The following is a 57671-nucleotide window of genomic DNA, read 5'->3' on the forward strand; positions in this document are numbered from 1 at the left end:
CCGATCCAGCGCGCCATTGCCGCTGGCGACACCGAAAGCGGCGTCACCATCATGCAGATGGATGTTGGATTGGACACCGGCGACATGCTGCTGAAAGCGCGCACCCCCATCAGCCCCGACGACACCGGCGGCAGCCTGCATGATCGTCTGGCCCGGATCGGAGCCACCTCCATACTTGAAGCGCTGGACAGCCTGGCTGCCGGCACCGCCACCGCAGAACCGCAGGATAACAACCTGGCTACCTACGCCCACAAGCTCAGCAAAGAGGAGGGCAAACTGGACTGGCAGCGGACCGCCCAAGAGCTGAACGATCTGGTACGCGCCTTCAACCCCTGGCCGGTTACCCACACCCAGCTGGACGACAACATCATCCGGGTATGGCAAGCCAGCCTGGCGGATCAGGGCAGCAGCGCCGAGCCGGGCACCCTCGTCGCCGTGCACAAAGACAGTCTGGATGTAGCCACCGGCAGCGGCGTATTGCGCCTGCACCAGTTGCAACTGCCGGGTGGCAAACGCCTACCAGTAGCCGCCATCCTCAATTCCAAAGCGGACTGGTTCAACATCGGGAAGCGCTTCCTTTGAGCCAGCGCCCCTATTCGCAGCCAGACCCGAGCAGTCTGAACACCCGTGCCCGTGCGGCCCAAATCCTGGAGCAAGTTTTGCCGCTGAACCGGCAGAACCTGCAGCTGCGCTCACTGTCTGATCTGATGCCGAAAGTGGCAGAGGAAGACAAGGACAAAGGTCTGCTGCAGGAGATCTGCTTCGGTGTCTGCCGCTGGTATATCCGACTGGACAAACTGGCCGCTCCCTTAATCCGCCAGCCCTTCAAACCCAAAGACGCCGACCTGCACGCCCTGCTTTTAATCGGCCTGTATCAAATGTTCTACCTGCGCATTCCCGATCATGCCGCCATATCCCAAACCGTCGAGGCCTGTCGCCAGCTGAATAAAGACTGGGCAGTAAAAGTCATCAACGGCATGCTGCGTCGCGCCCAACGCGATAAAGCACTACTGGAAACCAGCTTGCCCGACAGCAGCTCCATCCAAACGGCGCACCCCAAGTGGCTAATGGATGCGGTAACAGCGGCTTGGCCAGAACAAGCCAACGCCATCTTTAAAGCCAACAATGAACCAGGCCCCATGTGTCTGCGGGTAAACTGCCTGCACAACAGTCGCGATGACTATATGGCCCGACTCAAAGAGCGCGGCATCGGTGCCCGTATCGGTCAATTGGCAGCCAGCGCACTCTATTTAGAGAAACCCTGTGATGTCGACGAACTGCCCGGCTTTCGTGAAGGCTGGGTTTCGGTGCAGGATGAAGCGGCCCAACTGAGCGCCTTTCTGCTTGACCCGCAACCGGGGGAGCGCATCCTAGATACCTGCGCAGCGCCCGGCGGCAAAACCTGCCATTTGCTGGAACAACAACCCGCCCTGGCCGAAGTAGTGGCACTGGATATGGACGGCCAGCGGCTGCAGCGGGTACAGGAGAACCTGGATCGCCTGCATCTGAATGCCAACCTCGTTCACGCCAGCCTGGAACAGTACGCACAGGATCATCCGCAATCACGTTTTGATCGAATTTTGCTGGATGCACCCTGTTCTGCCACCGGTGTTATCCGCCGCCACCCGGACATCAAATGGCTGCGCAAGCGTTCCGACATTGGCAAACTGGCGGACACTCAGCAACACCTGCTGCAAATTGCGTTTTCTTTACTGAAACCCGGCGGTACCCTGCTGTACGCCACCTGCTCCATACTGCCCCAGGAAAACAGCCGGGTAGTGCACCAGTTCCTGCAACACCAGCGTCATGCAAAGGCCCAAACCATCGCGGCAGAGTGGGGCATCGGCCACGATTGCGGCCGCCAATTGTTTCCCACCATTAACGGCCACGATGGATTTTATTACTGCGCCATCAAACAGAAACCCGTGCAACATGACGACACACAAGCGCAATGAACGCGCAACGACTATCGTGATAGGATGAGAGCCCTGTTCGTGAACCTGAAAAGACAAAGCGAAACTGCAGCATGAAAATCATCATTCTGGGTGCAGGCCAAGTTGGCGGCACACTGGCAGCCAACCTGGCCAGTGAGCATAATGACATTACCGTAGTAGACACCGACTCCGAGCGACTACAAGAGCTGCAGGATCGTTACGACATTCGTACCGTATCCGGCATGGCCTCCTATCCCACCGTACTGCGCCAGGCCGGTGCCGACGACGCCGACATGCTCATTGCCGTCACCAACTCCGACGAAATCAACATGGTAGCGTGTCAGGTTGCCTATTCATTGCACCGCACCCCCACCAAAATCGCCCGGGTGCGTTCCGCCAGTTATCTGGCCAAAAGCAAAGGTCTGTTCGGCAACGAAGCCTTCCCCATTGATGTCATCATCTCGCCGGAGCAGGTGGTCACCAACCACATCACCCGTCTGATCGAGCACCCCGGCGCATTGCAGGTGCTGGACTTTGCCGAGGGCAAACTGCAATTGGTTGCGGTGAAAGCCTACTTCAACGGGCCACTGGTGGGCCGTGAACTGCGCTACCTGCGCCAGCACATGCCCGCAGTAGACACCCGCGTTGCTGCCATATTCCGCCGCGATCGCCCCATTATCCCCGAAGGTACCACCATCATCGAAGCCGATGACGAAGTCTTCTTCATCGCCGCCAAAAACCACATTCGGGCGGTGATGAGCGAGCTGCGCGGGCTGGAACACAACTACAAAAAAATCATCATCGCCGGGGGTGGCAACATCGGCGAACGCTTGTGCGAGGCACTGGAAAGCCGCTATCAGGTTAAGATCATCGAACGCAACCCGGAACGCTGCGGTTTTCTCGCCGAGAAACTCAACAAAACCATCGTTATCCGCGGCAACGCCTCCGATCAGGATCTGCTGCTGGAAGAAAGCGTAGAAGACACCGACATCTTCATCGCCGTGACCAACGACGATGAGGCCAACATCATGTCCTCCATGCTGGCCAAACGCCTGGGTGCGCGCAAAGTGATGGCATTGATCAACAACCCCGCCTACGTGGATCTGGTGCAGGGCGGCGACATCGACATCGCCATCTCACCCCAGCAGGCCACCATCGGCAGCTTGCTGACCCATGTGCGGCGAGGGGATGTGGCCAATGTACATTCCTTGCGGCGCGGCGCGGCCGAGGCCATCGAAGCCATCGCCCACGGAGATGAGAAATCCTCCAAGGTAGTGGGTAAGGCCATTGGTGACATCGACTTGCCGGAGGGCACCACTATCGGTGCTATCGTGCGCAAGGATCAGGTGCTGATTGCCCACGACGATATCGTGGTGGAGTCCGATGATCACGTGGTGTTGTTCCTGATCGACAAGCGCCGCATTCAGGATGTCGAGCGCCTGTTCCAGGTGGGAATCACCTTCTTCTAATTTGGAGCCTGTATGCATCCCGCTGTCATACTTCGCATTCTTGGCCTGCTGTTGATGGTGTACAGCAGCACCATGCTGATTCCGGCAATGGTGGCACTGATCTATGATGATGGCGGTGAAAGACAGTTCTTTTTCGCCTTTGCCATTACCCTGATCTCGGGCCTGCTGTGCTGGCTACCGGTGCAAAATCGCAAACAGGATCTGCGAGTACGAGACGGCTTTGTGGTGGTCGTGCTGTTCTGGACGGTGCTGGGGTGTTACGGCGCCATACCCTTTATGTTAGGCAACGAACCGCATATGGACGTGGCTGATGCCGTGTTCGAATCCATTTCCGGGCTGACCACCACCGGCGCCACCGTGATCAGCGACATCGACAACCTGCCCAAGTCGATCCTGTTTTACCGCCAACAAATGCAGTGGCTGGGCGGCATGGGGATCATCGTACTGGCGGTGGCTATTTTACCCATGCTGGGCATTGGGGGCATGCAGCTTTACCGTGCCGAAGCCCCAGGCCCGGTAAAGGATAACAAGCTCACCCCCCGCATTACCGAAACCGCCAAAGCCCTGTGGTACATCTATGTATCCCTAACCATCACCTGCGCCCTGGCGTATTGGATGTGCGGCATGGACCTGTTCGACGCCATCAGCCACAGCTTTTCCACCGTGGCCATCGGTGGGTTTTCAACCCACAATGAGAGCATTGGCTACTTCGATAGCGCCGCCATCGAACTGATTACCGTGCTCTTCATGCTGTTGGCGGGTATCAACTTTGGCCTGCACTTTGTTGCCTGGCGCCGCCGCAGTATCAGCTCCTACTTTACCGACCCCGAGTTTCGCTTTTACATCACCATCCTGTTCAGCATCAGCGTATTGGTATTCTTCGGCCTGATGATCGCCAATGATTACGATGACCCTCTCCTGGCCGCCCGTCATGCCCTGTTTGAATCCGTCTCCATCGGCACCACCACTGGTTACGCCGTGGCCGATTTTTCTGCCTGGCATCCGATGCTGGCCACTGCCCTGATCATGGGCAGCTTTGTCGGTGCCTGTGCCGGTTCAACCGGAGGCGGTATCAAGGCCATTCGTGTTTTTCTTATGTTTAAACAAGGTTTAAGAGAAATTCGCCGCCTGATTCACCCCAACGCCGTAATGATTATCAAGCTCTCCAATAAAGCCGTGCCTGATCGGGTCATCGAAGCTGTATGGGGGTTTTTCGGCATTTACCTGATCAGCTTTTGCGTGCTGTTTCTGGCCATGTTGGCCACCGGTATGGATTTCATCACCGGCTTCTCGGCCGTGGCTGCCTGCCTCAATAACCTCGGCCCGGGCATAGGGGATGTCGCGCTTCACTATGGTGAGATCAGCGATACCGCAAAATGGATTCTGTGTTTCGCCATGTTATTGGGCCGATTGGAGATCTTTACCCTGCTGGTACTCTTCACCCCCATGTTCTGGCGCCACTGATTTCACGGTTCAATCCAGCACTTGCGATCGTATATAAACTAAATTTTGTTAATTTTTGCCTTTTAAGATCATTTCTCATTTCAATATTGGTTTTGTGGCTATACTCAAAACTCAATTTACTGAGAACTATCATCGGCTATGTTCAATCGTGACGAATGGATTCTTGAACAACAGAATCCGATGATTTCCCTGAAAAAATGGCAAACCACCGTAGATCTCGTCGCAAAGCTATACGAGTCACCCGCGGTGTTTATCATGCAAGCCACTTCCCAAGGCTACCAGGTTGTCGTCGGCAGCAGCAGTCCAACTAATCCCTGCAAATCAGGGGATAAGTTCCCCAAAGATGCATGCTTGTTTTGTACTGAGGTCATCAAAAACGCTGGCCCACTTTACCTCAATCACGCCACCAGCATGCCCGAATGGCAGGGTAATTTATTGGTGAAAGAAAGCCGCGTGAACTCTTTTCTGGGAGTGCCGATTTATTGGCCGGATGGATCCTGTTTCGGCACCATTGCCGTACTGGATTTTGCCGTCACCCATTACAACCGTACTTTTCAGGAACTGCTATGGCAGTTTCGTGATCTGGTAGAAGGGGATCTGCTGCTCAACAGTCAGTTTTTGCAGCTGCTGGAACTGTCCACCAAGGATGATCTGTCCCGCTTGTTAAATCGCCGGGGCTTTTTTATTCAAGCAGAAAAACATGTGCGTCTGGCACAACGCTTGGGGCACAGTGTCGGAATACTGTACCTCGACCTGGATAATCTCAAACAAATCAATGATCAGTTCGGACATCGCCTGGGGGATCGAGCCATCACGGCACTGGCCTCCGCCGTACACAATGTATTGCGCGACAGTGATGTGGCTGGGCGCGTAGGCGGTGATGAATTCGTCGTCGTGATGATGACCGCCGATGATCAGGCCCTGCCGAAAACCGCCGCCAGAATCAGAGCCGAGCTGAAAAACCTCTGCACCGGCGAATTACAGCATCTCAATCTGAGCGTCAGTATCGGATCACATTTGTTTCCAGCCAGCGAACTCACCGGAATCGACCGCATGGTATCGATCGTGGATGAGCGCATGTACGAAGATAAGCAACACAATCACGCCCGAGCCCATCAAGACGCAGGCTGACACCCCCGCATAGTTGACACAACTTCAGCCTCTAACAGCACACTCAATGAAAAGCCCCCTCCACAGGGCTTTTCCTCGTTTGGCACTGGATTAACACATGTCACCTGAGTGAATGGACGTGTCACTTTCGCCCCAATCCCTCGCTGACTGGAAAATATCTATATATAGCAGTATGTTATACAGTTGGCACGACTCTTGATTAACTCAAGTTACAGTTATTTGGATGTAATAAAAACAACTCGGATGTTTCTTTTAGAGGAACGCCCGATATTAAGGTGAATCATTCTTAAATCAGCGACCTAATAACAGGTCATATTATCGAGGAGGCTGTCATGCCATCGTCCGAAAAACGCGCTCTCATTGAAAGAGTCGCAACGCTTTGTGGTGGTTCTCACAGCAAGTTTAACCAGAGCTGGAGCGATATCAAACAGCAGCGGCAGATGCAGGGCTTTTACAACGATAAGTCACAGAATCTGCATGATGCGACCTATGTCGGAGGCATGTGTCATCCTATGTCTTTGTACTGGTTGGCCCTGCGTGAGAAAGGTGAAAAGAGTCTGTTTGAGTGGCTCAAACCCGGCGGCGTCTGGGATAAAGGGGCAATCAATGTGTTAGTCGTCAAAACGGCGATGTACAAAAACAACAAGAACAATTTTGTTTCAAGCGCCACCCATAAAGACTTCGATGACCAATTCTTCAAGCACTATGGACTGAATCGCTATGGCGCACCGTTGGAAGGCATGAGCAATGTGCTCTCCTACATTGATAGAAAATCCGCTGGCTACCATATGATTAGTTTGAGCGGCCCCACCAGTGGTCATGCTGTGGCCGCGCATGTCCAGCCCGGCGGTGAATCGGCATTTTTCGATCCAAATTACGGTGAATATTCCTTCCCAAACCCGCAGTTTCTGGGCTCATTCATGAAGGGCTTTATGAAACACTCAGGTTATGAAGCCAAGTATACCGTCAGACAAAAAATCGAAACCTTTCGTTAGCGCGATTGGATAGCTAAGACAAGAAGCATTACGTCGGGGTGCATCAAAAAGCCGTACACCCCGGCGTCCACATCAATACACAAACCCGCTAAATAATATCCGGCGACTTCACTGCTGTACCACCATCCAGCGCAATCACATTGCCCGTCACATAAGCCCCTGCCATGGACGTTAAGAACACCGCCAGACCTTCCATATCCTGCGGCTCTCCCAAGCGGCCCAGGGGGACTGCCTGCCGTTGCGCGTTCGCCGTCGCTTCATCCTGCAATACAAACTTGGTCATACGACTGGGAAACACACCTGGGGCAATGGCGTTGACAGTGATATGGCGCGCAGCCAATTCGTTAGCCAGTATTTTGGTAAGATGGTTCAGCGCTGCTTTGCTGGGGCCATAGGCGTATGCCTGCATGCTGCCCGTTAATTGGCCTGCAACCGAGGTAATATTAATCACCCGCGCCGGATCGGCTGCCGAGGCGGCAGCCTCCAGCAACGGCAGACTTTTCTGGGTCATAACAAACGCGGATTTTACATTCAGGTTCTGAATCTTGTCCCAGGCACTGCCGGGGTATTCTTCCAACGGCGCGCCCCAGGTCACACCGGCATTGTTCACCAGAATGCTGAGCTTGCCTTCCCGCTGCTGGATCTCATTCACCAGATCAACGCAACCCTTCTCCGTAGACAGATCGGCAGGAATACCAATACATGTGCCCAGCTTGGACAGCGCCTCTGCGGTTTTAGCGCAGGCTTCGGCCTTGCGGGATGCCACATACACTTTGGCTCCGTGCTTAACCAGGCCTTCGGCAATCATGTAACCAATACCGCTGGTGCCGCCGGTCACCAGAGCAATTTTGTTTGCGATGGAAAATAGTGAACTCATGCTTATCCTCTCCAATCTTTAATCTTGGTAGTTCTTTTTCAGAATGTCCGCTGCATGCATCACATGCTCCTGCATCATGAAGTCCGCGCGCTCCGGTTGCCGGTTTTTCATGGCATCGTAAATCACCTGATGATGATCATGGGCACGCTGAAACTCCCGCAGGCTGTACCAGCGAAACGAACCGTTAAATACAATGGGAATATTCCGTGACTGTCTGGCAAATCGCACCAGCAGATCGTTGTGGGTTTCCAATAGAATGGCCAGGTGGAAATCTTTATTCATTTCACGCCATTCATCAAACTCACCACGATCCAATTGGCCACTTTGCAGCAGCTGATCGCCTTGTCGCAGTGTCTTTAACAATGCTTGATCCAGTGACTCCGACAAGCCACGCTCTGCAATCAAACGACAGCCCAGCCCTTCCAGCACAGAACGCACTCGAAACGCGCTGACGATATCCTCCACCGAAAAATGGCGCACTGAATAGCCACAGTTCGGCGCGTAATCCAACAGGCCATCCTTGGCCAATACCCGCAGGGCTTCGCGGATCGGTGTCCGCGAAACCTGCATTCGCTCTGCCAACGCGGTTTCCTGCAGGCGAGTGCGGGGCGGGAACTCACCCTGCAACAACAACTCACGCAACGTTTCGGTGACATTCAGCGAACGGGTGGACTTGGGCACAGTCATTAACGCCCCACCAGCGAACGCGCTACGATCTCTTTCATGATCTCAGAAGTTCCCCCATAAATACGTTGGATGCGGGCATCCATATACGCCCGCGAGATACCGTATTCCATCATGTAGCCATAGCCACCAAACAACTGCAGACACTCATCGGCCACTTTGCACTGCAGCTCTGTGGTAGACAGCTTGGCCATGGAGGCTTCCACCGTACTCAAGTCTCCGGCTTCGTATTTCTCGGCGCACTGCCGCACAAAGGCTTTGTTCACTTCCACCTGGGTTTTCAACTCAGCCAGCTTGAAACGAGTGTTCTGGAACTGCGACACCGCAGAACCAAACGCCTTGCGCTCGGTAACGTAGGCCACGGTGGAATCCAGCATGCCTTCACAGGCGTAAATGGCACTCACGGCCAGGATCAAGCGCTCACGGGGCAGCTCATTCATTAAATTGCTAAAGCCCTGACCCAAGCCTCCCAGAATCTCGGATTCCGGCACCAGTACGTTGTCGAAAAACAGCTCCGACGTGTCACCACAATGCAGCCCCATCTTCTCCAGGTTACGACCGCGCTCAAAGCCGGGCAGGGTGGCATCCACCGTAAACAACGTCACCCCTTTGGCACCGGCATTGGGATCGGTTTTCGTGGCCACCACGATCACATCGCAGTGCTGGCCGTTCGTAATGAACGTCTTCTGACCATTAATGGCATACTGGCCATCATTGCACACCGCACTGGTACGCATGCCCTGCAGGTCGGAGCCTGCGCCAGGCTCGGTCATGGCAATCGCACCCACCGCCTCACCACTCACCAGTTTCGGCAACCACTTTTGTTTTTGTTGTTCGCTGCCAAGATGCTGAATATAGGGTGTCACGATGTCGGAATGCACTGAAACGCTTGAGGCCAGCGCCATGAAATTATTGCGGGCGAATTCCTCGATAACGATAGCGCTGAGGGACAGATCTGCCCCATAGCCGCCGTATTGCTCCGGCACATCCACCGCCAGGTACCCGTTCTCCCCCAGCTTGTTCCACAACTCACGAGGAAAGATCTCCGCCTTCTCCCACTGGGTGTAATAGGGTGCTACTTCTTTACTGAGAAACTTGCGGAAGTTATCTCGGAATAACTCTCGCTCCTGATGGCTTAATACATTATCTGAGTGGTCTGACGACATCCTTATTTCCCTCTAAAAAAGGAGAAGATTGTATACAATTTGCCTTCGGCGCACAAAAAGTCCTTTGTTTTTAACCTGAACCTGTCTACCTTGCAGTCGGACTAATCTACTTAGCTAATTTTTATACAGGCGGACACCCAATGGCACACAGTATTCTGTTCAAACAACTGCATCACCTGCTGCAACAAGCCCGTAACCTGAATCTGACAGCACAAGGGCACAGCCCTGCTCAGGCTCCAACCAATCCCGGGCGACGCCGCTTTATACGCAACAGCGCGCTGGGCGGCACGGCACTAATGTCTGCAGGTAGCCTCACCGGTTGCTTTGGTGCCAAAAGTGAGCGAGTAGCCATTGTTGGTGGCGGTCTGGCTGGCCTCAATGCCGCCTACCAACTGGGTAAAGCAGGCTTGAAAGTCAACGTCTACGAAGCGCGGGGCCGCGCCGGTGGCCGGGTACGCACTGTGCACAGCGTATTAGGCGAAGGCCTGGATACCGATCTGGGAGGCGAGCTGGTGAACACCGATCACGAGGACATGCTGACACTGATCGATGAATTCGGCCTCTCCGTGGCCAGTCGCATCGAACCCAACCCTGAGCTGGACAAAGTCGCCTTCTTTTATGGTGGCCGCAAACGCAGTGAAGCAGAAATGGCAGAAGCCCTGCGCCCCTTCGCTGCCCAATTAATGAGCGACGCTGAATTACTGGATGCAGACTGGGACACCTATGCCCCCATCTTCGATAACCAGTCCCTGGCTGAATATCTGGACATGCACGCTGACAAAATCCCCGCCGATCCAGATATTCGAGACCTGATGGAAGGGGCCGTGCGGGTCGAGTATGGCGTAGAACCCACTGACTCCTCCATACTTCAATTACTGTATCTGTTACCGGTGGTGGATGGTGATCATGTTGAGGTGCTCAGCACCAGTGACGAAGCCTATGTAATCAACGGTGGCTCCGAAACCGTGGTGAACAGTCTGCGCGCTGCCCTGGCTGGACAGATCCACACTCAACGCGCCCTCACTAAATTGATACAAACCGAAAGTGGCTATCGGCTCAGCTTCGACAAAGGTCGCGATGTGGAAGCAGAATACGTGATTCTGGCGCTGCCTTTCAGCGCTCTGCGTAACGTAGAAATCGGCGTTGAATTACCCGAGACCCTGAACCGCTTTATCCATGAGGTGGATCTGGGCCGCAACGAAAAGGTCATCGCCGGAGTCACCCAACGAGTTTGGCGCGGGCCCAACGGTTTTGAAATCGAAGCCTGGAACGATCAAACCGCATCCCTGCTGTGGGACAGCAGCCTGCGTCAGCCTGAATTACCTGAAGGCTCACTGACGTTCTTTGTCGGTGGCAACGAAGTCGACATCACCGCCAGCGGCAGCGCAGACGAGCAGGGTAGTGCGCTGATGGGTGAATACAGCAATGTCATCGCTGGACTGGCAAACGTAAGTAACGGCAAATTTGTGCGCACGTCATGGTGCACCACCCAATACATCGGCGGCGGTTATACCAATTTCAAACCAGGACAATACACCGAGCTGGCAGAAGAGTGGTTGTACATCGAAGCCGACGACCCGGAAGAAGCACAGGAATTCGCCCTGGATAACCTGATTTTTGCCGGAGAGCACACCAGTGATGAGTATTACGGTTTCATGAACGGTGCCGTGCAAAGTGGCCGCCTGGCCGCACAACGGGTACTGCGCACCCTGGAAGCCGAATAAGCCATTGATCAATCAGCGCTCACGGTTTTGAGTCAGCGCTGATTGATTCGGTTGTAAAGCCAAATCCGATGTTAATGGGAATGTCATTCAATATGCGGTTAAATGAGAATCCATTTTGGAGAAGCTGGCGGGGAAATTAGTCGTTCAGGATATTTTCTCGTTTACCGGTTATGTGAGGTGCACCATGAATGAAGAAACTATGGAAGGTAAATGCTTGTGTGGGGCTGTTTCCATAAAAGCCAAAACAACTAAAGATGTTGAAGCATGCCATTGTGGAATGTGCCGACAGTGGGGTGGCGGACCTTTTATAGCCATTCATTGCGGGCCCGATGTACAACTCACGGGGGTTGAGAGCATAACGGAGTTTGACTCATCTACCTGGGCTTCACGAGCGTTCTGTAAAACCTGCGGCACACATTTATTTTATCGCTTTAAGCCCTCAAATGATTTGGTTGTTCCTGCCGGTTTATTCCAAGATCAAACTGGCTTCGAACTAAAAGAACAAATTTTTGTCGATAAAAAGCCTGCTTACTATGATTTTTCCAATAAAACAGAAATGCTGACCGAGGCACAGGTTTTCCAAAAATACGCGTCAAAGTGATTCACTAATCGACACACCGCAAAGAGCCAGACATACATGAATGCAATCTGCGCTAACCCTAAACCGCTAGCGCAGATCACCCGTGTATTACCGGATCAGGATGTGCCGGTTGCTTTCAGTTGCTGGCGAAACTGTTCCACGGGAACACCACCCACTCCCCAGTTCTCCATCAATACTTCCTCAATCACGACAAAGGTGGTTGCCGGGTTTTTATTCAATACCTGTTGCAGCAAATCCGTGGTGCCCCGGATCAGCTCCGCTTTCTGCTGGGCGGTAACGTCTTCTCGGGTAATCTGAATATTAACGTAAGGCATGATGCTCTGCTCCTATAGCTTGGCTAAGTAATAATCAGAGGTAAATACCCCTGTCGACAGCCAGTGTAGGAAAGACTAGACTCCGGATAAATTCGCATTAAATGCACCAAGGCTTTGCAATAATGCACAACTGGGATGATTTTCGCTACTTTCTCGCTGTCGCCAACTGTGGCAGCTTCTCAATGGCCGCCAAAGCGCTTGGCGTAAACCACTCCACCGTATCCCGGCGCATTCAAGTGTTAGAAGAGCGCCACGGCGTAAGGCTGCTCGACCGCACACCCACCGGCTATCAGATGACCGAAGCCGGGGCCTCTATCTACGACATTGTTCAAACCATTCAGGATAACGAACTGAAGGCTTCCCGCGTATTACTGGGGCAGGATTCCCGTTTGGAAGGCAACATCAAACTCACCATGCCCCACGACTTGTTCGAGTCCTGCCTGGCGGCCCCGGTGAAACAGTTCTGCCACCAACACCCCGCCATCGAATTGAGCTTACTGGTTTCACACGGCTTGAAAAACCTGGCCAACCGCGAAGCCGACATTGCCGTGCGGCTCACACCCAACCCGCCTGACTATCTAGTAGGAACATGCATCACCCAAATGCAACACGGCATTTACGCTCATACCAGCCAAAGCCACCTGAAAACCACACCAATCATTGTGTGGGGCCAAGAGCCCGAGCTGCCGGAATGGGCACTCACTCATTTTCATAAACCCTTTATAGCGCTACGCGTGGATGATCTGGCCAGCATGCATCGGGCAGTACAAGCAGGCTTCGGCGTAGCGCGCATGCCCTGTTTTTTTCCTGATGCAGTCCAGGCAGCGGATGTAAAACGCCTGCCCATTGAACTGCCCAGATCCGACTGGGGAGTCTGGTTATTGAGCCACGCCGATTTACGCAACACTGCCCGCATCCAACGTTGCAGACAATTTCTAACAACCGCTCTTACTGATTTAATCCCCACTTTTGAAGGAAAGCATTCTCGGTACTGATGTAATTACCCTAAACTTCACCCATAAATACGCCCGTTCTTTCACCCCCAACTGTCTCTGTACACGTAAAACAATTTACCCGCATGGCTTTTCCATGGGGTAGGGATGTTCGAATCATTACAAGGTGTATAAAGATGAATTCCAGCCGTAGGTTAACCGCTCTCAGTACCGCTCTATTACTCACTACCCTCTAGGCGGCCCTGGTGATGACATCCTCTCTGGAAACCTTCTGACTATCGAGGGGGATACCGTTACTCGCAACATTATCAATGACAATCCCCAAGACACTTTCATCTTCAATCTCGACGATAATCACGACACTATTTATGAAATGGAAACCAGACTTGCTTATCGTGCTTTGCTACAGTTTGGTGCCGGTATCTCTGCCGGTAGCATCAGTGCTTCCCAGTCCGGCAACGATCTGGTGCTCACCATATCAGCCACTGACAGCATCACCGTGAAAGATTGGTTTGGCTCTATAAACTACCGCCTTGGCCAGATCCAATTTGATGGTGAAGAGCCTCAAAGTGCGCAATCCTTTGTCGACAACCTACTCAACCCACCCATCGAATAAACGTTCAAAACAAAACGGCGCTCACAAGAGCGCCGTTTACTTTCCACCAATCCATTACATTACATTACAAAATATTCATCATGCCTCAACCACATACCCTTCCCGGTAATGGGGCAACGCATCATTCACCTCAAACCAATTCGCTTTGTGCGCCATGTAAAAATGCACCGCTGGCTTAGTATTCAAATCGCCATCCAACGTACCGGCCCTAATCCGCACCACACCTGGCACTTTCACGGTTTTGCTGTACACCGGTGATCCGCAGTTTTTACAGAAACAACGCTGCTTGCCCGGCGATGATTCAAAAGCACCAATCAAATCAGCCCCGCTGATCAATCTAAAGTTCACCTCCTGTACCGGGATATTGGTTACGATGGCACTGCCCTGCGCTTTGCGGCACTGTATGCAATGGCATATCTGAATGGGTTCCAGTTCACCGTCAATCTCAAACGTCACACCGCCGCAAAGGCAACTTCCTGTATACATGTTTTGTCCTTACTTATCTTCAACTGGGTTTAGTGGGCTTTTGCTTGTTCCCTCAGCATATTGATCAGATTCCCAAACAATATCAAACGGCCAGGATACTCTATCTAATACCTCAACGCAGGTAGGGCTTCAGGTCGGTGTTGAAGTAACGATACAACGCGCTTTTCTGTTCTTTTTCTGACTGACGCCATCCGTACACGTCCGGGCGCGCCGTTTCGATAGCCAGAGTGTCGAAAATCAGCCAATCAAACAACGCCAATGAGCCACACACATTCTTCGCTGAATTTTTACCCCGAGCATGATGGTGGTGATGCTGGGTAGGGAAGGTGAATACATGCGCCAGCGCCCACATGGTTTTGCGCACCCAGGCCCACTGATGATTATGGAAGTACAGGTCGTAATTCCAGTTGGCATGAGTATGAGCCGACCACAACCCTTTCACCACAGTGCCCCACAAAAACACTTCGGTTAAACCCAAATACAGCGCCAACAATTGAAACCAGTAGTTGGGCATCACAAACCACCACAACCATCCGTTGGTGAAGGTATGCACCACGCTGATCTGGCCGCGCTCATCATCGCCGCTCATATGGTGGGGCCGGTGGGAAAGCTTGAACACCGCCTGCACTGCTTGTGCCCAACGCGCCTTGGGCCTACGGCAATGGGCAAAATAGTGCCCGGCACCGTGAATCAATTCTTCCAGCACAAAAAATGCGATCAATGTGGGCCAAAAATACTCATTCTGCATCCACGCCAACGAGCCGGCACTACCGGGGATCAACCAAGTCAGCCCCAATCCGATGATCAACAGCACTAAGGGTCGCTGCACCGCCACCATCATGGTCACGGTCAGGCCCGCCATCTTCCAATCACTGGCAGTGCGTGCGCCATTGGCACTGCGCCCGCTCAACCATTCCGCCACCGCTGCCAACGCCACAAACAGTACGATAGACAGCGCCACCAAATCATTAATGGACATAATTTGTTCTCCACTCATTACCCTATAGACAAGTGTGACGCAGGGGCTATTATTCATCAAATCAATAAATAATATATACAATATCCATGAAGCTGAATTTACGTGCTGTCGATCTCAACCTGTTACCCATCTTTGTGGCCGTGGTGGAAGAGGGCCAGTTGTCCCGCGCCGCCCAGCGCCTGGGCATGAGCCAGCCCGCCGTAAGTGCAGCTCTGCAGCGATTACGGCTTACCGTGGACGATCCATTATTCACTCGCTCCCGCACTGGCTTAACACCCACACCACGTGCGAAAAGCCTGTACCAGGATGTAAGCACACACTTACAGAATGTAGCCCAAGCTCTCGACCCGTCTCAATGTTTCGACCCCACCACCAGTGATCGCACCTTTCGCCTGATCGCACCAGACTACTTTGAGTTTCTGGCCCTGGGTTCATTCATGGCCAGCCTACGTCAAACCAGCCCCCATATCAGTGTCCAAATGCTGCCCCAACAGGATGGTTGGAACCGACTGCTGTTGGACAACGATGTGGATTTCGCCATCGATACCCTGCTGCCAACAGACGATCGCCTGCAGGCAAGGCCGCTTTTGCAGGAAACCCTGGCGGTGGTGGCCAGACATAATCATCCCACCATACAAGGCAAGCTGACATTAGAAGACTTTTTGGCAGCAGAGCATGTGGTGCTACCACTACGTGAACGCCAGGTGTTGCCACTGGATCAAATCCTGGGGCGACCAGGCTGGCGTCGCCAAGTGGGGGCCCAGGTGGTGCATTATGGCAATCTGTTTTCGGTGGCCAGTGCCAGCAACTTAATTGCTACGGTACCCATGCGCATGGCCACGCGCTTGGCAGCGCCCTTCGGCTTACAGGTTTTGCCGTTTCCGGCACCGGTACCCAAGATAGTCATCTATCTGATCTGGCCAAGAGCGCTGGCCAAGGATCCCGCTCATAACTGGTTTAAAACTTTGCTGGAACAAGAACTCGCGCGCCTGGCGTAATTGGCCGCAATCAACCAGTAGCGGAAGAATCTTACAACTTAACTTCACGCCACATGCAATTGCACAACAAACACAACCTCTTCGTACAAGATGGCGTCTCTGCTCCCGTATCTAATAGCTATTCAAACCCTATGCCGGGTTCTCTCAGTGATTACCAACACCCACTCAAACAATTGCAGGGATAATAATAATGACCGCTATTGAAACATGGGGAATAGCTACCCTAAGAAGACTTACCTTAGCCATCGGCCTGAGTGCTTTGGCTGGATGTGGTGCCAGCGATAAAAGCGATTTAGCCTGTCTGGAAAACCAGAACTTTCCAGTCGCTGCCTACGATGCCGTTGAAGTGGCCTGCCCCAGCCTTGATTACCAGCTGACGGTTCCTGAAACCTGCGAAAACGGAGGTTGCGGTGTTATTCTGGATATTCACGGCGGCACCATGGACGCACGCGTGGAAGATGCCGGCACCAATTTATCCGCACTGGGTAAAGACGCCATTGCCTTCGGCGCTTCAACCCCCTATATCGTTATTCAACCTTCTGAACCCAGTGGCATCTGGTCAGAAGCAGGCACAGATGATCAGAACGTATTGGATTTTATGCAAAGCGTTGTCAATGTCTTTAATGCCGACACCAATCGCATTCATATGGGTGGTTTTTCTCAAGGCAGTTCTATGACCTGGCGCTTTATCTGCAACTACACGGATACCTTCGCAAGCTTTGCCCCCATTGCAGGCGTCAACCCTAACGATCAAGGTAATATTGGCTGTGATTTACCACGCACACCTATTTTGTTTGTAAATGGTTTGCTTGATCCTTTTGCAATTTATGCCTTCGAAGCCACGCCGGTATTGGCAACCGTTCGTGAAACCATTGGCGCAGCGAATTTGGAAGAACTCACACTGGGCGAAGGTGATAAACACACCCACATCAGTCTGACCGGTAATGGCTATTTATTCGAACACATATCACATGATTCAATTGGTCTGGTGGGAGGTCATTGCATACCCGGCGGAACCAGTGTTCTGGGCTGCAGCGGAAGTTTCGCTTACGGAGAAGAAGCGTTGAAATTCTACATCGAACATCCCAAGCCTTAACCATCAAGATGCGCGATTCCGGTTACCTGGAATCGCGCCCTCGACTTTCGTGGCTTCGTGGCCACATCAAACAAAACTCCTTGGCAAAATAGTGGTACAAAAGAGCTGCTCGTAAGATATTACAATAACAAGGAGAGTTAATATGCGATCAGCACTAATACTATTATTAAGTTCAGTCTTAAGTTTAGGCCTTATCGGTTGCGGCGGTGATTTAGATGATCGAGGTATGGTCAGTATTGAAATACTCGGCAATGGTTCAGCCAGCGTAACCGGCACCGATATAGACTGCCCGGAAACCTGCCAACGTGAAGTTGTTTTTACCCAACTTGAAGTAAACAGTATTGCGAATAACTCCAGAACCATCACCGTGCAAGCCAATGTAGACCCCGACAGTGAGCTGCTTGGCTGGCTGCCAACGGGCAGAACATTCATCAGTAACGACACGACTGTCTGTGAAAGCGATCCGATCTGCCAGGTGAGAATGCAAGATACCTGTGGCGTAGTGCATTATCTGCCAGTGGCCTGCGCTGCCAACGCCATAAACGACCTTGAGTTACGCCCGGTTGTGATGAACACCAACAGCCTTATCGATTGGGACAGATCGGGCGGGTATATCTGTGTACTGCAACAACCCGGTGAAGCGCAATGCTGGCAAAGTTCGGCTGCAAGGTATCGCAATTTTGAACACACAGATACACCTTCATTGATTAACCCTACCCAGGTTTCCGTTTCCTGGAATTATGGCTGCGCTTTGGATCAAACCGGCGTTCACTGCTGGTCATCTGAACCGGACGCAATCATCGCCGAGCCCAGCATACTGTTTGGCTTAAGTCATGTTGAACAAATCAGTGTCCGCATCGGTTATTACGGCTGCGCACTGGCGGATGGTGACGTAACGTGCTGGCAAAGAAAGGCTTTGGCTGTCACACCCTCACTGAATGACCCCACCAACTTGCGTCGCGAAGGTAACAGCACCTGCGTGGATGATGGTACAGAGAAGGTATGCTGGAGCTTTACAGCCGGTGAATACGTAGAATCACGACAGCCACTGATCCCCACCACATAATCAACTTAACATAGCCTTCCTCGCAACAAAGAACGAGTTAGCAATTCAGCTCGTTCTTTGTTCGTTATTCGTCCGTCGCAAGTTCTACAGCCTCATCATATAAGAAATATATCAACGCGATAAATTTAACTCACTTGATGGTCTTATTAACGAGGGACTATAGTCGACTACTATGAAGTAACGACGTAACCCCATACTACAGCCGCGAGAGAGATCGATATGGACAGTAAAAATGACACAGCAACAGGTAAATGCCCGGTAATGCACGGCGCAATGGGCAACACAACCAGTGGCGGCACATCCAATCGCAACTGGTGGCCAAATCAGCTGAATCTTAAAATTCTGCACCAGAACTCGTCTCTGTCTGATCCTATGGGCCCGGAATTCAACTACGCAGAAGAATTCAAAAAGCTTGATTTAGACGCATTAAACAAAGACCTACACGCGTTGATGACCGATTCACAAGACTGGTGGCCAGCCGATTACGGTCACTATGGCCCGCTTTTTATCCGCATGGCATGGCACAGCGCAGGCACCTATCGCACCGGTGACGGCCGTGGTGGTGCCTCCTCTGGCTCTCAGCGCTTTGCACCACTCAACAGTTGGCCAGACAATGGCAATCTGGATAAAGCACGCCGCTTGCTGTGGCCTATCAAGCAAAAGTATGGCAACAAAATTTCCTGGGCCGATCTGATGATCCTGGCGGGTAATTGTGCGCTGGACTCCATGGGGTTCAAAACCTTCGGTTTCGGTGGCGGCCGTGAAGACATCTGGGAACCCGAAGAAGATATTTATTGGGGCGCTGAAACCGAGTGGCTGGCCACCAGCGATAAAGCCAACAGCCGTTACTCCGGCGAGCGTGAGCTGGACAACCCATTAGCCGCCGTGCAAATGGGGTTGATCTACGTAAACCCAGAAGGCCCGGACGGCAACCCAGATCCCGTTGCATCCGGCCGCGATGTGCGGGAAACCTTTGGCCGCATGGCGATGAACGATGAGGAAACCGTTGCCTTGGTTGCTGGGGGTCATACCTTCGGTAAAGCCCACGGTGCTGGCGATCCGAGCCTGGTAGGCCCAGAGCCGGAAGCCGCCCCCATCGAAGCAATGGGTTTTGGGTGGATAAACAGCCATGGCACTGGTAAAGGCAGTGATACCACCACCAGTGGTATCGAAGGCGCGTGGAAACCCAATCCAACACAATGGGACAACGGTTATTTCGATATGCTATTTGGTTATGAATGGGAGTTGACCAAAAGCCCTGCTGGCGCGCATCAGTGGGTGGCCAAGGATGTAAAATCCGAACATATGATTCCCGACGCCCACGACCCTGCAAAAAAATACCCCCCGATGATGACCACAGCGGATCTGTCATTGCGGTTTGATCCAATCTACGAACCCATTGCGCGGCGCTTCCACCAGAACCCCGCTGAATTCGCCGACGCCTTCGCCCGCGCCTGGTACAAACTCACGCATCGCGACATGGGCCCTCGCTCTCGCTATCTGGGCAATCAAGTCCCGGCAGAAGAGCTTCTGTGGCAAGATCCAGTGCCCTCTGTGGATCACGAGCTGATCAATAGTGCCGATGCCGCAGAGCTAAAAGACAAAACCCTGGCATCGGGGCTGTCTATTTCGGAACTGGTTGCCACTGCCTGGGCATCGGCATCCACCTTCCGCGGCTCAGATAAGCGCGGTGGTGCCAACGGAGCACGCATTCGTCTGGCGCCGCAAAAAGATTGGGAGGCTAACCAACCCAAACAATTGGCCAAGGTGCTTAAGGTGCTCGAACGTATTCAGGCAGACTTCAACGGCGCGCAATCAGGCAACAAGCGCGTGTCACTGGCCGATCTGATTGTGCTGGGTGGTTGTGCTGCGGTGGAGAGAGCGGCACGAAACGCCGGGGTTGATATTGAAATCCCCTTTGCGCCGGGGCGAACCGACGCGTCACAGGAGCAAACCGACACCGAAGCTTTTGCAGTACTGGAACCTTTGGCAGATGGCTTCCGCAACTATCTGCAAAGGCCATTTTCTGTCCCCGCAGAAGAACTGCTATTGGATAAAGCGCAATTACTGACGCTCACCGCGCCGGAGATGACTGTGCTAGTGGGTGGTCTGCGAGTATTGAATGCTAACGTTGGGCAATCGCAACACGGCGTATTCACTCACCAACCTGAAACGCTCACCAATGACTTCTTTGTGAACCTGTTGGATATGAGCACCGAGTGGAAACCCACCTCGGAAAGTGGCGACTCATTCGAAGGACGCGATCGCGCCAGCGGTAAAGTAAAGTGGACCGGCACCCGCGCTGATCTGATCTTTGGTTCCAATTCACAACTGCGGGCATTGGCGGAAGTGTATGCCTGCGATGATGCAAAAGCATCCTTTGTGCATGAATTTGCCGCCGCCTGGAACAAAGTCATGAACGCAGATCGATTTGATCTGAATTGAGGTCATAACCCACCGTCAGCATGAGCCGTTGGCAACCAAATAATCGCATTGGTTGCCAACGGCTCGCTGGCGGCCGCCTTTTACTCTAACTCATAAGCTGATACGGGCCACCTGTCTCTAACGCCCGCTGATACGCAGGGCGCTGATGCACTTGCTCCATATAGCGCTGTATTTCAGGAAACTTCTCTTTCACACTGGCTCTTGCCGAGGCAGCTTCTATTGGGAAAATCATCTGCACATCCGCTCCCGAGAACTTGTCCCCAACAAACCAGTTCTTTCCTTTTAAGTGATCATTCACAAAGGTGAGATGCGTTTCTATATTGGGCTGAACAAACGACTTCACAACGTTATCACTAATGCCCCGGGCAACAGGCTTAACAAAAAATGGCATAGGCGCTTTTTTCACCTGGCTGAAAATCAGTTTCATCACAAGCAGGGGCATCAACGATCCCTCTGCATAATGCATCCAGTAGCTATAATCCAACCACTGCTGAGAGCCCACTTCAAATCTCATGTCATCGGCACCATACCGATAAATGAGGTATTCCGTAATCACGCCGGACTCAGCCACCACCTGTTCACCATCACTGATCACCGGGGATTTACCCAAAGGGTGAACCGCTTTCAGCGATTCCGGTGCAAGCTTGGTTTTTTTATCGCGCTCATAGCGTTTGACTTCGTATTCAAGCCCCAGCTCTTCCAACAACCAAAGCACCCGTTGAGAGCGGGAGTTTTCCAAATGATGTACGGTAATCATATTATGTGGCCCTTATTATTTTCGCTTGTTGGTAAAATTGTTTAATCCAATCCACGGATCAGCTCAGGTACGGTTCGCCTGATTTTGCTTGCACGCATTATCACCTTATTTCATCACATAGTGATCATCAAATTGAAATATCACCAAAACAACCCTTGAAGCACGCGCAAACGAACTTTAGGCATTGCTTGCCGCATTTGGCTTTTGATGGATGCGGTCAACTGATAAGCTGTAACGAGTCTACTCAATGAGAATGTCTGCTGTATGAAGATTCCCTTCGTTAATGCCTACGCCAAGCTGCCCAGTACCTGCTTTGAGCGCTTATCGCCCACGCCGGTAAAGGCACCACAGTTAATAAGGTTTAACGCCCCTCTGGCGGACGAATTGGGGATTGATCACACCCACTGCTCGGCGCAAGACATTGCAGACATATTGGCAGGCAACACTGTGCCCAATGGGGCCGACCCGTTGGCCATGGCCTACTGCGGCCATCAATTTGGGCAGTTAAATCCGCAGCTGGGGGACGGCCGTGCCATCCTGCTGGGGGATGTCATTAATCAGCAAGGCGAGCTGCGCGACATTCAACTTAAAGGCAGTGGTCGCACACCGTTTTCCCGTGGTGGTGACGGCCGCTCACCATTGGGGCCAGCATTGCGTGAATATATTCTGTGCGAGGCAATGCACGCACTGGGCGTACCCACCACACGAGCTTTGGCCGTAGTCAGCAGCGGCGAGCCCGTGACGCGGGAACGCCCAGAACCCGGAGCCGTGTTCACTCGCATCGCCGCCAGCCACATTCGAGTGGGAACTTTTCAGTTTTTCGCACTGCGTCAGGATGAACAAGCGCTATGCGCATTGGCTGATCATGTGCTGGCCCGCCATTATCCGCACATCGACATTCACGCCGAAGATCGCTACTTACAAATGTTCAAAGCAATCTGTCAACGGCAGGCAGACTTGATTGCACAATGGTTGCTGCTTGGATTTATTCATGGTGTGATGAATACCGATAACATGACCGTCAGCGGCGAAACCATCGACTATGGTCCCTGTGCATTTATGGATGCTTTCAGTGCCAATAAGGTGTTCAGCTCCATCGACCAGAACGGTCGCTACGCCTATCAGAATCAGCCCGCCATCGGCCAGTGGAATCTTGCTCGCTTGGCGGAATCACTGTTAACTCTGTTCCCTGGTGATGAAGATACCGCAGTGGAACAGGCCACCGCTATTCTGAAAGACTATAGCCGAATTCACAGCCAGGCCTGGGAGCAGGGCATGGCGCGCAAGCTGGGATTCAGCCAAGTAGAAGCAGGCGACCTGCAACGTACCGCAACCTTACTGGAGCTGATGGAAGAGGGCAGGCTTGATTACACGCTGTTGTTTCGCCGCCTCAGCCACATCACCCAAGCTCAAGACGACCGCAGCCCGGTGATGACTCTGCTGGACTTACCGGACTGTCGCAAAACCTCAAACCTGGAGCGTAATCTGCACGAATGGCTGGATGAATGGCAACAACAGCTTGCCCAGCGAGAGCAGGATGCGACTTGCGCCAGCCAACGCATGCTGGCAGCAAATCCCGCCATCATCCCCCGTAATCACCGCGTCGCCGAAGCCATCGCCGCTGCAGAACGAGGTGATTATTCAGTGTTTGAATCTCTGCTGCAGGCACTGTCCGATCCCTATAAGGAGCATGCTGAATATCTTGCCTACCAACAACCGCCGCAACCCGAGGAAAAAGTTCAGCGCACATTTTGTGGCACTTAGTGAGTGCGCACGCCCCTAAAACTCCTACTACAAAATCCCTACTAAGACGTGATCGGCTTGCGACTGAAGATTCCGACAATCGGCGTACCATGAGCCCTTAGAATTGGCTCAATTTCCCGATGCACGGCATGGTAACGATAAAACGGAACGCGTGGAAACAGATGATGAATTGAATGCAGATTCTGCCCCAGCCAAAACCATTCGAAAGGTTTCATCCACAACGGCATGATCAAACTGTTGGTGTTGCGATAACGAGTAGGATCTTGATACGGAATATGGGGGCGATAGGCAAACCAGTAAGCGGTAAAAAACCCACCCAACAAATAGCCCACCACAACCACCACCGACACCCCAGGTTGATCCACTGTGACCACAACCACAACCCGCCAGCCCAGCGAAACCAATACCTCGGCACAATAAATGATGCGCTCTTTAACCGGCGCGGCCGACCATTGCTGCCGGGCGAAAAAACTGTTCTGAATCCACAAAAAACGCAACACCGTCAACAGCGCACTTAGTGGGCCTTTACTCATGCCGCTGATAATGTAATCGGGATCTTTATCCGGCTGGTTAGTATAACGATGATGAGTGAAATGCTCATGTCGATGGGAGGCATAGGGCACCGCGATCAAGGGCGCAACCACATAGCCGCACAGATCATTCAACCACTTGCGCTGATCATTGCTGCCATGAATATTGCCGTGGGCCGCCTCGTGCAGGGGTGTGTATGACATATAAGTCAGTGCACCCATTAACAGAGTTGCCACCCACACAGGCAACATACCATGGGCAAACAATACTAGATTCGTTACAAAAGCAGCCACCACAAACACCACCAGTGCCATGGTCAGCCACGCGACCCGCCCCATATGCCGCCGAGCAACTGCGATGGCCTGTTTGTTAAGGATGGTAAGATCCTGCGACATAACCGAACTCCAATGAATAACACGTATTTCACTGTAGCGAACATCCTCAAACCGACACAGGGCACTAATGGCCTTTCACCCGACACTAATGGCCAGCTACCCCGGATCAGATCGATCGGCTAAACTTTGGCTATGCCAAACACCCAAGCCATCCTGCACCCTGTCGCCATCAGTCAGGTTATGATTAACTTTGCCGCGAACCTCGGCGTGGATCAGGATACCTGTCTGCTGGGCACCGGCATTTCCGAACCCCAGCTACAGGACAGCAACGCCCTGATCGAGCGCTCTCAAGAGATGCGCCTGATCGAAAATCTCATTCTGGCACTGCCCGAGGTTGCGGCGCTCGGGTTCACATTAGGTTTGCAGTACAACATGGCTACCTTCGGCATTTGGGGCTTTGCTCTGCGCACCAGCCGAACCCTGAGGGAGGCCACTACCCTGGCCCTGCGTTATCTTCCGCTCAGCACCGCTTACTGTCGTATGCAATCATTTGATCAGGGCGCGTGCTTTGGGCTCAGCATGGATCCCGATGCCATCCCCAGTCATCTGCGCCAGTTCCTGCTGGAACGGGATATGGCCACGGCCATCACGCTACTGAAGGAGCTGAGCCTGGCGGGTTTTAATATCATCTCGATTGAATTCAAAGGCGAACCACCCGAGTATATCAATTACCTTGAAGAGATCTGCGGCATCAGGCCCAATTACTACAGCGATCACAACGCCATCCTGTTAAGCAGCCAGGACGCGGACAAGCCACTGCCTACCTACGATAGCCACCTCGTGCGTATTCTGGACGAACAATGCCAACGACAACTGCAGGCCAGAACGACAGCCGGGCTGTCGAACCAGGTACGACAGCAATTGCTTGGGCCGCTAGGCCTGATTGCAACGCTGGACGAGGTTGCCCATGGTCTGGCAATGTCAGCGCGTACGCTGCGTCGTAAACTGGATCAGGAGAACACCAGCTTTCGCGCTCTGGTGGATGAAGAGCGCCGTCAGGTTGCGCTGCAACTGCTGCGCGCCAGCGACATGAAACTGGACGAGTTGGCAATTCATCTTGGCTATACCGATACCGCCAGTTTTACTCGCGCATTTCGCCGCTGGATGGGAAGCTCTCCCGGGGAATATCGAAAATCACAACAGCCTGAGTAACAACAACCGCACTAACCATCTAACGTCCACAACGCTTTCATGCTATCTTTTCATGTTGATAACTAAACATTATTTCCGTTACCTGAGGCTCTTGGTTGCATGAGTGTGTTATGGATTCTGCTGTTGCCTATGATGGGCATCCTGCTGCCGTTGATTTTCGCCCGAGGTGGGCGCAGCCTCAGCGCCTGGCTGACAGCACTGATGCCCGCGTTAGCGCTGGGCATCCTTCTGCAATTTGCCCCACATGTGTTTTCTGGCGAAGTGCCCACATTCTCGGCTCCCTGGGTGCCTCTGCTTGGGCTTGAACTGTCCCTGCACCTGGATGGCCTGGCCTTTCTGTTTTGTTTGCTGATCCTGGGGATTGGCTTACTGATCATTCTCTATGCCCGCTATTACCTCTCTGAAGCCGATAACATGGGCCTGTTCTATGCCTACCTGTTGTTTTTCATGGTGGCGATGCTCGGTGTGGTGCTGTCCAGCAATCTGCTGCAACTGTGGCTGTTCTGGGAACTGACCAGCATCAGCTCATTCCTGCTGATCAGTTTCTGGTGGCATAAGAGTGAAGCGCGCAAAGGGGCTCGCATGGCACTGACCGTCACAGGTGCCGGAGGTTTGGCCTTATTGGGTGCATTACTGCTGATTGGCGAAGTTGCAGGCACCTATGAGCTGCGGGAAGTATTAAGCAAAGGGGATCTGCTGCGAAACAGTGCTTATTATCCCGCCATTTTGGCCCTGTTTTTATTGGGGGCTTTCACCAAGTCGGCTCAGTTTCCGTTCCAATTCTGGTTGCCCCATGCCATGGCTGCCCCCACACCGGTGTCGGCGTACCTGCATTCCGCCACCATGGTGAAAGCCGGGGTGTTTCTGATGGCCCGCTTCTACCCGGTGCTGGCGGGCACCGAAGCCTGGTTTGTTGCCGTCTCACTTACCGGTATGGCCACCATGCTGCTGGGCGCATATATCGCCTTGTTCAAACACGACCTCAAAGGCCTGCTGGCTTATTCCACCGTCAGCCATCTGGGCCTGATCACGCTGCTACTGGGCCTGGGCACCGATCTGGCAGCCGTGGCGGCCGTGTTCCATATCATTAACCACGCCGTATTCAAGGCATCCCTGTTTATGGCCGCCGGTATCATTGATCACGAATCAGGTACCCGCGACATGCGCAAACTGAACGGTTTGTGGAAATACATGCCCTATACCGCCACCCTGGCCATGGTAGCGGCCTCGTCCATGGCCGGGGTTCCGTTGATGAACGGCTTCCTGTCTAAGGAAATGCTGTTTACAGAGACCCTGCATCAATACACCCTGGGAGCACTTTCCTGGTGGATTCCACTGCTGGCCACGGCAGGCGGCGCGTTGGCCGTAGCGTATTCGCTGCGCTTTATGCACGATGTCTTCTTCAATGGTGAGCCCATCGACCTGCCGAAAACCCCTCATGAACCACCGCGTTATATGCGGGTCCCCGTGGAAATTCTGGTGGTGTTATGTTTGTTGGTGGGGATCTTTCCACAGTTTATGGTGGGGGACTTGCTGGATAACGCCTCTATGGCGGTGCTGCAAAGCAGCCTGCCCAGTTACAGCCTGGCGGTATGGCACGGCTTCAATTTCCCGCTGCTGATGAGCGGGATGGCGGTTGTGGGTGGCCTGACCTTATATATCAACCGTCGCCACCTGTTCGATTTTCAGGATCAATTCACCGATCGCGACGCCAAATACGTATTCGAGGGCCTGGTGCAAAAACTCATCGCCCGAGCCACCACGCTGCACAATTGGTTGGATAATGGCGCACTGCAACGCTCCATGTTTCTACTGATACTGCTGGCGCTGGTGGTGAGCGCTGCACCGCTATTTAACCTGGTAAACACCGCTGGCAAACATCCTCAACTGCCTATCAACTGGGTGGTGGGCTTCTGTGCCGGGCTGATGATCGCCGCCACCTTTGTCACCTTATGGTGGAGCCATCTGCGCCTGGTGGCATTGATTGCCCTCTCGGTGGTGGGGCTGGTTGTTTCTATCGCCTTTGCCTATTTCTCAGCGCCGGATCTTGCCCTGACACAACTGTCGGTAGAGGTGGTAACCATACTGCTATTCCTGTTGGCGCTGTTCTTCCTGCCACAGAAAAGCCCGGTTATCGACAGCCCATTTACCATCATTGTGCGTGATTTCAGCATCGCCGCTCTGTTCGGCAGCGTTATCGGCACGCTCTGTTACGCCATGCTAACCAGGCAACCATTGAACAGCATTTCTGATTTCTTTATTGAGAACAGCAAGCCCGGTGGTGGCGGCACTAACGTAGTCAATGTCATTCTGGTGGATTTCCGTGGCTTCGACACCTTGGGGGAAATCACCGTACTGGGCATTGCCGCGCTGGGCATCTACAAGTTGCTGCAACAGATGCTGGTGTTTATGCCGTCCGCCGATAGCAAAGGGTTTCGTTGGTCCAAAGAACGCCATCCATTCCTGCTGGCGGTCGTTTCGCAAAGTTTACTGCCCCTGGCACTGCTGGTATCCGCTTACATCTTCCTGCGCGGCCACAATATGCCCGGAGGGGGCTTTATCGCCGGACTCATTACCGCCATTGCCCTCATCCAGCAATACGTGGCCCATGGTGTCGAGTGGATGAAGCAGCGCATGCCCATTAACTACCTGGGCCTCATCGCCAGTGGCTTGTTTATCGCCACCCTGTCAGGGCTTGGCAGCTGGGCCTTTGATCGCAACTTCCTCACTACCTGGTTTGATCATTTCCATCTGCCTATTGTCGGTGAATTTGAACTGGCCAGTGCCATGGTGTTCGATTTTGGCGTGTATCTCACCGTAATTGGCGCGACTCTGCTGATTCTGGCCAACCTGGGTAAACTCACCACCAACGAGCGCCTGGGGGCGGGGGATAACTGATGGAATTTACCTTCTCTTTGAGTGTAGGCGTGCTGACCACCGCCGGCATCTATCTGATGCTGCGGGCACAAACCTTTCCCGTCATTCTGGGGCTTACCCTGCTGTCTTACGCCGTGAATCTGTTTCTGTTTGCCAGCGGACGCCTAACCGTAAATGGTGCCGCCATTATTGGACACAGCGAACAATACGCCGATCCACTACCCCAAGCACTGGTGCTCACAGCTATCGTTATTGGATTCGCCATGACGGCCTTCGTGTTGATACTGGCCATACGGGCCCGCGCCGATCTGGGCAACGACCAAGTCGATGGGCGTGAGCTGCCCCCGGAACGCACAGCCGTAGAGGAAGCACTGGCAGATCGACTTGAAAAGAACCAGGCCCTCCATAGTCAAACCCAGAAAACCCCATCCAGAAAAACAAGGAAGCACTCTTGATGCTGCAGCATTTACCGGTACTGCCGCTATTGATTCCCCTGCTGGGCGGTGTTCTGCTGTTATCACCACCGCTGGCCACAACCCTGCGCAGGCAACGGGTAACCGGCACACTGCTGGCGTTGCTGCAGCTGGCAGTGGCGGTTTACCTGTTATTACAGGTGGATCAACAAGGTACCCTGGTATACGCCATGGGGGAGTGGCAAGCGCCCTTCGGCATCGTCTTGGTTGTGGATCACCTCGCCACTCTATTACTGGTACTGACCGCCTTCCTGTTGCTGTGTGTACAACTTTACAGCTGTGGCGGTGAAGACCAACACGGCAAATTCCTGCACCCTTTGCTGATGTTTCAGGCACTGGGTATACAAGGGGCGTTTCTCACCGGCGATCTATTCAACCTGTTCGTATTCTTTGAAATCCTGCTGATCGCATCCTATGCCTTGCTGATTCATGGTGGCGGCCCGCAAAAGACTCTGGCCAACGTCCATTACGTAACACTTAACCTGGCCGGATCTGCTTTGTTCTTATTTGCCCTGGGAATCATGTACGGCACCTTCGGCACCCTCAACATGGCCGACATGCAGCAACGGGCGGCACACATCCCCGCGAACAATGTACAACTGGCCAAATCCGGAGCCATGTTGTTACTGGTGGTGTTTGGATTGAAATCGGCCATGATGCCACTGCATTTTTGGTTGCCCCGTGCCTATGCAGTGGCACCGGCCCCGGTGGCTGCACTGTTTGCCATTATGACAAAAGTCGGTATCTACAGCCTATGGCGAGTGCACAGCAGCATTTTTGGTGACAACGCCGGAGATCTGGCCAACATCGCTCAGCCCTGGCTATGGCCGTTGGCGTGGCTTACCCTCGCAGTCGGCGTCGTCGCCACGCTCGCCAGCCAAACCCTGCGAGCTCTGACGGCCAATCTGGTGATCGTATCCATCGGCAGCCTGCTCTTAATGGTGGCCCTCAACACCTTGGAGGCCACCACCAGCGCCATCTACTACATGATCCACAGCACCCTGGCCACGGCCCTGATGTTCCTGATCGCAGGCCTGATCATCAATCAACGAGGCAAGGCTGAAGATCGTTTTGTGCAGGCGCGCCCGGTGGCTCAACCGGCACTGCTGGGGGCGCTGTTCTTCCTGGCGGCACTGGCTCTGATCGGCATGCCCCCCATATCCGGTTTTATCGGTAAAGCATTGATGCTGAAAGCCGCTCTGGCCAGTGAGCAGGCTGGCTGGATCTGGCCCCCCATATTGTTGGCCAGCCTGGCAGCACTGATCATGCTATCCCGTAGCGGTGGCACCCTGTTCTGGCGAACACGGGGTGAAAATTCAAACCCAACTCGCGTATCACCGGTACAGCTGACCGCCGTTTGCCTGCTGGTGATCGCCTTACCACTGATGGTGGCTTTTGCCGACACCATAACGCAGTATGCGCAACGGGCAGCCCAGGACATGCTTCTTGGCCTGAAAGTAGGAGGTGACCGTGCTTAAACGACTCTTTCCCATGCCGCTGCACACCTGCATTTTGTTGGTGGTGTGGCTGCTGCTGAATGATCTCAGTGCCGGACATTTCACCCTCGGCCTCATCCTCGCCATCATGATCCCCTGGGTTGCCGCGCCATTGAGTGATCCCCATGCGCGGGTAAAAAAGCCGCTGCGTGCTTTGCGATACGTCCTAATGGTGCTGGGCGATATCGTGGTGTCGAACTTTGAAGTAGCGAACCGCATCCTCAAACCAAACCGATTGTTACGTCCTGGCTTGATCGCCTTGCCACTGGATCTGACTGGCCAATTCCCGCTGGCACTGCTGGCCAGCACCATCTCACTAACACCGGGCACCGTCAGCGTAGATTTCTCCGAGGATATGAAATGGCTGTATATCCACGCACTGCATGTGGACGATGAACAAAGCCTTATCCAAAGAATCAAGACGCGCTACGAAGCGCCACTACGGGAGATCTTCGCATGCTGACAACCGTACTGATGGTGGTATCCGTGATGGTGGGATTGGCTCTGGTACTGAACACCATTCGTCTGCTGGCGGGACCTTCCACAGCAGATCGCATTCTGGCGCTGGATACTCTCTACATCAACAGCATCGCATTGATTGTGTTGCTGGGCCTATACTTTTCCAGCGACATGTATTTTGAATCCGCCCTGCTGATTGCCATGTTGGGGTTTGTCAGTACCGCTGCACTGGCCAAGTACCTGCTGCGTGGCGACATAATCGAATAGAGGAGGGAACATTATGGTGTTTTGGATTGAGGTATTTGCCTCTTTTTTACTGATGACAGGCGGCCTCTTTATTTTAATTGGTGCGTTGGGCATGGTTAAACTGCCCGATTTTTACACCCGCTTGCATGCACCCACCAAAGCCACCACGCTGGGCATCGGCTGCATTCTGATTGCCTCCATGGCTTTGCATGCACTAAGAGGTGACGGCCTATCCATTCATGAACTGGTCATCAGCCTGTTCCTGTTTATTACCGCACCGGTGTCGGCCTACATGGTCGCCAAGGCTGCATTGCAACGCCGCACCCAACTGGTAGAAGGCACCTTGAACACAGAGATGAGCAAAAACATTCTTGAAAGAAGGCCGCCGGGGGACTAACCGCGCTAGCTGTCATCACTCATTGCGCTAACGTGCTTTGCAAAGTACGTATGATAATCCTCGGCGGACAAACCCGTAATATCCAGAAACGCCTCATCCTCTCCAGGCACGGCTATCAAATTCCCTTCTGCAAACTTTATGGTATTTCCTGCATGATCAACCAAGGTGAACGCATCGTTTAACACAATAAACACAACACCGTTATCCTCTTCGCCACCAATGCTCTTAATCCATCCAGCCAATGCCTTGGCACCACCCACGTTATCAAACAGCCCTGAAACTGCGTGTATGGTCGGATCGCCGCGCTCAAGTTTAGTGGTGCCAACTTTGTCGCCATCGTGGGTAAGGGTATACATAGTGATATTCCTGTTATTAATTGGGTTTATTTTTTTACTATAAGATCAATAGCGTTAAGCAAACTATGACTGACCTTGTTTTTCAAATAACCAGATACGCCATCCAGCTTTTTGCTTAACGCTGAATCCTTACCTGGCTCCCACCTGACTTCATCCCCTACTTTAATCTGGCCCTGTTTCAGCACCGAGGCATTGATGCCGAAGTGTCGCTGAGTGTGGGAGTTGATCGAGCGTAAAACGCTGCTGTCTTTAGCGCAATTAAATTGTGGTTGAGCGGGCATGGAACATCGTACCGTTCGTGACTCACACTGAATGACAACGTTCGATCCGATCGATAATTTACCGCCAACCCAACTGAAATCATCAAAATCCACCACGCCCTCATTGCTTTCAATAACCAAATTGGGCCTGAATCTATGGGGGCCAAAATCAGCACCGGGCTCAAGCTCTTTCATCTTACTCAGCGCGCCCGTCGTCACCACATGCAACGGATACACATCATGATATCGGCCCAGTGGCGTCGAAAAAATCATAAGCTCCGTCAGCAATTTCCATGAAATTGAGGAGAAGTCAGGCAGCTCCTTTGAAGCAAACATTCGCTTCATTTCCTTACTGCCCATCACCCCGGATAACCTGTAATGACGCCAGTTACGACTCGATTGCAATGGCCAAAGAGACACGCTCTTGCCCAACGCCGCTGAAAGCTTGTTATTAATATCTGGAGCAGAGGAATCAGCCTGCGTACCGTCCGGGAACGTAATGCGAACATTAGGGATGGCATTACCAACGGGTTCTTGCAGGTATTCAGCGGCAAACAACAACAGCTTGGGCAGCGTGCGCACCACCACATTCTCATTGATGGTGTCATCTCGCACAATCCAACCACGATCACCCAGCATGCCTGATTCAGTAATGGTTGCCGTGCTGGTGGTTTGCCCCACCATTGATTTAACAGGGTAACGCCAAAGCTCCTTAACTGTACCGACTGTAATGCTCATTGATTCCTCAACATAATGGCTACTTATCACTTGCCAATAATACTGTATACCTATACAGTATTAACTCAATCAACAATAAACTCCACGAGGTGATACATGGCTGTTGTGGCAATGTGGAAATGCGATAGAGATGGCAGTATGTTTGATGACAAAAAAGACGCTGATGCCCATGACAAAATGCTGGAACTAGCCGAAGGATTTGCAGCATTACTCGCCCGTCATTCCGATAGTATCAACGAACAGGAAGCCGAACAACTCGGGTTGCTGCTCTCAAAGCATAAAGATCAGATCATCGCTGCCTGTAAAGGCAAGCCTGAAGTACTTTCACACATAGGTACCGATCAACCACAGGAAACCTCCAACATCACACCGTTGGCCGCCACGTCATAACCTATGACTTATGTTCAAACGTACTTTGGTGTATTGGGCACTTCCACCACACCACAAGAAACTGTCCAATACACCAAAGTACGTTTGAACTACACCTGTAAAAGCACCGATTAAAGATTAGTTCACTATACATACATTGCTGGCAACATTATCAATCTTCGCTTTATTCCCCTCATACTGGGAGAACTCAACAACCATGCTTTTTATTTCTTCATGTAGGAATACACCATCATCCGGCTTCATTTTATAGATTGCGGAACATAATAGTTTTCCATCCGACTGAAAGTCAGAGGGTGCCATGTCTTCAAGGCCCATGTTACATCCGTATCTTATTGCAGCCGGGTGCCCAATCAAAGCCGCCACCATTAATTGATTGTGTGCTTTCTCTATTGAGATTGAATTCTCAGAACTGAGATCACCCTCTCCATAGTCCTTCATAATAATTTCGATCGCCTCGTCATACAGCTCATTAGAACTGTTACGCTCATTACTGTACAGATAATAACAAAACTGATTTTGATCTGATGGATTGGCAGGATTCGTCGAACACGATGCCAGAAAAGTGAAAGCAATTAATAGTGGTAGTTCGTATCTCATGGATTCCATTCCTTTCGATTGTATTGATTATAATATAATATCTATATTTCGCTGTTTTACATCAGTACATCCCAGCTCACAACCTCTGCTGCTATAGCCATGCCCAATACACGATGCTGTATTTGATCAAGATGTATACCATCAACTGCACTTGCACAAACCGACTTATTGGAATCATAAAATAGCATGCCAAGCTCTGATGTTACTTTTTCAAGCTCCTCAGGCAAACCCACATACCTGGATTCCGCTCCTTTAAATTTACTGGCAATTGATCCCATAGGGTTAGTTATCCAGGGAGGTGCAACTACCAATATTTCAGGTATTGGCATACCAGGCTCAATCGGTGAATTACGTGTAACCGAAATTAGCTTAGCGACTCCTTGCGCTGACATCCAAGCTTCGTTGGTATGAGTAGATTGAAAATCGTTAGTGCCCAACTTGATCACTCTATACGCCTTTTCCGGCATCACGCCAGATCTGTTCGAAAAGGCCCGCGAGTTCTGCATCCCTATTGGTTATTTGCCGATCGAGATCATAGGTTGAAAGCCATACCTCTACGCGACTATACGTATTTTCCCATCTAGGGTGATGATCACAAATCACTACTGCTTGCTCAACAGCCTTATTCATAAAATCAAATGCAGCTTCAAATGTTTTAAACTCATAATGTCGATGAAGCTCCCTGATCGTGTCTCCATTCTCTAGTTTGGTTTCCACCACATCCCAATTCGGAAGACCCGCCAGCAGGGTGCGCTCTTCCTCCAACGTCAATTTTTTAGGGGTGTTGTCAGCGTTGGGGCAGGGAACAGGTATTGATTTAACTGATTGACTAATGGTGCGCTGCTCACAGGAATGGATGCCATCTTCCAGTAAATCACTTTTCGTAAGCATCCCGAAGATCGCTGCTCCCAGCTCAATCAGGAAAGCACCAAACAGGCCTTTTAAGTAAAACTCTTCTATAGCAATAACTTTCGTAACGCCCAACAGGGTGATCGTGGCCGTCACAACAAACAGCGCTAACAGAATAGTGAAAAGCACATTTTTCATATTCGATCCGTTATATCAACTTCACACCTGCAAGAATGACTAAGAACTTATTACGTATGATTGTTAAGGATTACTTTCTAGTATTGGGCGTAAAGCCAATGTGACTCCTGATTCAAGATCATGCTGTTTTTCAAAAACATCTTCCCGAATTTCACTGACAAAAAATCTACCCCATGCACTGAAGTACCAAAGCTTTCCTTAAGCGTCACTATGCTCCGTTCACATACAGCTTTAGATACTAGGGGCCATTGGCTATAGCTTTTGACCATACATTGCGAGCACATCGTCAATGCTCGGGCGAATTGAAATTTTACCATTAACATCCACTACAGGGAGATTATATCTTCGCGTCGATATACGAGACTCCTCCATTCGTGCATGAATCGAATCCGCTACCTCTCTTTCATCTATTTTAAAATATCTGAAATTGACACCTGCACTTGAAAGATCATCCAGTGTTTTTTGAGTAAAACCACAGGAGTCTCGCCCATACACCACAACGTAAGGCTGCTCCATAAGCGGGTCTAAAGATTGATTGGACTGATACCTTTCCCACCCTTTAAACCCTGCGAAAATCAGCAACGCAATGACTGCAAATTTTTTCATTCTGTTCTCCTATTGTAGAACGACGTGAAAAACACCAATGACATATCAGAGCACCCTGCAGTAGTTCACGAACAATCAGCAATTTTTGTTTCCATTGGTACTTAGGTTACTCTTACCTAGTCGCACCCTTAACGCATCGATCTCTGATTGGCAGAGCAATGGGCTTTGGCGTATCGAAAATGATGTTCCGACACTTATTAAATTATCGAATGGAAGCGATGTAAGCCTTGTTCCTGTCAACACAAATTGTTCGCCAACCGATTCAAGATATCTAAAATCTTCGAAATCCAACAGAAATTGATCAGCCACATAAAGCTGTTCATCAATGTGGGTTATGTTTTCGAATATACTGATATCTGAAAGGGAATCGTTCCACATCAAACTGATAGTGCCGCCACCGAAGTCAGCATTTGCAAGCCCGTTGAGGTTGGTTAATCGCTCATTTCTGTGAAGCCTAATCGATCTAAAATACTTAAGATTCGTGAGTCCGTCTACACTGCGTAAGTTAGCATTGCTTTCAAGGAACAGGGTATCCCCTATAGATTCTATATTATTAAAACCTTCAAGATCTCTCACACTAAGATTGGCAAGCTTTAGAGTGCCTCCTATTGTCGACAGATTCTGAAATCCGCTGAAGTCATTAATACCCGTTCCATTCAGATAAAACGAACCTGTGATTTCGGTAAGCCTACCAAAACCGGCTATAGCAGTAAGAGAATTGCCAAAAGTTAAATCAAGGTTATTCCCCAAAGTTTCTAAACTGGCGAATGCTGCAACGCTGCTAATGTTGCTTAACTCATCCATTTTAATCGATCCGCTAACCGTATTTAACCGGTCTAGCCCTGTCAGAGTCCTGAGCGCAGGCAGGTTAATAAGAGCAAGGTTATCGCCAATAGTCGTTAAAGAATTTAATCCACTAATAGAGTTTAGGCGAGCATTGTCATTAGCATAAAAATCGCCGCCAATTTCAGTCAGAGAATCTAAGCCATCAAGATTGGTAACCAAACTAGATGAAGTTAATATGAAATTGCCACCGATACGCTCAAGTGCATGAAGGTTTCCAAAATCTAATGCTCCTTCCACGTCCCTGATATAGAGGCCACCGGTTATCTCCGAGTAACCTGCTAAATGCTGTATGTCATCTTTGTCTCTGACTATGAATGATCCATGCCATGTGGGTGGCGCTTGATTATGGGCATTCGGATGAATAACCCAAGTGGCCGATTCCGCTATTCCCCCGCAAGCATAACTACCGTCTTCGCAATGGCCTTCGGTTTTGAACTGAACGGTTATGAGCGAATACAGATTCGCATCTTCTTCTGCTAACTCAAGACTGTAGTGATAGCTATTGTCGGATGCCAGGCTTTCTTCAATCGTTGCAATGTTCGAAACCTCCAAGCCGTAGTAGTCACGATTGTTATAATCGTAAATGTCTTGGTCAGCATCACCGATGGTACCCTCAGCCCCAGCGCCACCTTCTGTGTCACGATATTTTGTGACCACCCAGCTTCGTGAAGTGCTGTTAGAGGCGCCCTCTACAGTGAATTCCAGTACTGATCCTGCGCCCGCCAAGATGGTTTTTTTCTGCTCAGGCAGCACAGAATCCAGGCGGATCGGCTCATGTATATAGATGTCACAACCGGTTAAGGCACCAACCGAAATAAAATGAATTAGCAGGATTAGTTTTTTAAAGTCCATTTAAGTAATACTCCACAGTATCTATTTATTATTTTGCGTTTTGGTATTGATCGTTCGAGGAGGTAGTAAAAAAGATTTACTGTATAGAGTATGTTGTTCAAATTCAATCAGCAGGCCTAATCTGATAGCTCTGTTAAATCGACTTTGTGTAACGAATGCGCGATATTATGTTCGCGTGCGTTTATAACGGTGCAGTTGCCTGGGCATTCCAACTTGTTGTTGTCACTACTGAATCCGCTGGCATCTTGTTAATCAAACTAATCCATCATTTTTTCAGCAAACAGACGCTGAAGCGTGGTTCGGGTATTCTTTCCATAGATACCATCCGGCTTTAAGCCTTGACTAGACTGAAACCGTTTAAGCTCAACCTCTGTGGCGTTACCCCATAACCCGTCCTCTTTAAGGCCTGCATCCATCACGGCATTTAAAGCACGCTGAATGAATCGTGTTTCGGCAGGGTTTACCGTGCGGCCACTGCCTTTGGCAAGATCGATCTGATATTCAATAAAACTTCTTTCAGCAAAATCACTCCATGCGGCCTGTTCAACACCAAGATCTTTTGCGATCTGTGCTACCGAAACTTCGCCCTTACTGGCTTTCACCGCTTGATAGAATGCTTTTAACTGACCTAGTTCATCAATATACGTATAAAAAAGTCGTAACCGGGCAAGATCACGATGGTCTAACTTAATGTCGCCTTTGTATTTTTCATACAGATCAAGGGGCGCTACCTCTTCAAAATTCATCCCATCCAATCGCCAATTGGGCAGTGGTATCAAACGGTTATTCTGCCATTTTGTTCTCTCGTAGATTGTTGCAAAGGCTTCTTCTAGCCAACCGGGGGCCTCAGGGAAATCAGCGAAGATTAGAGCATGAATCATCTCGTGCAGCAGCGTGCCATATCCGCCCATTACCGTTGCAAAGATCACATTGTCACGCTTGTTAAAATAACCCATAAAAGGGTGCCCTGATTTGAAGCGCAACTCTGGATAGAGCTTATTTGTTAAATCGATCAAACTTTCTGGATAGTCCCCAAGAAACAACACCACTGGCCTGTGCTGAGTGTATCCAAATATATGATTCTGAAAATAAGTATAAAAATCTTTCACTCCGCGTTCATAATGTTGCCGAGCGGCTCTCTGGCTTTCATATGAAACAATCAGAAAATTTGTATTTTTGAAGGGTTGATATTGTTTAAAGCGATCTTCTAGATAATCAAGGTGTGCGTTTGGATCAACATTGTCGGGATACAGCGTCGGCAAACGCTGGCCTTCCCTCAACTCAGGCTCATATTTAATTCCCTTCAGCATCATTGAAACTGATATTTCATGCCCAGGGCTCGGTTCATCTTGCTTACGTAATGCCACTAACATGAAACGACTTTCACTAGCCGCAATTTCTGCATTCACGCGCTGCTTGTCGGTTAATGCTATATCCGCCGCCTTGCGATACCATTCAACGGCTTGATCATATTCACCCAACCCATCGTAGGTTGCCGCAGCGCTGTAGGTGTATTTAAAGTTGCCTGGATTCAACTCATTACTTTTAAGCACCAGTGCCAGCGCATCTTTCAACTCACCATTGGTCACATTTGGTTTGGTGTAAATCGCCTTAAAATCATCAAAAGACTGTTTTGCTTCTGCCTCCTCGTTAGGGCCCGACCAAACAACCGCAGGCAAGACACATAGCAGCACATTTAACATCCAAATTGATATTTTCATGATCTACCTATTCGGGTAATGTTCTTAGGCTTCCTGGCGGTACTGGCTTACTGTCCTGCTGTAGTGGCTCGGCTACCGATGATTGCGAAATAGTTGCGGGTTTAACGCTAATATTGAGTGGCTTGCTGACAAAAAGCCCCCACAGGATGATGGCTGCACCTGCCAACACAAAAAATGCACCGGGGCTGCCTGCCTTTAGCCTCGTTTTAATACCTTTGCCTTCCAGACCAAAGTCGATGTCGCCTGTTACGCCCTTAATCAGGGTATCATGGCCAAGCTTCACGATCAGATACCCTATTACAAACGCTGTAATCTTGATTGCCGTTACACTCAGTATAAAGCTCACCGCCATGGGTGTGGAGTGAGTAAAAAACGCCGCTATATCTTGATCTGAAGAAGTGGCCTGAGCAAAGGCATTGGGGGATAGGGCAATGAAGTAGATCAGACAAGCAAGCGTTCTCATATTTTATATTCCGTATCCATGAGTGAGCTATAGCACCGCAATTGCTCTGGTAATGTTTTGTCTTGCAGCCCGTTCATACTTATCTTTGAAATAACCTAAATTATAAATACTGGGGCTGTTCAAGAACGATTTAAGCAATTCCTTTCTTTTTTTTCGGTAGATCAACGCTGGCACTACCTTGTACTCTTTGCGTACATTATAGCAATCTATTGAAGATTCCAGCCCCATAGCACTCATTAGCGCTTCCCATCTATCTTTGGTCATCTTGTTCCCCTCGCGCTACACACCCCATACCGAACGGTTGTAATCTGATTACGTGCAGTGCGATATCACACACAGAATTGGTTAAATGTTGCCCAGCCTTTATCAAAGTGAATCATCATAAACCGATCCGGCTATTCACTTTTATCATCAACATTCAGATAACGCACTGCCTGCCAGTAATAACCATTATCCTTGTCATACGTCATTTTGAACGTTTCACCGGTACGATGATTTACTAAAAATGGAGTTTTACTGACATACTTTTGTCCGCCAGAATTTGTTTTGTCATAAGAGTATTCACTTTCAACTATCGAGTACTTATGTGACATGCACCCTGAAATAAGCACTGAAACGATTAGTGTTGCAAATATCTTCATGCTCATAGCTAGATCCTTTTTGAAATATTCATAATTTTTGGAAACGGCCATTCAAATATATTTATCTGTATTTCGGCTGACTTAATATAATCACACTGAGCCAGTGTAGGCGCTGCGTCTCGCAGAGGCGGACAAACTTCCATATTCGGCTTCTGCCCATGTATTTGTTAGCGCTACTAGTTACATGGAATGTCGAAATCAACTGACAGTCCATTCCTGTGCGTCTTGTGCGGCCTAAACTGACCGCCATCTTTAAATCCTGTTTCTGCATACTTATAGATCTTGTTGGGTAGTTCCTTCTCAAGTGCCGCATAGGCGGCTATTAAAATTTCGTGAACTTCAGAATGTACATAAGTACGCCCGGCTAATCTTGCGACATTACTATACGTTACAAAGTTTGGTCCTGAACGGGGTAGCTCCACTCCACTTTCCAATCGTCCTTCAGAGGTAGTGCCATAGCACACACTCTCTGAGCCAAAGACATAACAGGGCAGCCACAGACTAGTAATCAGAAAGTATTTCATAATGCTCATGGTGCTAAGCCTTGCTACCCAGGTGGCCCTGTTGACGGACTTGTTTGTGCTAAATACTAGAATTCTTAAATTGTATAAACATGATGATGAAGTACAAATTCAACTATCTCATCAAGTTTTCTTTCGTTGATCAAACCCATCTCTCGATGCGCATCGACATACGCAATTATAAATTGGGTTTCGTAGTGTTTGATAGCTTCAGGGTCTACTTTTAACCCTTGCTCGCACTCAGCCATATAATCTTTGCCAAGATCTCTCGGTACGTCCTTTTTGCTCAGCCCTCTATTTCTTATAACATGAGGGACTGCAAGTTTAAAAAGAGACTGCTTCGACAATTCATCTAAACTTGTCAATGACGATATCGACGCTTCAAGAGCTTTCTCTATTTCTTGAGCCCAATGCTTATTTTTCCTGGGAATTTTCATCATGCCCTACGTATGAAATCTAATCGTATAGTAAAGGATATCGATGCATGTGCTCATAGAGTTAACGCCTTGCTAACCTTCCCTGCTCGGCAAATTGTTAGCTGGATTTTCCAAGTACAAAATAATTACCCTGCACAATACCTTTTGCCCTATACATATCTTTTACATGACCACGAATAACCTTACCGTCAATATCCCATGAATAATTCATGTATGCTGCATTGGGCTCATCAGACTTGTGGCACTGAATCGGTTTACTCTCATCGACAACACCATTAATTATGGTAGGACCAAATTCGTAGCAAGGAAAGTGTGGTCTATACCACCAAACATCAGGCATGCCGACAGTTCGGCCCTTTGTTGGTAAATGCCACACATTCAGATCACCATTTTGCTTTCTATATACGAACAGAGACCAGCCATAACCATTGTAAATTGAGCCAAATGAAGGATTTGGGGCAATTATCCTAAACTCACCATTTCGTAAATCAGAAATATCAATTCGTATTAGAGCCGCATCCGCCTTTGCACTTGGTTTCATTGCCATTACAAATGGATATAGCGCTCCAACTCCACCGACCACAATCAATCCAAATATCACTATTCTCAAATATTTTTTTCTATCCATGAGTAATTTTAGGCACTATCAGCTAACGTTGAGCACATGGGCGCCGCGTAGCGGCGTACCACCGGCCGCAGGCTGCGAATGATGCTGTTATATTCTGCTCATAAATGCCCACACACTCGCATTTATTCGATCAAAATCTTCATAATACCAATGGCTATGGTTTTGCATGATTATTAGCGACGTCGGATAGCCATATTTTTCGAGCCATGCTGTAGTTTCTCTGGCCGATTCCACAGAAAAAATATGGTCCCGATCACCTAGAAAAATACCAACTCGCGGTAATGCTGAGGCTTGATGATTAATAGCCGACTTAGTCAGCTCAGGCAAGGTTCCTGCGTGGACTGCAATAGCAGTGTACTCATTGGGATACAATGCGGCTAAAGAAATCGCTTTCCGAGCACCATTAGAATGACCAAATAGGTATATTTTCTTGGATGATTTTCCGAATTTATTCAATGCATCTTTCATTGCTTCATTAATGAAGCCTGAGTCATCTATCGCAACATCCCAGTTATTTCCTACCCCGTTTGGCGCGACCACCATAAAACCATGCTTATCTGAACATTTTCTCCATGCATCTACCATTGACGAGCCGGATCTTCCTGCCCCGTGAAGAGCAACAACCACCGGCATTTCCTTAGGGGTTGATTTTGGCACATGCACAAAATATGACTTTACTTCATCTCTATATCTAAAATTTATCCGTTCTCGCTCATTGACGGCAGGAACATACTCGAACTTGCTTAGCTTAAGATCATTGAGCTTCAAATCAATTTTGTATTCACTCCCCATGACAGATGAGCTTAACAAAGCAAGCGATATTGCAACTATTCTTATTATCATATTCGGGAGATTCCTCAGCACAGGGGCCCGACGGAGTGGAGCCAATTGCGGTAAAGTGAGCGCAGCGCACCACAATTGGTGACGCATAGTTGGATTCCTGTGATGTAGGCGTTAGGCGATTTCATTTGCTATAGCTAGCTCTAGCTGTTCTATGGACCCAAGCACAGAGGCATGATTATCTACCCAATCAACGCCTAAATACTCACGAATAGACTTACCATCTAGTATGCCTTTCATTACTTTCGCCGTTCTTGCTTGCAACAGCCCATGAGACAAGCCCATTACATACTCGCTTTCATCTGCCACCGGATCGCCAAGCTCTGAGCCCCACTTTTTCTGTATAGCAGAAATCAGCTTCCCTGCTGCTGCCTCAGATATCGACTTTCGTTTTGGCATTTTCTGAAGCCTCAGTACTTACTCAGCACTTTAACAGAACGAATAGAGACATTCTGAGGCAGCTCTCGTATACATAACCAGTACTCCTCACGAACATCTTCGTCAATTGCTGCGGTGGTGCTATAGAGTGCATCCCGTCCGTCTTTTCGGCATCCGGATATCCAATAGTGATCTCCGGTCTCGACATCAAAGTAATTTGACTTAAACCCAGCTCCCTTAAGAGTCTGAAACGTGCGCCCTGCATAATGAAGCGACTGCCCTGATCTGGAAAATCTTACTCGACCAATTCTCGCAGAGCCAATCAGCCCGTCATTCTCTTTATATTCGATGTACATTATTCTTGATGAGTTCTTCATTACTGATTTCGCTTAGCGCTTTTATAACCTGCGTCTCGCGTCAGGTTGATAAATTTGTTAAGCGGACTCTAATCCCTACGCAGAATGGCCTCAGTAGTTGAATCGATTTTACACCCCGTTGGTAATTCAACTGAAGAAACCTTAGGAACTCTGCTCATGTAAACATGGTCGTAACCTAGTTTTTTAGAGTACGCTTTCCCCTCAATTTCTGTTGAAGAGTATCCGCTCAAATCAATTTCATGGATATCTAATATTTCTTTCTCATTTTCATAAACAGTTAGGATTAATTTATTATTCTTAACCTCCCAACGCCCAGCAAAGTTGTTCGGTCCATCTCCAGAACCCAGCATACCCGTATAACAATAATCTCTTTCGTACTTTAAATAGACACACCCCTCGCCAACATCATTAGGATCATCAGAATCCGAATACACAACTTCAATTTTATGAACATCAAACACTGATAATGCACACTTATAGAGTCGACCATCCCGCTCTACATAACTCTGGTCAACACCTGAAAGCACATGACTAAAGTACCCGTTATCATAAAACAATATTCCAGTCTCGTTTCCCTTCTTTGCTTTATTTCCGTAACAATTTATACATAAATTCCAAGCAGTGTTGTCAAAAATGAAATGATCTTCGTCAACTGGAATCATGTTGATAACGTTCTTCGCTGAGTTCAATAGCGTGGACATAGAAATTAATACTACACCAAAGAATAGTAGCGCTGAAAAGAGCGTATGATTTTTCAGATACTTAATAATTTTGTCATACCTAGTTCCATTGTTGCTCACATTTATTCCTTATAATCCAATACTGCAGAAAGATTAAAGATTTCTCTTCACTCTAGGAATTAGTCGCATATTGAGAATGTCTAGCGTTATTTCTTCCACTGATTCGTCATTGTAGTACTTCTCTAATAAGGCTTTCTCTTTTAAGTAAGCAGCCCAAAATTTCTTCCAGTCCTTCTCTTTCTTCGGAGACGGCACTCTAACTTTCCAATGCACATATTCGCACACTTTCCCACAGGTAGCGCACTTTACAGGCTTATCAGAGTTTTGATCTCTTCTATATTTTTGCTTGCATTCAACGCAAGCCCACGTTCTTTTGCTCATATTCCTACTTGATGCTTAGCGCCTTAATGACGCGCCCCACCAGGGGACGCGTTGATTAACTTGTTAAGTGTTCGGCGTACCATCTTGAACCACATCGACACCTAAAATAGCTGCTTTGGCACTATGTGCCAAACCAATATTGCTTTTTTCACCAGCTAATCGTCTCTCGTAATCATAATCGAATTTGAAGAACTGCTCAGCTCCCGGATGATACACAGTATTGCTTAATAACATTGTGCTTCTTGCGTCCAAAACTTTGCCATTCTCATCATAAAAAACTGCGTTTACAGATAGATTTTGTAATGCGTAGGCTGAAGCATTCTTAATTCTGAATAAAGCCTCTTGTTTCCCAGGCCATTTGGATGGATTTATTTTTACAAATTCAACCTCAAGTGAAGCTAATATCTGTTTAACATCGACAATCTCTTTTACTCCTGACGCTTTCTCTACTTCTACGACCTCCGGCTTCAAAGCGCTAGCAGCTAAAAATGGAAATGATTGCATCAATGTCTTTTGCGCTACATACGCAAACCAATATGGCGAAATAACAAGAAATACAAGGACTGCTACTATTCTTGAATCCAAAATCTTCCATAACTTACTCATATAAAACTCCTTATTTTTACACTTAAAGCCCAGCACAGCGGCAGAAAAAACTGGCGCGTAATTGCGGAGCAATTTTAGTGACAGATTTGGCTGTCCGTTGGTGCTGCTTGTTATGCATTTTTCCAATCAGGATCTACTTTATTGAATATTTTGCTTGCGCCAATTATCTATAGCTAACGGAAGTCTCCCTTCTTCTACTGGCGCCTGCCATTCGTCCCAAAAATCCACAGTCCCGCTGTTCGGCCTATTCAGTGGCTCGTCAATTCTTATTCTACTGGGAAGCAAGCTAGCATCGCCGACTACCAACGCCTCGCCCGTATCCAAAGTTGGAAGAATATCTCCAAATCCACCTAAACTATCCGGAAGTAGTTTTTTAATAACTCCTTGGTCTTCTGCATTTGTCAGCCTCATAGAAATGAAATTGCTACACTGACTCAGCATGGTTTTATTTACCTCGGACGGCCTTTGACTAATCACTACAAGGCTTACACCGTACTTACGGCCTTCTTTTGCAATTCGTTCGAATATGTCAATTGATACGCTATCAGCTGAATCGGCCGAACTCCTTTGTGGCATATAAAGATGTGCTTCATCACAAAGCAATGCTATTGGGTGCCGCAAATCCCCTGGAGTCCAATGCTGAACTGAAAATGCAACGCGCGCGACCAAGGAAACTATTAGTGGAAGTATGTCGGAAGGAACTTCTGAGAAATTTACAATTTTAATTCCTGCTCTTCCGTTTTCGGAAGTGCTTCCCAACAGCTTTGTAGACAACCGGCTTAGCCAAGAAAAATCCATTATGTCGTTGCCGCCATTGAAAAGGAAGCCAAGCCGACGATCCGAAATCTTATTCTCTAAGCGAGATATCATCCTCGCCAACTTGCCAAAAAATTCGCCTTGTTTCTCTGACCCGGCTCTGGCGCCTTGAACCATCTCGGTGTTTATATAGTTCAACCGATCAAGAAGTTCATGCAAGTTAAAAGGTACAGGGCTATCTACCGTAAAATGCGACAAAATATCATCATGACCATTATCTTCTAAATATTTACGTTTTGATTGGTTTATCTCTCTAGCAACAATCATCGCCTGATTAGGTGCATTTTGATCACTACGGTCAACAAACATTGACACCAGAGCTTCGTAGGAAAGTAGCCAGTAAGGAAGGTAAAGTATACCGTCATCCAAAGTTCGCCCTGCTTCTACATCAGCTGGGCCAGCAACCTTTAGCTGCTGAATACCGTCTCCTACTAGCGGGGAGTATTCACCATGAAGATCAAAGACTATGGCATTAGCGGAGCTCAGCCCTGCCATTTGCTCAATTATTCTGGCGGTAGTCCATGACTTTCCCGATCCCGTACTTCCGCCTATAAATGCATGTCGTTGAAAAAACTTATTGCCATTTAGGTAAGCAATTGCATGCTCATCTAGGGTGTATTTTCCAAGGGTTAGAGCATTTCCATCGTCCGCAATACTTGAAAGGGTTCTCATAAATCCAGTAAGATTTCCTCCCTCCAGTGAAAAGCAGTTAGCATCAATTTCAGGAACCGATTCAAGTGTTCGACGAAATACGTTCTCTTTTTCGCCATCGCGATCCAATAAAGTACCAATGAGTGCGATTTTACAGAGGTTTAGCTCGGGGGACTGGTCAACAATACCCTCATCGATTATCTCAGAGATAGCCTTCTTTCTTGTAACTTGAACTATTAGTCCTATGAGGTGCTGCCCAGGCCTGCTGCTTTGCAAAACAGCTAAATGATTTACCTGTAACCTTTTCAGTTGATCCACATTGTCTACATCTACAACTACTGTAGCCGTATCAACAGATGCCACTTTCCCTAATGCATCATTGTCCATAAAATTGAAAATTGGCATCTCTATAACCCCTACATTATTAATGTCAGATAGCCTTGGAGGCTCCATAAATTCTTTTCAACTACTACTGGCTCCTTTTCAAGGGAACTGTAAATCACTGACTGGTCGTCATGTGCACCCCGTTCAATTGCTAGGTAGTTATTTACACCGCCATTGATAACATGCTTTTTAGTAGCCTCGGAAAGTGCGTATGTCACGATAGTAATTGGCGCTCCTTGCCGTGCACATTTTCTCATAAGTTTTGGTTGTATATGCTCATCATTAAATCCATAGCCAACACACAGATATGATGCTGCATTAGTAATGGCAAGGTCTGCGTTGTTTATAATTGAACGATATGGCTCTAGGTGAGTTCTTTGGTATTTCTGAGTTCCAGGCGTCACAATCTGAGGTAAATATCCGGCCGGGATTTCTTCTAGGTGCGATAATCCAATAACGTCTTTTAATGGTGATTCAAACCAATCGAGCGACCCGTGCACTTTCCATATATTAGCTTTACGTGAAACTTTAACCTCAGACGGTTGAGATAGCTGGCGAAAATAGCCATGAGTAAAGCCTGTGTAATGGTGGATATTTTCTTTGTCACAAGCGTATTCGGCAAGCCTGTCATAATTCGTTGTAATGATGTTAATAGTAGAGATGCTTGATCTGAACATATGCGAAAGAAGTATACCCAAACTATAACGGTCATTACCTTCAAGACTTCTTTTGAAAATTTCCAGATCTTCTCGGTTTATAAGAGTCCATGTGTGGTTAATGATTTTTCCTGTTAGTGCTTCGGACACTTGCACCTGATGCAAAGCTGTTTCTAAGCCGACTCCCGAATTCAAAGCTTCACAAAAGCTAACCCAATTACTTTGGTCTTTTTCAGGAAGATCCGATACATCGGTATGTTCAATTAAATAATTGGCCAATTTCCCCATGCCGGACATACCATAGGCTGCTGAGGCACCGCTTCCTAGAACTATGAGCGGTGCCCTTGCATAATAGTCCTGTGCCTGCTTTTCAATACTCATCAAAGCCACTACTAGTTGCACGGTGCATGATTTTCATAACGCCCCGATCACCGGGCAGCGTAGTGGAACTATTTTTGTGGTATAAGAGCGAAGCGATACCACAAAAATTGTGGAACGTAGCTGGCTCCGCGTGCATCGGATTGTTATGTTTGGGACTATTGCACATTGGTAGCCTCCTTGTATTTTGAAATTGCTTCTTTTACTGCGTTGCACTCAGTTTCGTATCCATGAATAGGTAACGATTTGATCATATCTTGAAACTTGGTAGCGGCCTCTGAATCATTGGATTTTGCCACTCGTACGGCCTCATCAGAAACGAAGTCAATGACGCTTGAGTAGCACATGTTCGCATTGAACCATGTGAACCACGCACCCAAACCGTACGAAACTCCAAGAATGACCACAATCCCTATAATTGAAACAGCAATTTTTGCAATCTTAAGCATTACCTATTACCGGAAACATAACATCACACTATCCAAACCCAACCCAAATAACCCCGCCATTACCCAAAGCACAGATCCCTTCATTTGGCCACAAATTCCCAAATGGAGAACAATTCATATTTGCCTGTTCAGTATTGAATAAATTGGGCCTAAGCCTAGATCTGGCAATTTATTGCATTTACCTGTCCAGATCTTTTCGTAAACATATTATCTTTCTACCGCAGCATCGCAAACCAAGTCAATTAAATGCACAAAAAAGCGGCTGAGGTTACCACCGTCAGCCGCTTGATGTTGTGTTGCTTTTCTGTTTGTTTTTTAGGCGTCTGCAAAGCCGTTTTGTTGCAACCACTCCATACATTTGCCAGTGGCTTCGTTCAGTTTATCAGGCTGGCCAAAGTAGTAATGATTGGCGCCTTTTACTTCATACATTTCTTTGTTGTTGTGCCCTACGGCTTCATACAGTCGGTGGGTATGGCTGGGTGTGCAGGCATCATCGGCGGTGTTGCCGATCACTAAGGTGGGCACGGTGATTTGTTCTGCGCAGGTTATACCGTTGGCATTGGAATCATCGTAGCTCCATTGGGATAGCCAGCCGCGCAGGGTGTTGAATCGCGCCAGGCCTACTGGGCCGTTGTTCACCGTTTTTGGGTTGCCCAGATAGCACCAGTTGGCGGGGCGGTCGTTGGGGTCGAGCGTTGGGTCGATAAAGCGCGGGTCGGCCATGGTGCCGTGTACCACAAAGGCGAATTCTTCGGTGGTGAGGCCATCGTTGCGCAGTTGTGCCAGTTTTTGTTTTACCCAGGCGGTGATTTTGCGGTTGCGGGCAATTTGCGCTTGGCGGTATCGCGCTACGAATGCTTCGCTGTAAGGTGGCTGGTTGGGGTTGTTGGGATCGTACAGATCCAGTTCCACATCACGTTTGGTTGGGTCGTTTTCATCCAGTATGGAGGCATCCAGCCATTCGGTCATGGTGCCAGCGCGGCTGATGTGGGCAGCCAGCAGCATCATGCCGTCGGCGGGGATCAGGTTGGCTTTTACCAGGTCTAAAGGATCGCCTGCTGGGGTTTCGGTTATGGTGGGGTTTTCGGCCTGGGCCTGATAAAACAATGAAAGCGAGCCACCGCCGCTCCATCCCGCCAGTACGACTTTTTTGTAGCCTTTCTTTTCTTTGGCATCGCGCACGCAGGCGGCCATGTCCAGCACGACTTTTTCCATGATAAGGGCGCTGTCTGTGCCACGGTAGCGGCTGTTGCAATAGATAACGTGGCAGCCCTTTTTGGCCAGGGCCGATACCATGGGCAGGTAGGCACCACCGCCGATGGGGTGCATAAAGATGATGACGGTGTCGCTGGGTTTGTCTTTGGGTTTGAGCCAGTAGGATTCCAGGGCCACAAAATCGGCGCTGCCGCCGTAGGTGTCTTTAAAACTGGATTGTTCGGCAAAGGCCAGCAGGTAGGGGATGCGGTCGTATTCGTATTTCTGGCTCATCAGTTTGCCTCTTCTTTTTTCACTTTGGAGAAATCCGCTTTGCTGGTGTCGATGCCGCGCTGATCCAGCAGGTCGGCGCTGATGCGTTCCAGTTTCATGGGGCGGGTGCGGGTGGTCCAATCTTTGAGGGTTTGGTGTGCTTTGGCGCTGTCTTCGGCGAGGATGGCATCGTAGTTTTTGTCTTTTACGGTGAGTTCGACCTGTACGCCGTTGGGATCGTACATGTAAATGGAGTGCACAAAGCCGTGATCGATGGCGCCAAAGCAGGGGCGGCCCATTTTGTTGATGTGGCGGCGCCAGGCTTTGAGTTGTTCCATGGTTTCGACTTCGAAGGCGATGTGCTGGTCGAATCCGTGACGGGCGATGAACATTTTTTCGTCTACGTCATCGGGCACGTCAAAGAAGGCGATGAAGTTGCCATCTGTGGTTTGAAAAAACAGGTGCATGTATTCACGCTTTTGGGCGCGGCCTGGTTCTTCGTCAAACACCATGGCGGCGGCCAGTTTGAATCCCAGTACGTCTTCATAGAACCAGCGGGTTTGTTCGGCATCCCGGCAACGGAAGGCGGTGTGGTGCATGTTGTGAACGGCTTTGCGTTCGATGGTGGGCTTGTCTGTCTGGCTCATGATGCTTCTCTCGGCACTCGTTGGTCTTAATTTTTTGGCGTTCGACTTATGGGTCATGATTATGGATTGTATACAATCATAATGACTGGGCGGTTTCAACCGTTAATTTATGCCCTCCACAGGGTTCTTGTTTGCCTGATTGCATACAAATAGATCTATAAGGGTTTATTTGATCAAAAAAAATCACATATCGGTGCAACTTTGTGAGGGCCCGGTTCGTATTTCCAGTAAGTCGATTTGATTAAGCCAATACTGGAGATGAACCATGACCACTTTCAACACTGCACACACTAAACCCCTCTTTACTACTAAATCCCTGATGAGCCTTGGCGGCCTGTGCCTGCTGTCGGCGTTGACCGCCTGCGGTGGGGGAGGCGGTGGCGGTGGCGACAACGTAGCCGATACCGCAGCCCCTAATGCGGTGATTGCGTTTCCCACCCCGTTTTCGGCCACCGATGGCAACAGCCTGATCGTGCGCGGCAGCGCCTCGGATGCCAGCGGCGTGGCACGGGTGCGGGTGAACGGCATCGAGGCCACCAGCAGCAATGGCTTTGGCACGTGGCAAGCCACCATCCCTCTGGAGCTGGGGCTGAATTCAATCACGGTGGAAGCGGAAGATACCGCCGGGAATGCCAATCGCACTGCTGCGACGGCCACCATTAATGCGCTGGGTCCGCGCACGAATTCCATCGAAAATCTGATCATCGATGCGGCCAACAACCGGGCGTTGGTGCTGGATCGGGGCCTGGAAGCGCTGTTTGAGCAAGACCTCACTACCGGTGTTCTGCGTGTCATTTCCGATAGCACCACGCCGGATGCGGTGAATGGGTTTTCGTTTCCCTCTGACTTGGCACTGGATGTCGCCAATAACCGCGTGCTGGTGATCGATGCCTCCCTTAGGGCGTTGATTGCGGTGGATTTAACCACTGGGGCCCGTACGGTGGTGTCCAACAATTCGATTCCCGATGCCAACAGGCCGTTTGGGGCTCCGGAGCACATGGTGCTGGATGAGGCCAACAACCGGGTGTTGGTATTGGATCCGGGTAGCAAGGTGTTGATGGCAGTGGATCTTGCCACGGGCGCGCGCAGTATCATTTCCAATAACAGTACCCCCAATGGCAGAAATGCCTTTGGCTCGCCCCGTGGGCTGGTGGCGGATTTCGTCAACAATCAGGTGTTGATTGTGGACAGCGGCGTGGATGCGATGATGGCAGTGGATCTTGCCACCGGGGCCCGCTCGATTGTGTCCGCCAATAACGCACCGGCTGGCGATCCAACGTTCATCAACCCGGTGGATATGGTGCTCGATACGGGTTCTCGGCTGGCGTGGGTGGTGGATCGCAATCAGGATATGGTGATTGTGGTGGATTTGGTCACGGCAGAGCGCCGGGTGGTTTCCGAAGGCTTTGACGACCCGCGCCGCATCGATTTCGACCGCACCAACAACCGTTTGCTGGTGCTGGATCGGGGGCTTGAGGCCACCGTGGCGGTGGATTTGAGTAATGGCAGCCACACCCTGCTGACCGAGTCCAACAACACGCCCAACGCAGACGTACCTTTGGTTTTCCCCTCGGATATCGCTCTGGATCTCGCCAACCAGCGCGTACTGGTGGCGGACAGGGGCGCCGATGCAGTGATCGCCGTATCTCTGGTGGACGGGGCGCGCCAACTGGTAGCCGATGGGAGCACGCCCGTGGGCAGTCTGCTGGAAAATCCCGAGGGTATCATGCTGGATCTCGCCAACAACCGCGCGATCGTGGCCGATACCAGCCTGGATGCCCTGCTGACGGTGGATCTGGTGGATGGTTTCAGTACGCTGCTGTCGGACGCGATTACCCCGAATACCGACAATGCCTTCGGTCGCCCAGCCCGCATGGTGTTCGACGCGCGCCAGAATCGCATCATCGTGCTCGATACGACTTTGGACGCATTGATTGCGGTGGATGCCCTGGACGGTTCACGCACGGTGCTTTCCAGCAACGATGTACCCAATGGGGACAATCCTTTCAGCATCCCCGCGGGCATGGTGCTGGATACCACGAACAACCGTATTCTGGTGGTGGATGAGGGCGTTGCCCAATTGATCGCCGTCGATCTCACCACCGGTGCACGTACCGTCCTGTCGAGCAACGAAGCCCCCAATGACGCCAACCCCTTTGGCGATCCGGAATCGGTGGTGCTGGATTTGGCCAACAACCGGGTGCTGGTGGGGGATGATGACCTGGAAGCCATCCTGGCGGTGGATCTGACCGATGGCAGCCGCACGGTGATCTCCGATAACACGTTCCCCAATAGTGCCAACGTACTGGATGACCCTGAAACCATGGTGTTCGATGCAGATAAGCAAATCGCCATTGTGGTGGACGTGGATCTGGATCAAATCCTGGTGGTGGATGCACTGACCGGCGAGCGGGTGATTCTGTCACGCTGATCCCTTGACTTATGGGTCTACTTTCTAGATTGTATACAATTATGATGAATGCGCGGGTCAGCCTGCGCATTTTTGCCCTGAGGAGCGCCTTCCTCGGGGCAATTGCATACAAACAAACACGAATTAGAAGGTTATGCCATGGGTGCTTTGTCTCACGTTACGATTTTGGATCTGACCCACATGTTGTCGGGACCCTATTCCAGCCAGTTGTTGGCGGATATGGGGGCCAACTGCATCAAGGTGGAGCCGCCGGGGCAGGGAGAAGGCACCCGCAAGCTGCTGGCCGACGATGAAAACTACTCTATAGACGGAGTTGGCGCTTACTTTCTTACTCTTAGCCGCAATAAGAAGAGTGTGGGCATTGATCTGAAGAGCCCACAGGGGCTGGCGCTGTTCTATGAGCTGGTGAAGCAGGCCGATGTGGTGATCAATAATTTTGGTGAGGGCGTGCCCAAGCGCCTGGGGATTGATTACGACACGCTGAAACAGCATAACCCGAGGATTATTACGTGCTCTATCACCGGCTTTGGCGAGACCGGGCCGGATCGTAATCGTGCTGCCTTTGATCTGGTGGCGCAGGGCATGGGGGGCGGGATGTCGATCACCGGTGAGCAGGGCGCGCCGCCACTGCGGGCGGGGATTCCCATTGGCGATCTGGGTGGTGGTTTGTTTGCCACTATTGGTATTTTGGCGGCGCTGAATCAACGCGATCAGGCCGGGCCTGGGCAGGGCGTGGGCCAGCATGTGGATATATCGATGCAGGATTGTCAGGTGTCGATGCTCAATTATATGGCCACTATGTATTTAATGAGTGGGGTGCAGCCCCCAGCAGTGGGCAATAGTCACTTTGTGCACGTACCTTATGGTACCTTTAAAACCACAACCCGTTATTTGATTCTGGCTTGTATGGGGGATGGCTTTTACCACAAACTTGCGGCTATGTTCGGCGATCCTGAGCTTATGGATCCGAAATTTGTCACTCAACCGGTGCGCTGGGAGCATCGTGATTTCATCAATCAGCGGGTGCAGTCTCATATTGAGAAGGAAAGCTGTGAATATTGGCTGGATCAGCTTAAGGAACACCGTATTCCTGCTGCGCCGGTGAACGATTTTGCCCATGCCTTTAATGATCCGCAGATTCAGGCGCGGGATATGGTGGTGGAGGTGCCGCTGGGTAATGGCGAGACAGTAAAACAGCCGGGTAACCCGGTGAAGCTGTCTGGCGCGGGGCCGCAAACCTTTACGCCTCCGCCAACCCTGGGCCAGCACACCGGTGAGATTCTGGGGGATGTACTCCATATGACCCATGCCCAGATCGAAGAATTACGCCGTGCAGGGGTTATCGCTTGATCACCCCTTGGCTGCTTGCCGTATAATCGACTGATAAATCCATTCATAGCAGCTGCGATAACAACATCATGCGTGAACAAGTCTTTATAAATGAGGTAGGCCTGCGGGATGGCCTGCAAAATCAGCCGAACCCTGTCTCCACTGCCGCCAAACTCAAGATGGCCCAGACGCTGCTGGATGCCGGGGTGAGCTATCTGGAAGCAGTGGCGTTTGTTCACCCGAAAGCGGTACCGCAAATGGCAGATGCTGTGGATGTGCTGGCAGGATTGGGCCCATTGGTCAGCCAATCTGCGGTGGAGGTGTCTGCATTGGTACCCAATATGAAGGGGTATCAGCGGGCCATTGAGCATGGAGTAACATCGGTGGCGGTGGTGTTGTCCTCTACTGATACTTTTAATATGCGCAATTTGAACATGAGTTTGTTGCAAGCCAAGGAAACCTGCCAACAGGTGATTGCCCAGGCCAACGCAGATAATATCAAGGTGCGGGCTTATGTGTCTGGCGCTTGTGCCTGCCCTTACGATGGCACGACTCCGGTGGATGTTGTGCATCAACTGGCAGCGGAGATGATTGAATTCGGTGCCAACGAAATTTCCATCGGCGATACAATTGGCGCAGGAAACCCGCAACAGATCAATGATATTCTGGGGCCACTTGTGCAACAATTCGGGAGTGAATGCTTTAATCTGCACTTACATGATACCCGAGGCCAGGCTTTGGCGATGGCATGGGCTGGCATTACACAGGGCGTGCGTCGCTTTGATAGCTCCATTGGCGGCTTGGGTGGCTGCCCGTTTGCACCAGGTGCCTCTGGTAACGTCGCCACAGAAGATTTAGTGTATATGTTAGAACAAGCCGGGTTTGATACCGGTATTGATATTCAAAAATTGAGATCAGCGGTGAGCGCCGCAGAGTTGGCCACTGGGCAACAATTAGGAGGCCGCATCCTGCAATGGATGAAATCCCAGGAACTTCGGGAACAACAAAAACAATCGCCCTGCCTATAAAAGCTATTTTTAAACGCGGGCCAAGGTAAGTTACACAAACTGAGTTGTACTACGCATCATGATGAGACTTTCTGTCAAACTGATGGTGGCCGGCCTGCTGATGTTTGCGGGGGCGTTTGCTTTCGCAGATAAAACCGATCGCATCATCGAGGGTGAAAAAGCCAATATCCAATCTGCCGTTGCCTCTCAGGAACGGGTCAATACCATCAGCGGCAAAACCCAGCAACTGTTTCAGGATTTTCAACTGGAGCTGAAACGTATTGAGGATTTGACCGCCTACAACACACAGCTAGAACAGCAAATCCGTCGCCAGCAACAAAGCATGCTGGAAACCGAGCAATCCATTCAGGATGTAGCCATCATCGAGCGCCAACTTTCCCCTTTGCTGAACCGCATGGTGAAATCACTGGAGACCTTTATCCGTTTGGATGTGCCGTTTCTGTTGGATGAGCGTTTTGAACGCATTGCCTTTCTTAAACACACGTTGGGCCGCACCGATGTGGATCTATCGGAAAAGTTTCGCCAAGTGATCGATGCCTATAACGTAGAAGTCGATTACGGCAACACTATTGAAAGCTATCGTGGCACTCTCAAGCTGGCGGATCATTCCAGTGAGGTTGAGTTCTTAAGAGTTGGCCGCGTGGCGTTGATGTATCAATCGCTGGATGGCAAAAGAATCGGTGCCTGGAATAGCGAAACCAAACAGTGGCAACAGCTGGGTGCAGCTTATTCCCGCGATATACGCCAGGGCTTAAAGGTTGCTAAGAAACAGGCTGCACCGGAGCTGCTTACGTTGCCGATTTTGGCACCGGAGGCAGGATCATGATGATACGTTTCTGTTCACGCCGCCCTCGATTACCTGCGTTTATATTCTGCTCTGCTTTGATTGGTTCCCTGATCCTGGGTTTGATTGCCCCTGTGCAGGCTGCATCACCCTGGCAGCCCAAACCAGAAATCGAATCCCTTGACGAGTTACTGGATTTGGTGAAAGAAGGGCGCATCGAACAATCCAAAGAGAACAACGCCCGCGAACAGCGTTTTAAGCAAGATCAATCCAAACAGCAATCGCTGCTAGATGATGCGATTAAAGAACGAAAAAAACTCGAACGTCGCAGTGAGCTGTTAGAGGCCACTTACGATGAGAACAAAAAGAAATTAGATGTATTGAGCCTGCGACTTACAGATCGTTTGGGATCATTAAAAGAACTGTTCGCACATCTGCAAACTTCCACTTCAGAAGTATCAGGCCAGTTACAGCAATCCATCACCTCGGTGGAGTTTCCTTCCCGGTTTCTGGAGCTGGAGGAACTGTCTGATCATTTAGGCAGTAGCCGCACGCTGCCGCGCATCAACGACATCGAACAACTGTGGTTCCAGATGCAACGGGAGATGATCGAATCCGGCAAAATCAAACACCTGAACCTGGAAGTAATCACCACCGAAGGACAACCGGTTATGGCAGATGTAGTACGCATCGGTGCCTTTAACCTTCTGTCGGGTGATCGCTATCTGCAGTTTATTCCCGAAACCGGTAAAGTCATCGATCTGAATCGGCAACCTGCCCGTTATATGCTGGGTTACGCCGAAGACTTCACGCAAAGTACGGAAGGGTTTAACGCGGTGGCCATTGATCCAACCCGCGGCGCTTTGTTGAATATGCTGCTGGATGCGCCAGATTTTGTTGATCGGGTGGAACAGGGTGGCTTTATCGGTTATGTCATTTTGATCATCGGTGCCATCGGTGTGATCCTGGCGCTGGAACGCATTATGTTTTTGATCATCACAACCCGTAAGGTGGCCGATCAGATGCGCCTGAAAGAGGTGCGCCGGGATAACCCGCTGGGCCGCGTTGTGCTGACCTATGAACAGAACAAATCCCTGCCGTTGGAATCACTGGAACTGAAATTGGGAGAGGCCATTTTGCGGGAACGCGGCCCTCTCGAAAAACACCTTACTTTGATAAAAATCGTATCCGTGATCGCGCCGTTGCTGGGCTTGTTGGGTACCGTCACCGGTATGATCAACACCTTTCAAACCATTACACTGTTCGGAACCGGTGATCCAAAATTAATGGCCGGAGGCATTTCACAAGCGTTGGTCACCACGGTACTGGGCTTATCGGTTGCTATTCCTGTGGTGTTTTTCCACACCTTGGCCAGCACCCGCAGCAAGGCCATCATCTCGGTATTAGAAGAACAGAGTACCGGTTTGGTAGCAGAACGGGCGGAGCAGGAGCACACATAATGTGGGCGGTGCTGGAAGCCTTTGCCATTGTGCGGGATTTCCACTTTGCCGGTGGTATTGTGCTGTGGACCATCGGCATCAATACCCTGCTGATGTGGACGATGATCTGTGAGCGAGTTCTGTATTATCGCTTTGCCCTGCCCAAAGATGTCAATCGAGTTACTCACGCGTGGTTTTCCCGCGATGATCGCAGCTCTTGGTATGCACAGCAAATTCGTCAG

Annotated in this window: 58 protein-coding genes and 1 pseudogene (2 of these 59 only partly in view); 29 read left to right on the forward strand and 30 right to left on the reverse strand. The window is 50.2% G+C overall.

Annotation, left to right across the window (positions count from 1 at the left end; translation table 11 throughout):
* The 6 genes from fmt to Kalk_RS11455 form a co-directional block, all read left to right on the forward strand.
* Positions 1–582, forward strand: the 3' portion of a protein-coding gene (gene fmt, locus Kalk_RS11430) for a methionyl-tRNA formyltransferase (RefSeq protein ID WP_101894373.1). The gene continues 366 nt to the left of window position 1, outside the view; only the last 582 of its 948 coding nucleotides appear in the window; its start codon lies off the left edge, out of view; its stop codon occupies positions 580–582.
* Positions 583–617: 35 nt separating this feature from the next.
* Entirely contained in the window at positions 618–1955 is a 1338-nt protein-coding gene (rsmB, locus tag Kalk_RS11435) for a 16S rRNA (cytosine(967)-C(5))-methyltransferase RsmB (protein WP_101896292.1), read from the forward strand.
* 71 nt (positions 1956–2026) lie between these two features.
* Positions 2027–3403: a Trk system potassium transporter TrkA gene (trkA, locus tag Kalk_RS11440; RefSeq protein ID WP_101894374.1), complete on the forward strand. Its 1377-nt coding sequence runs from the start codon at positions 2027–2029 to the stop codon at positions 3401–3403.
* Between the two features lie 12 nt (positions 3404–3415).
* Entirely contained in the window at positions 3416–4867 is a 1452-nt protein-coding gene (locus Kalk_RS11445; protein WP_101894375.1) for a TrkH family potassium uptake protein, read from the forward strand.
* 138 nt (positions 4868–5005) lie between these two features.
* Positions 5006–5998 (forward strand): sensor domain-containing diguanylate cyclase, encoded by a 993-nt coding sequence (locus tag Kalk_RS11450; protein WP_101894376.1) that lies wholly within the window; start codon positions 5006–5008, stop codon positions 5996–5998.
* Positions 5999–6330: 332 nt separating this feature from the next.
* Positions 6331–6993 (forward strand): YopT-type cysteine protease domain-containing protein, encoded by a 663-nt coding sequence (locus Kalk_RS11455; RefSeq protein ID WP_101894377.1) that lies wholly within the window; start codon positions 6331–6333, stop codon positions 6991–6993.
* A gap of 88 nt (positions 6994–7081) precedes the next feature.
* Here the strand turns inward: Kalk_RS11455 and Kalk_RS11460 are convergent, their stop codons facing one another.
* From Kalk_RS11460 to Kalk_RS11470, 3 genes are read right to left on the reverse strand one after another with little or no spacing between them, the layout of a single operon-like run.
* A complete protein-coding gene (locus Kalk_RS11460) occupies positions 7082–7870 on the reverse strand; it encodes an SDR family oxidoreductase (RefSeq protein WP_101894378.1) in 789 nt (262 codons plus the stop codon).
* Between the two features lie 18 nt (positions 7871–7888).
* Complete coding sequence (locus tag Kalk_RS11465) at positions 7889–8557, reverse strand: GntR family transcriptional regulator (RefSeq protein ID WP_101894379.1); 669 nt, start codon at positions 8555–8557, stop codon at positions 7889–7891.
* Entirely contained in the window at positions 8557–9720 is a 1164-nt protein-coding gene (locus tag Kalk_RS11470) for an acyl-CoA dehydrogenase family protein (protein ID WP_101894380.1), read from the reverse strand. Before Kalk_RS11470 ends, Kalk_RS11465 begins: the two co-directional genes overlap by 1 nt.
* 140 nt (positions 9721–9860) lie before the next feature.
* On the opposite strand from Kalk_RS11470, the gene Kalk_RS11475 reads away from it, so the two are divergent.
* Both Kalk_RS11475 and Kalk_RS11480 read left to right on the forward strand, forming a co-directional pair.
* Positions 9861–11444 carry a flavin monoamine oxidase family protein gene (locus tag Kalk_RS11475; protein ID WP_233716618.1) on the forward strand — a complete coding sequence of 528 codons (1584 nt, stop codon included), beginning with the start codon at positions 9861–9863 and terminating at the stop codon, positions 11442–11444.
* Between the two features lie 184 nt (positions 11445–11628).
* Positions 11629–12045: a GFA family protein gene (locus Kalk_RS11480; protein WP_233716620.1), complete on the forward strand. Its 417-nt coding sequence runs from the start codon at positions 11629–11631 to the stop codon at positions 12043–12045.
* A gap of 95 nt (positions 12046–12140) precedes the next feature.
* On the opposite strand, the gene Kalk_RS11485 is transcribed toward Kalk_RS11480, so the two are convergent.
* On the reverse strand, positions 12141–12359 hold the full coding sequence (locus Kalk_RS11485; protein ID WP_101894381.1) for a tautomerase family protein: 219 nt from the start codon (positions 12357–12359) through the stop codon (positions 12141–12143).
* Between the two features lie 122 nt (positions 12360–12481).
* Here Kalk_RS11485 and Kalk_RS11490 point away from each other — a divergent pair, with 122 nt between their 5' ends.
* Positions 12482–13354 carry a LysR family transcriptional regulator gene (locus Kalk_RS11490; protein WP_199767899.1) on the forward strand — a complete coding sequence of 291 codons (873 nt, stop codon included), beginning with the start codon at positions 12482–12484 and terminating at the stop codon, positions 13352–13354.
* Positions 13355–13685: 331 nt separating this feature from the next.
* Entirely contained in the window at positions 13686–13928 is a 243-nt protein-coding gene (locus Kalk_RS11495) for a calcium-binding protein (RefSeq protein ID WP_101894383.1), read from the forward strand.
* 78 nt (positions 13929–14006) lie between these two features.
* Here the strand turns inward: Kalk_RS11495 and Kalk_RS11500 are convergent, their stop codons facing one another.
* Both Kalk_RS11500 and Kalk_RS11505 read right to left on the reverse strand, forming a co-directional pair.
* Positions 14007–14414, reverse strand: coding sequence for a GFA family protein (locus Kalk_RS11500; protein ID WP_101894384.1), 408 nt, complete (start codon positions 14412–14414; stop codon positions 14007–14009).
* Positions 14415–14526: 112 nt separating this feature from the next.
* Entirely contained in the window at positions 14527–15393 is an 867-nt protein-coding gene (locus Kalk_RS11505; protein WP_101894385.1) for a sterol desaturase family protein, read from the reverse strand.
* An 86-nt stretch (positions 15394–15479) separates the two neighbouring features.
* On the opposite strand from Kalk_RS11505, the gene Kalk_RS11510 reads away from it, so the two are divergent.
* The 4 genes from Kalk_RS11510 to katG all read left to right on the forward strand — a co-directional run bounded on the left by Kalk_RS11510 (position 15480) and on the right by katG (position 20998).
* Entirely contained in the window at positions 15480–16391 is a 912-nt protein-coding gene (locus tag Kalk_RS11510; RefSeq protein ID WP_101894386.1) for a LysR substrate-binding domain-containing protein, read from the forward strand.
* Positions 16392–16581: 190 nt separating this feature from the next.
* The gene (locus tag Kalk_RS11515; protein ID WP_101894387.1) at positions 16582–17487 is read left to right on the forward strand and encodes an alpha/beta hydrolase family esterase; all 906 of its coding nucleotides are present in this window, start codon (positions 16582–16584) and stop codon (positions 17485–17487) included.
* 142 nt (positions 17488–17629) lie between these two features.
* Positions 17630–18553 (forward strand): RCC1 domain-containing protein, encoded by a 924-nt coding sequence (locus Kalk_RS11520; protein WP_101894388.1) that lies wholly within the window; start codon positions 17630–17632, stop codon positions 18551–18553.
* 219 nt (positions 18554–18772) lie between these two features.
* Positions 18773–20998 carry a catalase/peroxidase HPI gene (katG, locus tag Kalk_RS11525; RefSeq protein WP_101894389.1) on the forward strand — a complete coding sequence of 742 codons (2226 nt, stop codon included), beginning with the start codon at positions 18773–18775 and terminating at the stop codon, positions 20996–20998.
* 85 nt (positions 20999–21083) lie between these two features.
* Here katG and Kalk_RS11530 read toward each other — a convergent pair whose 3' ends face one another.
* Positions 21084–21755 carry a glutathione S-transferase gene (locus Kalk_RS11530; protein WP_101894390.1) on the reverse strand — a complete coding sequence of 224 codons (672 nt, stop codon included), beginning with the start codon at positions 21753–21755 and terminating at the stop codon, positions 21084–21086.
* 264 nt (positions 21756–22019) lie between these two features.
* Here Kalk_RS11530 and Kalk_RS11535 point away from each other — a divergent pair, with 264 nt between their 5' ends.
* On the forward strand, positions 22020–23519 hold the full coding sequence (locus tag Kalk_RS11535; protein ID WP_101894391.1) for a protein adenylyltransferase SelO: 1500 nt from the start codon (positions 22020–22022) through the stop codon (positions 23517–23519).
* Between the two features lie 41 nt (positions 23520–23560).
* Here the strand turns inward: Kalk_RS11535 and Kalk_RS11540 are convergent, their stop codons facing one another.
* Positions 23561–24445, reverse strand: coding sequence for a fatty acid desaturase family protein (locus tag Kalk_RS11540; RefSeq protein WP_101894392.1), 885 nt, complete (start codon positions 24443–24445; stop codon positions 23561–23563).
* Between the two features lie 132 nt (positions 24446–24577).
* On the opposite strand from Kalk_RS11540, the gene Kalk_RS11545 reads away from it, so the two are divergent.
* The 7 genes and pseudogenes from Kalk_RS11545 (at position 24578) to Kalk_RS11575 (ending at position 31545) form a co-directional block, all read left to right on the forward strand.
* Positions 24578–25597, forward strand: coding sequence for an AraC family transcriptional regulator (locus Kalk_RS11545; protein ID WP_101894393.1), 1020 nt, complete (start codon positions 24578–24580; stop codon positions 25595–25597).
* Positions 25598–25696: 99 nt separating this feature from the next.
* Entirely contained in the window at positions 25697–28495 is a 2799-nt protein-coding gene (locus Kalk_RS11550) for a monovalent cation/H+ antiporter subunit A (protein ID WP_101894394.1), read from the forward strand.
* A pseudogene (locus Kalk_RS11555) lies at positions 28495–28809 on the forward strand (Na+/H+ antiporter subunit C); the annotation flags it as partial. The gene Kalk_RS11550 and the pseudogene Kalk_RS11555, both read left to right, overlap by 1 nt.
* Before the next feature lie 122 nt (positions 28810–28931).
* Positions 28932–30425 carry a monovalent cation/H+ antiporter subunit D gene (locus tag Kalk_RS11560; RefSeq protein WP_407656826.1) on the forward strand — a complete coding sequence of 498 codons (1494 nt, stop codon included), beginning with the start codon at positions 28932–28934 and terminating at the stop codon, positions 30423–30425.
* Positions 30418–30906: a Na+/H+ antiporter subunit E gene (locus tag Kalk_RS11565; RefSeq protein WP_199767900.1), complete on the forward strand. Its 489-nt coding sequence runs from the start codon at positions 30418–30420 to the stop codon at positions 30904–30906. The genes Kalk_RS11560 and Kalk_RS11565 overlap by 8 nt, the downstream gene beginning before the upstream one ends.
* A complete protein-coding gene (locus Kalk_RS11570; RefSeq protein ID WP_101894398.1) occupies positions 30900–31169 on the forward strand; it encodes a K+/H+ antiporter subunit F in 270 nt (89 codons plus the stop codon). Before Kalk_RS11565 ends, Kalk_RS11570 begins: the two co-directional genes overlap by 7 nt.
* 13 nt (positions 31170–31182) lie before the next feature.
* A complete protein-coding gene (locus Kalk_RS11575; protein ID WP_101894399.1) occupies positions 31183–31545 on the forward strand; it encodes a Na+/H+ antiporter subunit G in 363 nt (120 codons plus the stop codon).
* Between the two features lie 5 nt (positions 31546–31550).
* On the opposite strand, the gene Kalk_RS11580 is transcribed toward Kalk_RS11575, so the two are convergent.
* Together Kalk_RS11580 and Kalk_RS11585 are read right to left on the reverse strand one after the other, a co-directional pair.
* Entirely contained in the window at positions 31551–31901 is a 351-nt protein-coding gene (locus tag Kalk_RS11580; RefSeq protein ID WP_101894400.1) for a hypothetical protein, read from the reverse strand.
* Positions 31902–31927: 26 nt separating this feature from the next.
* Positions 31928–32899 carry an MOSC domain-containing protein gene (locus tag Kalk_RS11585; RefSeq protein WP_101894401.1) on the reverse strand — a complete coding sequence of 324 codons (972 nt, stop codon included), beginning with the start codon at positions 32897–32899 and terminating at the stop codon, positions 31928–31930.
* A gap of 96 nt (positions 32900–32995) precedes the next feature.
* On the opposite strand from Kalk_RS11585, the gene Kalk_RS11590 reads away from it, so the two are divergent.
* On the forward strand, positions 32996–33289 hold the full coding sequence (locus Kalk_RS11590) for a YebG family protein (protein WP_101894402.1): 294 nt from the start codon (positions 32996–32998) through the stop codon (positions 33287–33289).
* A gap of 117 nt (positions 33290–33406) precedes the next feature.
* Here the strand turns inward: Kalk_RS11590 and Kalk_RS11595 are convergent, their stop codons facing one another.
* The 20 genes from Kalk_RS11595 to Kalk_RS11705 all read right to left on the reverse strand — a co-directional run bounded on the left by Kalk_RS11595 (position 33407) and on the right by Kalk_RS11705 (position 50418).
* The gene (locus Kalk_RS11595) at positions 33407–33886 is read right to left on the reverse strand and encodes a hypothetical protein (RefSeq protein WP_101894403.1); all 480 of its coding nucleotides are present in this window, start codon (positions 33884–33886) and stop codon (positions 33407–33409) included.
* A 56-nt stretch (positions 33887–33942) separates the two neighbouring features.
* A complete protein-coding gene (locus Kalk_RS11600; RefSeq protein WP_101894404.1) occupies positions 33943–34332 on the reverse strand; it encodes an SGNH/GDSL hydrolase family protein in 390 nt (129 codons plus the stop codon).
* 1 nt (position 34333) lies between these two features.
* The gene (locus Kalk_RS11605) at positions 34334–34933 is read right to left on the reverse strand and encodes a 4a-hydroxytetrahydrobiopterin dehydratase (RefSeq protein WP_101894405.1); all 600 of its coding nucleotides are present in this window, start codon (positions 34931–34933) and stop codon (positions 34334–34336) included.
* 252 nt (positions 34934–35185) lie between these two features.
* Positions 35186–35539, reverse strand: a complete 354-nt coding sequence (locus Kalk_RS11610; RefSeq protein ID WP_101894406.1) for a glutaredoxin domain-containing protein — start codon at positions 35537–35539, stop codon at positions 35186–35188.
* A 75-nt stretch (positions 35540–35614) separates the two neighbouring features.
* Positions 35615–37237 (reverse strand): hypothetical protein, encoded by a 1623-nt coding sequence (locus tag Kalk_RS11615; RefSeq protein WP_101894407.1) that lies wholly within the window; start codon positions 37235–37237, stop codon positions 35615–35617.
* Positions 37238–37494: 257 nt separating this feature from the next.
* Complete coding sequence (locus tag Kalk_RS11620) at positions 37495–38958, reverse strand: peptidoglycan-binding domain-containing protein (protein ID WP_101894408.1); 1464 nt, start codon at positions 38956–38958, stop codon at positions 37495–37497.
* 7 nt (positions 38959–38965) lie between these two features.
* Positions 38966–39421: a hypothetical protein gene (locus Kalk_RS11625; protein ID WP_101894409.1), complete on the reverse strand. Its 456-nt coding sequence runs from the start codon at positions 39419–39421 to the stop codon at positions 38966–38968.
* Between the two features lie 27 nt (positions 39422–39448).
* Positions 39449–39685 carry a hypothetical protein gene (locus Kalk_RS11630; protein ID WP_101894410.1) on the reverse strand — a complete coding sequence of 79 codons (237 nt, stop codon included), beginning with the start codon at positions 39683–39685 and terminating at the stop codon, positions 39449–39451.
* Between the two features lie 131 nt (positions 39686–39816).
* Complete coding sequence (locus Kalk_RS11635; protein ID WP_158643451.1) at positions 39817–40068, reverse strand: hypothetical protein; 252 nt, start codon at positions 40066–40068, stop codon at positions 39817–39819.
* 592 nt (positions 40069–40660) lie between these two features.
* Entirely contained in the window at positions 40661–41023 is a 363-nt protein-coding gene (locus Kalk_RS11645; protein ID WP_101894412.1) for a hypothetical protein, read from the reverse strand.
* 94 nt (positions 41024–41117) lie between these two features.
* Entirely contained in the window at positions 41118–41648 is a 531-nt protein-coding gene (locus Kalk_RS11650; protein ID WP_101894413.1) for a hypothetical protein, read from the reverse strand.
* An 87-nt stretch (positions 41649–41735) separates the two neighbouring features.
* Positions 41736–42491: an alpha/beta hydrolase family esterase gene (locus tag Kalk_RS11655; RefSeq protein WP_158643452.1), complete on the reverse strand. Its 756-nt coding sequence runs from the start codon at positions 42489–42491 to the stop codon at positions 41736–41738.
* Positions 42492–42602: 111 nt separating this feature from the next.
* Positions 42603–42887, reverse strand: a complete 285-nt coding sequence (locus Kalk_RS11660) for a hypothetical protein (RefSeq protein WP_101894415.1) — start codon at positions 42885–42887, stop codon at positions 42603–42605.
* Positions 42888–43311: 424 nt separating this feature from the next.
* Positions 43312–44043, reverse strand: a complete 732-nt coding sequence (locus Kalk_RS11670) for a hypothetical protein (protein ID WP_101894416.1) — start codon at positions 44041–44043, stop codon at positions 43312–43314.
* 384 nt (positions 44044–44427) lie between these two features.
* Positions 44428–44970 (reverse strand): hypothetical protein, encoded by a 543-nt coding sequence (locus tag Kalk_RS11680; RefSeq protein WP_101894418.1) that lies wholly within the window; start codon positions 44968–44970, stop codon positions 44428–44430.
* Between the two features lie 138 nt (positions 44971–45108).
* Positions 45109–46842 (reverse strand): ATP-binding protein, encoded by a 1734-nt coding sequence (locus Kalk_RS11685; protein ID WP_101894419.1) that lies wholly within the window; start codon positions 46840–46842, stop codon positions 45109–45111.
* An 11-nt stretch (positions 46843–46853) separates the two neighbouring features.
* Complete coding sequence (locus Kalk_RS11690; protein WP_199767901.1) at positions 46854–47858, reverse strand: SIR2 family protein; 1005 nt, start codon at positions 47856–47858, stop codon at positions 46854–46856.
* 155 nt (positions 47859–48013) lie between these two features.
* The gene (locus Kalk_RS11695; RefSeq protein ID WP_101894421.1) at positions 48014–48304 is read right to left on the reverse strand and encodes a hypothetical protein; all 291 of its coding nucleotides are present in this window, start codon (positions 48302–48304) and stop codon (positions 48014–48016) included.
* A gap of 315 nt (positions 48305–48619) precedes the next feature.
* Positions 48620–49792: an alpha/beta hydrolase gene (locus Kalk_RS11700; RefSeq protein WP_101894422.1), complete on the reverse strand. Its 1173-nt coding sequence runs from the start codon at positions 49790–49792 to the stop codon at positions 48620–48622.
* A complete protein-coding gene (locus Kalk_RS11705) occupies positions 49792–50418 on the reverse strand; it encodes a VOC family protein (protein ID WP_101894423.1) in 627 nt (208 codons plus the stop codon). The genes Kalk_RS11700 and Kalk_RS11705 overlap by 1 nt, the downstream gene beginning before the upstream one ends.
* 265 nt (positions 50419–50683) lie before the next feature.
* On the opposite strand from Kalk_RS11705, the gene Kalk_RS11710 reads away from it, so the two are divergent.
* The 6 genes from Kalk_RS11710 to Kalk_RS11735 all read left to right on the forward strand — a co-directional run.
* A complete protein-coding gene (locus Kalk_RS11710; RefSeq protein ID WP_101894424.1) occupies positions 50684–52849 on the forward strand; it encodes a PQQ-binding-like beta-propeller repeat protein in 2166 nt (721 codons plus the stop codon).
* A 138-nt stretch (positions 52850–52987) separates the two neighbouring features.
* A complete protein-coding gene (locus Kalk_RS11715) occupies positions 52988–54199 on the forward strand; it encodes a CaiB/BaiF CoA transferase family protein (RefSeq protein ID WP_101894425.1) in 1212 nt (403 codons plus the stop codon).
* A 68-nt stretch (positions 54200–54267) separates the two neighbouring features.
* Entirely contained in the window at positions 54268–55206 is a 939-nt protein-coding gene (locus Kalk_RS11720; protein ID WP_101894426.1) for a hydroxymethylglutaryl-CoA lyase, read from the forward strand.
* A 58-nt stretch (positions 55207–55264) separates the two neighbouring features.
* Positions 55265–56032: a DUF3450 domain-containing protein gene (locus tag Kalk_RS11725; RefSeq protein WP_101894427.1), complete on the forward strand. Its 768-nt coding sequence runs from the start codon at positions 55265–55267 to the stop codon at positions 56030–56032.
* Complete coding sequence (locus Kalk_RS11730) at positions 56029–57450, forward strand: MotA/TolQ/ExbB proton channel family protein (protein WP_101894428.1); 1422 nt, start codon at positions 56029–56031, stop codon at positions 57448–57450. The genes Kalk_RS11725 and Kalk_RS11730 overlap by 4 nt, the downstream gene beginning before the upstream one ends.
* Positions 57450–57671 carry the 5' end (the start) of a MotA/TolQ/ExbB proton channel family protein gene (locus Kalk_RS11735; RefSeq protein WP_101894429.1) on the forward strand. The gene runs 321 nt beyond the window's last position, so the window shows 222 of its 543 coding nt (coding positions 1–222); it begins with the start codon at positions 57450–57452; the stop codon falls past the right edge of the window. The genes Kalk_RS11730 and Kalk_RS11735 overlap by 1 nt, the downstream gene beginning before the upstream one ends.

The sequence above is a fragment of the Ketobacter alkanivorans genome, from assembly GCF_002863865.1.
Taxonomy (GTDB): Bacteria; Pseudomonadota; Gammaproteobacteria; order Pseudomonadales; family Ketobacteraceae; genus Ketobacter; species Ketobacter alkanivorans.

Bases quoted from the DNA above. Each gene is read 5' to 3' on its own strand.
- trkA (WP_101894374.1), top strand. From the start codon at position 2,027: ATGAAAATCATCATTCTGGGTGCAGGCCAAGTTGGCGGCACACTGGCA.
- Kalk_RS11445 (WP_101894375.1), top strand. From the start codon at position 3,416: ATGCATCCCGCTGTCATACTTCGCATTCTTGGCCTGCTGTTGATGGTG.
- Kalk_RS11450 (WP_101894376.1), top strand. From the start codon at position 5,006: ATGTTCAATCGTGACGAATGGATTCTTGAACAACAGAATCCGATGATT.
- Kalk_RS11455 (WP_101894377.1), top strand. From the start codon at position 6,331: ATGCCATCGTCCGAAAAACGCGCTCTCATTGAAAGAGTCGCAACGCTT.
- Kalk_RS11460 (WP_101894378.1), bottom strand. From the start codon at position 7,870: ATGAGTTCACTATTTTCCATCGCAAACAAAATTGCTCTGGTGACCGGC.
- Kalk_RS11465 (WP_101894379.1), bottom strand. From the start codon at position 8,557: ATGACTGTGCCCAAGTCCACCCGTTCGCTGAATGTCACCGAAACGTTG.
- Kalk_RS11470 (WP_101894380.1), bottom strand. From the start codon at position 9,720: ATGTCGTCAGACCACTCAGATAATGTATTAAGCCATCAGGAGCGAGAG.
- Kalk_RS11475 (WP_233716618.1), top strand. From the start codon at position 9,861: ATGGCACACAGTATTCTGTTCAAACAACTGCATCACCTGCTGCAACAA.
- Kalk_RS11480 (WP_233716620.1), top strand. From the start codon at position 11,629: ATGAATGAAGAAACTATGGAAGGTAAATGCTTGTGTGGGGCTGTTTCC.
- Kalk_RS11485 (WP_101894381.1), bottom strand. From the start codon at position 12,359: ATGCCTTACGTTAATATTCAGATTACCCGAGAAGACGTTACCGCCCAG.
- Kalk_RS11490 (WP_199767899.1), top strand. From the start codon at position 12,482: ATGCACAACTGGGATGATTTTCGCTACTTTCTCGCTGTCGCCAACTGT.
- Kalk_RS11495 (WP_101894383.1), top strand. From the start codon at position 13,686: ATGGAAACCAGACTTGCTTATCGTGCTTTGCTACAGTTTGGTGCCGGT.
- Kalk_RS11500 (WP_101894384.1), bottom strand. From the start codon at position 14,414: ATGTATACAGGAAGTTGCCTTTGCGGCGGTGTGACGTTTGAGATTGAC.
- Kalk_RS11505 (WP_101894385.1), bottom strand. From the start codon at position 15,393: ATGTCCATTAATGATTTGGTGGCGCTGTCTATCGTACTGTTTGTGGCG.
- Kalk_RS11510 (WP_101894386.1), top strand. From the start codon at position 15,480: ATGAAGCTGAATTTACGTGCTGTCGATCTCAACCTGTTACCCATCTTT.
- Kalk_RS11515 (WP_101894387.1), top strand. From the start codon at position 16,582: ATGACCGCTATTGAAACATGGGGAATAGCTACCCTAAGAAGACTTACC.
- Kalk_RS11520 (WP_101894388.1), top strand. From the start codon at position 17,630: ATGCGATCAGCACTAATACTATTATTAAGTTCAGTCTTAAGTTTAGGC.
- katG (WP_101894389.1), top strand. From the start codon at position 18,773: ATGGACAGTAAAAATGACACAGCAACAGGTAAATGCCCGGTAATGCAC.
- Kalk_RS11530 (WP_101894390.1), bottom strand. From the start codon at position 21,755: ATGATTACCGTACATCATTTGGAAAACTCCCGCTCTCAACGGGTGCTT.
- Kalk_RS11535 (WP_101894391.1), top strand. From the start codon at position 22,020: ATGAAGATTCCCTTCGTTAATGCCTACGCCAAGCTGCCCAGTACCTGC.
- Kalk_RS11540 (WP_101894392.1), bottom strand. From the start codon at position 24,445: ATGTCGCAGGATCTTACCATCCTTAACAAACAGGCCATCGCAGTTGCT.
- Kalk_RS11545 (WP_101894393.1), top strand. From the start codon at position 24,578: ATGCCAAACACCCAAGCCATCCTGCACCCTGTCGCCATCAGTCAGGTT.
- Kalk_RS11550 (WP_101894394.1), top strand. From the start codon at position 25,697: ATGAGTGTGTTATGGATTCTGCTGTTGCCTATGATGGGCATCCTGCTG.
- Kalk_RS11570 (WP_101894398.1), top strand. From the start codon at position 30,900: ATGCTGACAACCGTACTGATGGTGGTATCCGTGATGGTGGGATTGGCT.
- Kalk_RS11575 (WP_101894399.1), top strand. From the start codon at position 31,183: ATGGTGTTTTGGATTGAGGTATTTGCCTCTTTTTTACTGATGACAGGC.
- Kalk_RS11580 (WP_101894400.1), bottom strand. From the start codon at position 31,901: ATGTATACCCTTACCCACGATGGCGACAAAGTTGGCACCACTAAACTT.
- Kalk_RS11585 (WP_101894401.1), bottom strand. From the start codon at position 32,899: ATGAGCATTACAGTCGGTACAGTTAAGGAGCTTTGGCGTTACCCTGTT.
- Kalk_RS11590 (WP_101894402.1), top strand. From the start codon at position 32,996: ATGGCTGTTGTGGCAATGTGGAAATGCGATAGAGATGGCAGTATGTTT.
- Kalk_RS11595 (WP_101894403.1), bottom strand. From the start codon at position 33,886: ATGAGATACGAACTACCACTATTAATTGCTTTCACTTTTCTGGCATCG.
- Kalk_RS11605 (WP_101894405.1), bottom strand. From the start codon at position 34,933: ATGAAAAATGTGCTTTTCACTATTCTGTTAGCGCTGTTTGTTGTGACG.
- Kalk_RS11610 (WP_101894406.1), bottom strand. From the start codon at position 35,539: ATGAAAAAATTTGCAGTCATTGCGTTGCTGATTTTCGCAGGGTTTAAA.
- Kalk_RS11615 (WP_101894407.1), bottom strand. From the start codon at position 37,237: ATGGACTTTAAAAAACTAATCCTGCTAATTCATTTTATTTCGGTTGGT.
- Kalk_RS11620 (WP_101894408.1), bottom strand. From the start codon at position 38,958: ATGAAAATATCAATTTGGATGTTAAATGTGCTGCTATGTGTCTTGCCT.
- Kalk_RS11625 (WP_101894409.1), bottom strand. From the start codon at position 39,421: ATGAGAACGCTTGCTTGTCTGATCTACTTCATTGCCCTATCCCCCAAT.
- Kalk_RS11630 (WP_101894410.1), bottom strand. From the start codon at position 39,685: ATGACCAAAGATAGATGGGAAGCGCTAATGAGTGCTATGGGGCTGGAA.
- Kalk_RS11635 (WP_158643451.1), bottom strand. From the start codon at position 40,068: ATGAGCATGAAGATATTTGCAACACTAATCGTTTCAGTGCTTATTTCA.
- Kalk_RS11645 (WP_101894412.1), bottom strand. From the start codon at position 41,023: ATGATGAAAATTCCCAGGAAAAATAAGCATTGGGCTCAAGAAATAGAG.
- Kalk_RS11650 (WP_101894413.1), bottom strand. From the start codon at position 41,648: ATGGATAGAAAAAAATATTTGAGAATAGTGATATTTGGATTGATTGTG.
- Kalk_RS11655 (WP_158643452.1), bottom strand. From the start codon at position 42,491: ATGATAATAAGAATAGTTGCAATATCGCTTGCTTTGTTAAGCTCATCT.
- Kalk_RS11660 (WP_101894415.1), bottom strand. From the start codon at position 42,887: ATGCCAAAACGAAAGTCGATATCTGAGGCAGCAGCAGGGAAGCTGATT.
- Kalk_RS11680 (WP_101894418.1), bottom strand. From the start codon at position 44,970: ATGAGTAAGTTATGGAAGATTTTGGATTCAAGAATAGTAGCAGTCCTT.
- Kalk_RS11685 (WP_101894419.1), bottom strand. From the start codon at position 46,842: ATGCCAATTTTCAATTTTATGGACAATGATGCATTAGGGAAAGTGGCA.
- Kalk_RS11690 (WP_199767901.1), bottom strand. From the start codon at position 47,858: ATGAGTATTGAAAAGCAGGCACAGGACTATTATGCAAGGGCACCGCTC.
- Kalk_RS11695 (WP_101894421.1), bottom strand. From the start codon at position 48,304: ATGCTTAAGATTGCAAAAATTGCTGTTTCAATTATAGGGATTGTGGTC.
- Kalk_RS11700 (WP_101894422.1), bottom strand. From the start codon at position 49,792: ATGAGCCAGAAATACGAATACGACCGCATCCCCTACCTGCTGGCCTTT.
- Kalk_RS11705 (WP_101894423.1), bottom strand. From the start codon at position 50,418: ATGAGCCAGACAGACAAGCCCACCATCGAACGCAAAGCCGTTCACAAC.
- Kalk_RS11710 (WP_101894424.1), top strand. From the start codon at position 50,684: ATGACCACTTTCAACACTGCACACACTAAACCCCTCTTTACTACTAAA.
- Kalk_RS11715 (WP_101894425.1), top strand. From the start codon at position 52,988: ATGGGTGCTTTGTCTCACGTTACGATTTTGGATCTGACCCACATGTTG.
- Kalk_RS11720 (WP_101894426.1), top strand. From the start codon at position 54,268: ATGCGTGAACAAGTCTTTATAAATGAGGTAGGCCTGCGGGATGGCCTG.
- Kalk_RS11725 (WP_101894427.1), top strand. From the start codon at position 55,265: ATGATGAGACTTTCTGTCAAACTGATGGTGGCCGGCCTGCTGATGTTT.
- Kalk_RS11730 (WP_101894428.1), top strand. From the start codon at position 56,029: ATGATGATACGTTTCTGTTCACGCCGCCCTCGATTACCTGCGTTTATA.